Origin of the sequence: Variovorax sp. RA8, assembly GCF_901827175.1 — a bacterium.
GTDB lineage: Bacteria > Pseudomonadota > Gammaproteobacteria > Burkholderiales > Burkholderiaceae_C > Variovorax.
Map to the genome: position 1 here is coordinate 6041511 of NZ_LR594662.1, position 55558 is coordinate 6097068.

Consider the following 55558-nt stretch of genomic DNA (forward strand, 5'->3'; position numbering starts at 1 on the left):
CGCCCGCCTGGGCCGCCCGGCGGCGTCCGGGCCGGACCGGGTTGCCGAGGCCCGCAGCGAGGTGCGCAAGCCGGCGCGCCTCGCGCTGCCCGCCGCCGAGCCCGCGCCCGCGCCGCATGTCGAGCCCGAGGCCACGGCCGAGTTGCTGTCCTCGCTCAACATCGCCGAAGACGATCGCGACAACATCCTGCCGGGCGAGAAGGTGCTCCTGGTCGTGGAGAACGACCTCGGCTTCGCCAGGATGCTGCTGCAGGCGGCGCGCCGCGCCGGCTACAAGGGCCTGGTGAGCGCCAGCGGCGCGGGCGCCCTGGCGCTGGCGCGCGACCACCGGCCGATGCTCATCACACTGGACATCTACCTGCCCGACATGGAGGGCTGGCGCATCCTGGAGCGCCTGAAGGCGGACCTGGCGACGCGGCACATCCCGATCTGCGTGGTCTCGACCGACGACTCGCGCGAGCGCGCGATGGAGTCCGGCGCCGTCGGCTTCCTGGCCAAGCCGCTGCAGTCGATCGACGAGGTGGACGCGGCACTGGCGCAGTTGAACCGCTTCGTCGAGGCCGCAAGCCGCAAGCTGCTGGTCGCGATGCAGCCGGCCGCCCTGCGCGACAGCTATGTCGCTGCCCTGCCCCACGGCGACATCGAGATCGTGATCGCGGAAAGCGCCGATGCGGCCCGCCGCGCGCTGGCGCTGTACGACATCGACGCGCTCGCGACCGATGGCAGCCTGGACGGCCTCGGCCGCCGGGACGTGGCCGAGTTCGTCGAGGGCCGCCCTGCGGCCCTGCGGCAGCTGCCGGTGCTCCTCTACAGCCCCGCTCCCGGCGACCCGGTGCCCGGCTGGGAGCGCGGTCCCGGCGGCGCCGTGATGCGGGTCGCCGACTCCCTGGAAGCGCTGATCGACGCTACCGCCTTCAGCCTGCATCGCGGCATGGCCCGGATGTCGGAGCGCGAGCGGCGCGCGGTGGAGGCGACGCACCAGGCCTCCGGCTCGCTGGCGGGCCGGAAGGTGCTGATCGTCGACGACGACATGCGCAACATCTTCGCGCTGGCGGCCGTGCTGGACGCCCAGGGCATGGCCGTCGTGTCGGCCGAGAACGGCCGCGACGCGATCCGCCTGGTGAAGCAGGACGCCTCCATCGACATCGTGCTGATGGACATCATGATGCCGGAGATGGACGGCATGCAGACCATGCGCGAGCTGCGCAAGCTGCCGCGCGGCAAGCAGTTGCCGCTGGTGGCGCTGACGGCCAAGGCCATGAAGGGCGACCGCGAGAAGTGCATCGAGGCCGGCGCCTGGGACTACCTGTCGAAGCCGGTCGACACGGCCTACCTGCTGATGGTCCTTCGGGGATGGCTGTGCAAATAAACGAACCCGTCACGCCGCCGGAGGATGCTGACCCCGACCTCGATCCTGCGGCCGGCCAGGAGAAGGCCGACATCCTCGTGGTGGACGACCTGCCCGAGAAGCTGCTGGTGTTCCGCACCGTGCTCGAGGAGCTGGGCCAGAACCTGGTGCTGGTGCGCTCGGGCGCCGACGCGCTGCGCGAGATCCTGCAGCGCGAGTTCGCGGTGATCCTGCTGGACGTCAACATGCCCGGCATCGACGGCTTCGAGACCGCGACGCTGATCCGCCAGCACCGCCGCTGCGCACACACGCCGATCATCTTCATCACCTCCTACGCCGACGAGATGCAGACCGCGCGCGGCTATTCGCTGGGCGCGGTGGACTACATCCTGTCGCCGGTGGTGCCGGAGATCCTGCGCAGCAAGGTCTCGGTCTTCGTCGCGCTCCACCAGATGCGGCGCCAGGTCCGGCGCCAGGCCGACGCGCGTGGCGCGGTCATGGCGGCGCAGGCGGCGCGCCGCGTCGCCGAGGAGAACGACCGGCGCTCGGCCTTCCTGGCCCATGCGAGCCGGGTGCTCAGCGGCTCGCTGCAGGTCGGGGTCGCGATGAAAGAGCTCGCCGAGCTGCTGGTGCCCGAGCTGGCGCCGCTGGCCCTGGTACTGCTGGCCGACCCCGACTTCGGCGCCGGCGAGATGGTGGCCGCGGCCCAGGCCCCGGGCGCGCAGCTGCAATTGTCGACCGGCCCCGAGGCGCGCCTGGACGAGCGCCTGCGGGCTGCGCTGGGCGGCGCGGTGCGGGAGCGGCAGGCCGTCCGCCTCGACGAGGCGGCGCTGGCGGCGCTCACGCCCGCTGCCTTCGGTTTGGCCATGGGGGGCGGCGCCCCCTTCCCGCCGCTGCGCTCTGCGCAGGCGGTGCCGCTGGCCTTCGGCGAGCGCGTGCTGGGCGTGGTGCTGATTGCCCGCAGCGACGCGGGCGAGCGCGGCGCCGCCGAGGCCGGCCTGCTCGAGGAGCTGGCCGCGCGGGCGGCGACGGCTTTCGAGAATGCGCGCCTCTACCTCGTGCTGCAGCGCGAGATGCTCGAGCGGCAGGCCGCGCAGGAGGAGCTCCAGCGCACCAACCAGCGCAAGGACGAGTTCCTCGCGATGATGTCGCACGAGCTGCGCAACCCGCTGGCGCCCATCCACACCGCGGTGCAGGTGATCCGGCGCGTCGCGGCGCCGCTTCCCAAGGTGGCCTGGGCCCTGGACATCGCCGAGCGGCAGCTCAAGCAGCTGACCCGCCTGATCGAGGAGCTGCTGGACGTGGCGCGGATCAGCCAGGGAAAGATCGTGCTGAAGCACGAGACCCTGGACCTGAACACCGTGGTCGCCCAGAGCGTGGAGACGGTGCAGCCCTTCGTCGACGGCCGCCGCCAGGCCTTGCGGGTGGTGGTGCCGCAGCAGCCGGCGTGGCTGCTCGGCGACATGGCCCGGCTCACGCAGGTGATCGCCAACCTGCTGCACAACGCCGCCAAGTACAGCCCCGAGGGCACGCGCATCGAGCTGGTCTCCTGGCTGGAGGAGGAAGACGTCGTCCTCTCCGTGCGCGACCAGGGCATCGGCATCGATGCCGAGCTGCTGCCGCGCATCTTCGATCTTTTCGCGCAGGGCGAGCGCGGCCTCGACCGCGCGCAGGGCGGACTGGGCGTGGGCCTCACGCTGGCGCGGCGGCTGACGGAGATGCATGGCGGCCGGCTGGAGGCATACAGCGAAGGCCGGGACCGCGGCTCCGAGTTCAGGCTGCGGCTGCCGCGTGTCGGGGCGGTGCTGCCTGCCGAGGCGGTGCCGCTGCTGCAGGCCGCGGTGGCGTCCCGCAGTGAGTCCCTGCGCATCCTGGTCGTCGACGACAACCACGACGCGGCGACCGTCATCGCCACGATGCTCGAACTGGAAGGCCATGCGGTCCGCACCGCCCACGACGGGCAGGAGGCGCTCAGCGCGGCCATGGCGCACAGCCCCGTGGTGGTGGTGCTGGACATCGGCTTGCCGCTGCTCGACGGCTACGAGGTCGCGCGCCGCATCCGCGCCATGCCCGAGCTGGCCGGCGCCCTGCTGATCGCGGTGACGGGCTACGGACAGAGCGAGGATCGAGAGACTGCACTCGGCGCGGGCTTCGACCGCCACTTCGTCAAGCCGGCCGATCCGGAAGCCTTGCTGGGTTGCATCAGGGAGTGGTCCGGGCAGCGTTCTCCGGGCAAGGCCGGGAACCGGCAGACCTCCGCCGCCGCGTAGCGCCCGGCCCTACCGGGCGGCAGAAGGCACGAGGATGCGGTCCAGGACGTCGAAGTCGATGGGCTTCTGCAGGTGGTGGTCGAACAGACCCGGCGCGGCGGCATCGCCCGCGTCCTCCTTGCCATAGCCGGAGATGGCCACGAGCAGCAGGGCCTTGTCCCCCGCGTCGGCACGCATGCGCCGCGCGAGCTCCGCGCCCGAGAAGTCCGGCAGGACCAGGTCGACCAGGGCCGCATCGAACTCCGTGGCGGCGGCAGCGTCCATGGCTTCCTGCGCGCAGTAGCTGCAATGCACCTCGTGATCCTGCAGTGTCAGCAGCTCGCGCAGCAGATCGGCCGCAGCCTTGTTGTCGTCGACGATCAGCACATTCACGGCAAGATTTCCCAAATTCAACGCGCCCCAGTATCGGCAGCCGACGGGGGAATGCGCGTAGGAGAGGGCCTCGTCCGGCCGCAGCCGCGGGCTGGGGCGCTCAAGCGCCCGCCGGCTCGACCGTCGCGCTGACCTCGCCCAGCCCGATGCGCACCGCGCCGTCGCGCTCGCACCAGCCCCGCAGGGTCAGGGTGTCACCGTCTTCGAGGAAGCTGCGACGCTCACCGTTGGGGAGCTGGATGGGTTGCTTGCCGCCGAGTGTGAGCTCCAGCAGCGAGCCGGCTTCGTCGGGCTTCGTTCCCGAGAGCGTCCCCGAGCCCAGCAGGTCGCCGGCCTGCAGGTTGCAGCCATTCACCGTGTGGTGCGTGACCAGCTGCGCCGGCGTCCAGTAGGCGGCCTCGCGGGCGTTGCCGCGCGTGAGGCGCACGGGCGCCTCGCCGGCTTCGCGCATGCCGGCGGTCTGCAGCCAGGCTTCCAGCACGATGTCGAGCGCGCCCGCGGCGCGATTGGCGGGCGCATCCAGGTACGCCAGGGGCTGCGGATCGCCGGCCGGGCGCTCGAAGGGCGCGCGGAAGGGGGCGAGCGCCTCCACGGTGACGATCCAGGGCGACAAGGTGGTGGCGAAGTTCTTGGACAGGAATGGGCCCAGCGGCTGGTACTCCCAAGCCTGTATGTCGCGTGCCGACCAGTCGTTGAGCAAGGTGACGCCGAAGAGGTGCGCCTCGGCATCCGCGATGGCGATGGGTTCGCCCAGCGCGTTCCCCTGGGCGACCAGGAAGCCGAGCTCGAGCTCGTAGTCGAGACGTTTCGAGGGCCCGAAGGTCGGGGCAGCGGCATCGGGCGCCTTGGTCTGGCCCTGGGGGCGCTTGAAGCGTTGGCCGCTCACGCAGATCGAGGAGGCGCGGCCGTGGTAGCCGATGGGAACCCACTGGTAGTTGGGCAGGAGCGGCGCGTCGGGGCGGAACAGGCTGCCCACGGTGCGGGCGTGGTGGATGCCGGTGTAGAAGTCGGTGTAGTCGCCGATGCGGCAGGGCACCGCCATCTCGACGGCCGACTGGGCCAGCAGGGCCCTGGCCCACTCGCCGGCCTGCGCGCTGCCTTCGGCCAGCCCGGCGGAAATGGCGGCGCGCAAGGTTTGGCGGTCGGCCGGGCTCTTGGCCATCAGCACGTTCATGTCGTCGGTGTGGATGAGCCCGGTGGCCTTCAGGTCGAGCACCTGGTCGCCGATGGCGACGCCGATGCGGAAGGCCTCGCCGCTGCCGGCGGGCCGGAAGCGGCCGTAGGGCAGGTTCTGGATCGGAAAATCGCAAGCAGCCTGGTTGGCGGATGCGACCCAGCTGCGCAGCTGGGGGTCGTGGGTGGCGTTCAGTGTGGTCATGGCTTGAATCGGTCCTGCAGGCCGGCCCAGCAGTCGGCGTAGTCGTTGTCGAGCGCCGGGCTCTGGAGGGCCCAGGCGGTGGGGATGAAGCGGTAGCGGCTCTCGAACATGAAGGCGAGGGTGTTGTCCAGCTTCTGCGGCTGGAGGTCGGCGCCGCTGGCTTTCTCGAAGGCCTCCTCGTCAGGTCCGTGCGGCACCATCGCGTTGTGCAGGCTGGCGCCGCCGGGCTTGAAGCCGCCCGGCTTGGCGTCGTACTCGCCGTAGACCAGGCCCATGAACTCGCTCATCAGGTTGCGGTGGTACCAGGGCGGGCGGAAGGTGTCTTCCGCCACCAGCCAGCGCGGCGGGAAGATCACGAAGTCGCAGTTGGCGGTGCCGGGCGTGTCCGAGGGCGAGGTCAGCACGGTGAAGATCGACGGGTCCGGATGATCGAAGCTGATCGAGCCGATGGTCATGAAGTGGGCCGTGTCGTACTTCACCGGCGCAAGGTTGCCGTGCCAGGCGACCACGTTGAAGGGCGAGTGCGCCATCGGCGCGCGCCACAGGCGGCCGGCGGATTTCTTGACGAGCTCGTAGGCCCCGGCCTCGCTCTCGAAGGCCGCCACGGGAGCCTGGAAGTCGCGCGCGTTCGCCAGGCCGTTGGAACCGATCGGCCCCAGCTCCGGCAGGCGGAACTGCGCGCCGTAGTTCTCGCAGACGTAGCCGCGCGAGGGGCCCGCGCCAGCTTCCGAATCGGGCAGCGCGACCTTGAACACCACGCCGCGCGGCAGCAGCGCGATCTCACCGGGCTTGAGGTCGAGCACGCCCATCTCGGTGGTGATCACCAACCGGCCCTGCTGCGGCACGACCAGCAGCTCGCCGTCGGCATTGACGAAGGCGCGGCGCTGCATCGACTTGCTCGCAAGATAGACATGCGCCGCCACGCCGCACTGCGCCTCGGCGTCGCCATTGGCAGCCACGGTGTGCATGCCGTCGACGAAGTCGGCCTCGGCGCCCGTGAAGGGCAGCGGGTGCCAGCGCATGGGCTCGGGCGCCAGCGCGATGCCGCGGTCGGGGCCGGTCTGCCAGGTGGGCTGCGCATAGGCCTCGTAGCGGCCCGAAACCACCGAGGGCTGGCGACGATACAGCCAGCTGCGCCGGTTCTCGTGGCGCGGCGCGGTGAAGGCGGTGCCCGAGATCAGCTCGGGGTACAGGTCGAAGGGCGCGCGCTGCGGGCTGTTGCGGCCCTGCGGCAAGGCGCCGGCGACGGCCTCGCTCGCGTACTCGTTGCCGAAGCCGCCTTGGTAGCGGCGCTCGGCGGCGGATTCGTTGCTCATGGTGTCCTCATCAAGTGCGGGGTGTGTCGCCCCGGGGGGGTTGCGTCGCCGCCGCGAGCGCGCGCTTCAGCACGGCCAGCGAGCCGATGTGGTTGGCCAGCACCAGTACCAGGCGCGCATTGAAGGCGTGGCTTTCCTCGGTGCTCAGGCCTTCGTGCGCCGCCAGCAGGGCCTCGTAGAAGTCGTCGGGGGCGTCCAGGTTCGGGGCGGTGATCAGCTCGTCCTTCTTCATGCGGGGCTCCTCGTGCCCTTGGCCAGGGCCCGGTCGCAGGCCTCGCGCAACGCCTGCGCGCCGGGCGCGCGCCAGCGGGCGCAGACATGCTGGTCGGGCCGCAGCAGGTAGACAGTGCCCGGCCGCGCGTCGTAGCGCTGCGCGGCGAGCTCGCCCTCCCCGCAAGCGGCCACGCGCACGACGTGCAACGGCCGGTCGGCCTCGGCGATGGCCGCAAGGCTGCGCTCCGCCGCCTCGCCTTCGCCGAAGACCAGTGCGGTGAAGCAGCCGGGTAGCGCGCGCAGCAGCCAGCCGGCGCTGCCGTCGGCACGCACGATGGGCGCGTCGGCAGCCGGCGCGCCGGGCACCATCGTGCCTTCGAAGGTATCCACGTCGGGCGTGTTGAGCGGCGAGCCGTGCAGGGTCGTCGGGACCGAGAGCCGGCCGCTGTTGACCAGGGCGCGGGCGAAGGGCTGGGTCTTCGACAGCTCGAGCACCGCATCGCGGAACAGGCGGCTGACTTCGCTCTTGGGCGTGATGAAGTCGGTGGCGCGGGTGGAGTTGCGGATGTTCTCGTCGGCGGCGTACTCGCGCTCGCTGCCGTAGCTGTCGAGCAGCGGGTCGGAGGCCTCGCGCTTCACGACGGCAGCGAGCTTCCAGGCGAGGTTGTCGGCATCCTGCACGCCGGAGTTGGCGCCGCGCGCGCCGAAGGGCGAGACGCCGTGCGCCGAGTCGCCGGCGAACAGCACGCGGCCGTGGCGGAAGCGCTCCATGCGCTGGCAGGCGAAGGTGTAGACGCTGGCCCAGCCGATGCTGAACTGGACACGCTCGAAGCCGATGCTGTCGAGCAGCGCACGCACCCGCGGGATGATGCGCTCGTGCTTGCGCTCCTCCACCGGGTCGGCGTCCCAGCCAAGCTGGAAGTCGACGCGCCACATGCCGTCGGCCTGCTTGTGCAGCAGCACGCTCTGGTTGGGATGGAAGGGCGGGTCGAACCAGAAGCGGCGCTCCGTCGGCAGGTCGGCGTCCATGCTGATGTCGGCGATCAGGAAGCGGTCGCGGAACACGCGGCCCTTCGCCTCCTGGCCCAGCAGCTGGCGCAGGTTGGAGCGCGAGCCGTCGCAGGCCGCGACGTAGTCGGCGGCGAGCCGGTAGCTGCCCTCTGGCGTCTCGACCTGCAGCAGCACGCCGTCGGCGCCGTTGTCGATGCCCACCACCTTGTTGTTCCAGCGCAGGTCCACCAGCGGCAGCTCGGCGGCCCGCTCCGCGAGGTAGCCCTCGACGTAGTACTGCTGGAGGTTGATGAAGGCGGGCCGCTCATGGCCGGTCTCGGGCAGCAGGTCGAAGCGGTAGACCTGCTCATCCCTGAAGAAGACCTTGCCGACATTCCACGACACGCCCTTGGCCACCATGCGCTCGCCGCAGCCCAGGCGATCGAAGATTTCGAGCGTGCGCTTGGCGAAGCAGATGGCGCGCGAGCCGGTCGAGAGGGTGCAGTCGTTGTCCAGCAGGACGACCGGCACCTGCTGCTGGGCGAGGTCGATGGCGAGCGCGAGGCCCACAGGGCCGGCGCCGACCACCACCACCGGATGGCGCGCGGGCGTGGCGGCGTCCTGGTCGGAATGGCGGCGGTAGTCGAAGCGCAGCGACTGGTAATCGACGGGAGCGGTTGCGTCCACGGTCTTGTCTCCGTAGAGATACCTCAGCCTTCCAGGGCCTTCCACATCTCGACGTCCCGCTCGGCCGTCCACACGCGCGGATCGCGGTGGCCCGAGGCTTCGTCGTAGGCGCGGCTCACGTCGAAGGGCATGCAGTGGTCGAAGATCACCCACTGGCTGTACTTCGGCTTCAGCTTCGCGTAGGTCTCCTGGTACACGGCGTTGAGGTCGCGCCCGGCCTTCACGCCGGCCTGCACGCTCTCGTAGACATCGGCGATGAAGCTGCGTGTGCCGGCCAGGCCCTTGGCCACCTCTTCGGGCGTGGTGAGCGCGGCGCCGCGACCGGGCACCAGCGCCTTGGGGCCCAGCGCGGCGATGTTGTCCAGCGTCTTGGGCCAGTCCTGGAAATAGGCGTCGCCGGCATAGGGCGTGGCGTCGAACTCGACCAGGTCGCCCGACAGCAGGGCCTTCTCGCCCGGCAGCCAGACCACGGTGTCGCCCTTGGTGTGGCCGCGGCCGAGCTGGATCAGCTGGACTTCCAGCTTGCCCAGCCACACGGTCATCTTGCCGCTGAAGGTGATGGTGGGCCAGGTCATGCCCGGGGGCACGGTCTCGACGTTCTGGAACAGGCGCGGGAAGCGCCCGATCTCGCTGGCCTTGTCGGCCTCGCCGCGCTCCACGATCAAGTCGTAGGTGTCCTGGCTGGCCAGGATTTCCTGCGGCTTGTAGGCGCTCGCACCAAGCACGCGCACCGCGTGATAGTGCGTGAGCACCACGTACTTGATGGGCTTGTCGGTCACCTCGCGGATGCGGCGGACCACGTCGGCCGCCATGGCGGGCGTGGCCTGCGTGTCGGCCACCAGCACGGCGTCGTCGCCGATGATGATGCCGGTGTTGGGGTCGCCCTCGGCGGTGTAGGCCCAGGCGTGCTCGGAGATCTGGCTGAAGGTGATCTTCTTTTCTTCCAGGTCGGCCTGGCTGGCGAAAACCTTGGTCTGGCTCATCGGGGGTCTCCTTATGAGAATTCGTCTAAGTTGAACTGATTCGCAGGGAACGAACGAAGCGCAGTGTAGTCCGGCTTTCCGTTCATGTCTAATGCCTTCTGCATGAACAAACGCCAGGACGGTCATGGCCACTGACAACAGCGATCGCGCGCAGCGCGGCATCCAGAGCATCGAGGTAGGCGGCCAGCTGCTGCGCGCACTGGTGCACCACGGCCGGCCGATGGCGCTGAAGGACCTGGCCCGGGAGGCCGAGATGTCGCCCGCCAAGGCGCATCCCTACCTGGTCAGCTTCAGCCGGCTCGGGCTGATCGAGCAGGACCGCGCCAGTGGCCACTATCTGCTCGGTCCGCTCGCCTTGCAACTGGGGCTGATCAGCCTGCAGCAGGCCGATCCGGTGCACGTCGCCACGCCGCTGGTGGCGGGACTGGCGCAGGAGATCGGCCACACCACGGCGATCGCGGTGTGGGGCGACCGCGGCGCCACCATCGTGCGGGTGGCCGAATCGCCGGCCGCCCTGCATGTGAGCATGCGGCACGGCACGGTGTTCTCGCTGACCAGTACCGCGTCGGGCCGGCTGTTCGCCGCCTACCTCGACACCGAGGTGGTCAAGCGCATGCTGGAGAAGGAGCGGCGGCGCGAGAAAGGCAGCGCCCGGCCGGAGCGCCACGTGGGCATGCCGCCCGCGCCGCCGCTGCCGGACTGGAAGGCCTTCGAGACGCAGCTGCACGCGGTGCGCGAACACGGCATGAGCCGCTCCGACGGCGAGATCGTGCCTGGGGTGAGCGCGATGTCGGCGCCGGTGTTCGACCACACGGGCGCGATCGCGCTGGCGATCACGGCGATCGGGACCACGGCGGTCTTCGATACCAGCTGGGAGGGGCCGGTCGCGCAGGCGCTGAAGCGCTGCGCCGGCGAGGTCTCGCAGCGGTTGGGCGCGGCGCGGCGCTGAGGGGCCGGCCTCAGCCGCCGGTGGCGGCGGCCCGCGCGGCCTTCAGCGCCCTGCCGCGCTCCAGGCTGTCGGCCGGCCACTGCTCCGCGCTGCGGTAGTACTCGGGCACCGCGGGCACGCCGGGCGGCAGCTGCACCCAGGGCTGCTTGGACGTCGTAAAGATGTGGATGTCGGGCGGCAGGTGGTCGGGCATGTCGAGCGTGCCGACGCGCACGAAGCACACCGCCTCGCCGGCGCCGGCGTAGTGGCTCCAGAGCGCGACCCGGCAGTGCGGGCAGCGCGCGATCTTCTGGCCCTTGCCGCTCAGCGAGGGCGTGAGCACCAGCTCGGGCTCGCCCTGCAGCCGCTGCAGGCGGTCGGCCTCGATCATCGCGTTGAGGGCGAAGGCGCTGCCGGTCTCGCGCTGGCACCAGCGGCAATGGCAGCAGTGGACGAAGAGCGGCCGCGTTGTCATGCGGTAGCGCACGGCCCCGCAGGTGCAGCCGCCTTCGATCGGGTAGGAAGGGGTAGTCATGGTCGGCGTACTGTCGTGCGGCGGTCGACGGAAGGCAACTTGGCTTCAGGCCGCCAGGGCGCCCAGCGCCACGAATTCGCCTTCGAGTCGGCCGACTTCGCGGCCGTCCTGCTCCAGCACCGCTGCGACCGCGATGCGCCCCCGACCCTTGCGCGTCAGCATGCGCAGAAAGGCCGGCCAGGTCTGGGCCTCTTCGGGTATGAAGGATCGCGCCGTGAAGTCCCCGGTGATGGGCAGCCCATAGTCCATGCGGTTGCGCTGGATCACCAGCCGGCTCGCGATGCCGGCACGCTGAAGCCGGGTGTGCAGCAGCGACCACGCGGCGAGGATGGCTACTGCCGAGGCGCTGCCGCCGAACACTGTCTCGCGGTGGTTGATGTTGGGCGCCAGCGGTGCCGCGAGCAGCACGGCCGAATCGTCGGCCGTCAGCACGCTCACCTGCATGGCCTTCGACAGCGGGATGTGTGCGTGCAGATAGGCCTCGAGCTCGCGGGGGCTCACTTCGAGCGCCCGTCGAAATGCTGCACCGGGACCGATTCGAGATCGATACCCTCGAGGCATCGGATGTTGATGGCCGCCATCTTGTTGCCCTTGGGATCGGTGCCCTCGCCGAAGGGATGGATGCCGCACACCGGGCAGAAGCGGTGCGAGATCACGTGCTTGTTGAACAGGTAGGTGCTCATGTCCTCGGGCGGGGTCTTGAGCACGAGCTTCTCGTGTGGCACGAACCACAACAGCGAGCCCTTGCGCTGGCACATCGAGCAATTGCACGCCATCGCGCCCTGGATCTCGCCCTCGACTTCGAACGCGATCCGGCCGCAATGACAGCTGCCTGTGTATTTCATCGGAGTCTCCTTTGAAAATGCGGCCCTCAGTATGGCAGTGCCTCGTGCCGCACTCCTTGGGTCAAATACCGCTGATGACGGCGTCGATGGCGCCGGCAAGCGCGCTGGCCTCCAACTTCAAGTTGCCTTTGGGAGAGCCCAGATCCCTGATGCGAATCGGCGCAGCCATGTGCGGCAACGCGACCAACGTTTCACCCCCCCAATGCAGGGCGGGGCAAAGGACACGTGGCAAAGCGGGCGGCATGTGCTTGCGAAGCGCCAGCGGAACCACCAGCCGTGTCGTAAGTGCGGACAGCAGATCACTCTGGATGTCGACAATCCACGGGATGTCGGCGCGTTGATGCTTCGATGGATTGGGGTAGACGTCGAACTGGGCCATGCCGGCGTCAAGCTACCAAGGCCTGAACTCTTCGCCAAAGACACCAATGCGCTCCACCAGATCGTTCTGGGACGCAATCCACTCCTTGTAGGTGCCGTTGAAATCGCGACGACGCTTTGCCATCGACTTCTGCTGTTCGGCCGCTTCAAGTTCAGCAAAACGGGCCGCCGAGACGATCACGCCGGCAACGCGGTCGTTCTTCATGATGTGCACGGGCTCGCGCTCAGCTTGCCCCAGGTAGTAGCCGAATCGGTTCTTGGCTTCAGTCGCTGTCACTTGCATGGTTGGCCCCTTCTGATAGCCATTTTAGCTAACCATCGAGGCAATTCCACACTTGCCTGTCGACACTCGGTTCGACGGAGCCGACGCCTCAAACCATGAACCCGATGTTCTTCGGGTAATTGATCCCGTTCACGTTCCCGCCGAAGTTCCTGAGATTCGGCAGGATGTTCTCCAGGCTGCCGGCGGGCACGCCGAACCAGCTCGCCAGCGTGGCACCGTACTGGTCGACCGAGGTCGAGGGGATCAGCCGCCCCTGCCCCACATGGCCCTCGTAGCCCGGCAGCTTCGAGTCGTTGTTGATGCTGACGACCTGCGGCGTGCCATAGATCTGCTTGCCCTTCACGGCACCGCCGACGACGAAATGGTGGCCACCCCAGCCATGGTCCGAGCCGTCGCCGTTGGAGGCCAGGGTCCGGCCGAAATCGGAGGCCGTGAAAGCCGTGACCTTGTCGGCCAGGCCGAGCGCGACCGTCTCGCGGTAGAAGGCCGCCAGGGCGTCGCTCAGCTGCTTCATCAAGCCGGGCTGGTTGGCGATCAGGTTGTCGTGCAGGTCGAAGCCGCCCATCGAGACGAAGAACACCTGCCGCCGGGTGCCCAGCGTGGCGCGGCCGCGGATGAGGCGCGCGACCATCGCGAGCTGCCGGCCGAGCCCGGTGTCCGGGAAGGTGCCCGCCGCGTAGGCGGCGCCGATGGCCGAGGTGATGCTGCCTTCGGCGTCGACCGCGCGCTTCGTGATCCTGTTGTATTCGTTCTCCAGCGCATGGCCGCGCGCCTGCTGCACGAGCTGCGCCATCGCGGCCTTGACCGAGCTCGAGCCGTACACGTTGCCACCCGTCACGCTGCCGATCCTGACCGCGCCGCCTGTGCTGACCTGGTACTGCAGCGCCGCGTCGCCCGAGAGGAACACCGCGTTGCCCGCGACCGACATGCAGGTGAACAGCGCGTTGCTGTTCTGCGTGAGCACCAGGTCGCCGATGTTGCCGCCCCAGCCCACGGTCGAGCCCTCGGGCGAGGAGGACTGCCACGTCGATTGCTGGTCGTTGTGCGAGAACAGCTTCGGCGGCTGCGGGTAGAGCTTCTTGTTGCTGTTGTTGAACTGGGCGCGCGTGAGCGGCACGACCAGCGGGCCCACGTTGAGCTGCACCGCCATCCTGCCGTCGGTGTTGAAGAGGCCTGCCAGCGCGGTCATGGCCGGGTGCAGCGCATACTGCCGCCCCTCGGCCAGGGGCGTGCTCGGGCTGAGCAGCGTCGGCGCGAGATCGGCCTTGGCCAGCGCGACGCCACCGGCGGCCTGGCCGGCGGCGCCGCCGCGGATCGCGCTGTAGGCGTTGTAGCTGGGGTCGTCGTAGGTGACGACGGTGTTGGCGTAGTCGTTGCCGCCGAACAGGAAGACGCACACCAGCGCCTTGTAGTCGTCGCCGGGGGCCGCCTGCGCGGCCGCCTCGCCGATGGCGGCGAGGTTGAGCGCGAAGGGCAGCGCGCTGCCGGCGATGGCGAGCTGGCCCGAGCGGCGCAGGAAGGCGCGGCGGGTATGGGCCTGGGGATCGATCAGGTGCATCGCGCGTTCCTTATTTCTGGACCAGGTAGCCCGGCGCGGCCATCACCATGAGCACGGCGGCGTACACCCGGTTGTTCTTGAGGGTGTCGCTGCTGGTCGCGGTGACGGCCGGCGTGGCCAGGGCGTTGGTGATCAGCTCGACGGTGCCGGCGTCGAGCTGGTTGGCCGCCATCAGCAGGTTGAGGCGGCGCACCAGCGCGGCCGGATCGAGCACCAGCGCCTTCTCGGCGGCGTAGCTCGCGATCACGTCCCTGCCATTGAAGCCGTTGGGCACCACGTTCTGCATGAAGTTGAGATAACCGCCTACGCTGGTCTCGTTGACCAGTTGGAACTCGGGCGCGACCAGCTTGGCATCCGCCATCGCGCTGGACGGCGGCACATAGCCGGGGCGGAAGAAGTTGAAGACCGAGGGCGAGCGCAGCGGGCTCTGGCCCAGCGAGCTCGCCGCGTCGGAGCGGTTGCCGATCTTCCAGGTGCCGGCCGCGGAGCCGGCGCCGAAGGTGCGCCCCCACTGCACCAGCCGCAGCATCGGCTCGCGCAGGTGGCCAAAGTTCGGGTCCGCGAGACCCGCGGGGCTGCGCGCCTCGTTGTCGAGCAGCACTGCGGCGAACACGCTCTTCATGTCGCCGCGCACGCCGGCGCCGTTGTCGGCGAAGACATCGGACACGCGCTTCACGTAGGCCGCGCTCGGGTTGCTGGTGACCAGGCGCTGGATCAGTTGCCGGCCAATGAAGGGCCCGACATTGGAATGGTTGAACAGCGTGTCCAGCGCGATCTTGAGCGCGGCCTTGCCCTCGGTGTTGGCGGGCACGGTGGTGCCGAGGAACCTGGCCTCCAGCATCGAATGGCGCGAGGCAGTGAGCGCCATGGGCCGCTGGGTCCAGGCATTGCTCTCGATGGTGTAGCTCTCGCCCGGCGGCGTGAAGGCGTTGCGCTCGGCGGCGGGGATGTCGAGGTCGTAGCCGGTGAACACGCGTGCCAGGCTGGTGACGTCGTCCTGCGCGTAGGTCTCCAGGGGTGTGCCGTCGGCGCCGGCCTTGACCGAGCCGTCGGCATTGAGCTGGTAGAGGCCGATGCTCATGAGCTGCATGACCTCGCGCGCGTAGTTCTCGTCCGGCTGGCGGCCCTGGGCGTTCTCCTTCTGGTTGCCCTTGGTGTTGAGGTAGTAGCCCATCGCGGGGTTGAGCGTCACGTTCTCCAGCAGCTGGCGGAAGTTGCCGGTGACGCCCGCGACCAGCATGTCCCAGTACTGGGCGAACATGTAGGCAGTCCAGTTGGAGCTGATGTCGTTGGCCGAGACCACGAAGATCTCGGAAAGGGCCAGCGCCAGGCGCTTGCGTACGCCGTCGGCCGAGGTCATGAGCTGGTTCCAGATCATGTCGTCTGTGTTGACGGCGCCGTGGGGCTTGCTCGCGATCCACGCCCAGCCGGTCTGCGTCGGCGCCCGGTCCATCTGCTCACCGAGCCAGGGCAGGTAGCCCTGGGCGCGCACCGCGGCGATCTCGGCCTCGGAGGCGGAGAACTGGGCCTGCAGCAGGAAGCGCGCAGCCTCGTCGTCGGTCTTGGCCTGGCTGTAAACGTAGGTTTGTGCGCTCGGCGTGCTGGCCAGGGGGGTCAGGGTGCCGGCCTGGACCGTGTCGCCGCTGCTGCCACCGTTGTTGCCGATGCCCAACCCGGCGAAACCGCCGCCACCGCCACCGCCACCGCCACCGCCGCAGGCCGCGAGCGCCGCCGCGGCGGCCAGCGCAGCCGACAGCGGCAGGGGGTTGCGCAGTCCGGTCGTGGCCGCTGGGCTGCTTTCTGCAAACGCTTCAGGCGCGCGCAGCGGCTCGTCGATCGCTCCGGCGCGATCGGTCGCTAGATCTTCCACCATGATGTCCTCGCTCCTCGGCGCATGGCGCCGTGGCCTCCAAGGCAAGTGCCATGCCGGCCCCTGACCGTCCGCAGCGAGCCCTAAAAGGCGAGGAATATCGACAACAATTGTTCCGAAATGTGACTTTTTTGGTCACCGGACACAATTGATACCTGTCGGCACCGACGAGGACGGTTTCAGTTCTTGGCTTGCTCGAGTCGGTCGCGAGTACGAATGGCCTCGTCCCGTGCGGCCTTGGCGAAGTCCTCGCCGGCCGACGCGTAACAAATGGCGCGCGAGGAACTGACCACGATCGGCGCATCGGCGCGCCAGCCAGCGCGCACCGTGGCGATCGCATCGCCGCCCTGGGCGCCGATGCCGGGAATCAGGAGCGGCACGGTCGGCGCCAGCGCGCGAACTCGCTCGATCTCGGCCGGATAGGTGGCACCGACCACCAGGCCCAGCTGCCCGTTCAGGTTCCAGGGGCCCTGCACCAGCTTCGCGATGTGTTCATACAGGAAGGGCTGCCCTTCCACGCCGGCGAGGCGCTGGGCCTGCAAGTCGTCGCCGCCCGGATTGCTGGTGCGGCACAGCAGGAAGGCGCCCTTGCCTTCGTGGCGCAGGTAGGGCTCGACCGAATCGAAGCCCATGAAGGGCGAGAGCGTGACAGCATCGGCGCCGTAGCGCTCGAAGGCCTCGCGTGCGTACTGCTCGGCGGTGGAGCCGATGTCGCCGCGCTTGGCGTCGAGGATCACCGGCACGTGGGGAGCGTTGCGGCGCAGGTGCTCCATCAGCTTTTCGAGCTGATCCTCGGCGCGGTATGCGGCGAAGTAGGCGATCTGCGGCTTGAAGGCGATCACCAGGTCGGCCGTGGCGTCGACGATGGCGGCACAGAAGTCGTAGATCTTGCCGGCGTCGCCCTTCAGCCGGGCGGGGAACCTCGCGGGTTCGGGGTCGAGGCCCACGCACAGCAGCGAGCCGTTGCGGCGCTCGGCGGCGCGCAGCTTGTCCAGGAAGATCATGGGGCGGAATTCTAGGCGCCGACCCGGCAAGCGCTCAGTTCGGCGTCGGCGGCAACTGCGCGGCGGCCAGGCACAGGTCGGCCCAGGCGCGCGCCTTGTCGGCCGGATTGCGCAGCAGGTAGGCCGGGTGGTAGGTCACGACGACGGGGACCTTCTCCCACCCCGGCATGGCGACGCGCGCGGGCTGGCCCCGCAGCCGCCCGAGCGGCTCGCCGCTTTGCAGCAGGCTCTGCGCGGCCAGCGGTCCCATCGCCAGCACCACCTGCGGCGCCGGCGCCGCATCGGCCAATCCCTCGGCGATGGGACGCGGGCTGCCCGGCTGGCCCGAGGCCACGCCGCGGTGAGTGCGCATCAGGCGCACGGGCGCGGCGCCGCCATGCAGTTGCAGCGCGCGCAGCATGGCCTCGAACAGGCGGCCGGCATCCCCGGAGAAGGGCTCGCCATGGCGGCCGTCGAGCTCGGGCGGCATGTCGGCGACGATCAGCCAGCCGCCCTCCGTCTCGGGGCCGTAGAGATGGCGGGTGGCCTCGATCAGCACGCTCGCGCCGGAGGGCGCGGCCGACGGGCGGGCCGCGGCAGGGGGCGCGGAGATCGGCGGCGGCGCCGGCACCACGGCGCGGACGGCCACCGGCGCAGCGACGGCTTCCTCGGTTGCGCTGTGCGGGGCAGGCGCCTCCACCGTCACCGGCGTGCCGACAGGCGCCGCGGCGGGCCACCAGAGCTTGATGCCCATCTCGTCGAGCATCGCGCGCTGCCGCGCGTCCAGGTTCAGCGTACCGTTCATGTCTTGTCTTCTATTTCAAGCTGCCCCAGGCGCTGCTGGATTCATTGAGGCGCAGGCTCATCACCACCGCGTCCTCGCGTGCATGGCCGTCGGCCGGGTAGTAGCCCTTGCGCATGCCCACGCGCCGGAAGCCGTGGCGCTCGTAGATGGCCAGTGCCCGCAGGTTGCTGGCCCGCACCTCGAGCCAGAGCCACTGCGCGTTCTGGCCGCGCGACCAGCCCGACAGCGCCTCCAGCATCAGCGGCGCCCAGCCCTGGCCCTGGAAGGCCGGCGCCACGGTGATGTTGAGGAGGTGCACCTCGTCGACGCCCTTCATGGCGACGAAATAGCCGATCAGCGTCTCGACGCCGGCCTGCGCGGCCCGCCGGCCCCAGAGCGCGCGTGGCCGCCGCGCCGTCGCGGCCTCGTCGGGCACGGCGGCCGGGGCCACCAGGCATTGGCAGTGGTAGCCGGCGATCATCGAGTCGCTGAAGTTGGCCGGCGTCCAGGGGTGGGTGTAGGCGCTGCGTTCGATCGCGCACACGGCCGGGATCCGCTCGAGCGTGATCGGTTCGAGGCGGGCTTCACGTGGCTGAAGGACTGCGCTCATTGGATAACCTCCGCCCTGCGGGCTGCGGTGCTATTCGCCTTCGGAGCGGCCGTGCGGCTCATTGGAGTACCTCCGCCTTCGGCTGCGGTGCTATTCGCCTTCGGAGCGGCCGTGCGGCTCATTGGAGTACCTCCGCCTTCGGCTGCGGTGCTATTCGCCTTCGGAGCGGCCGTGCGGCTCATGTCAGCTGATGGGTTGCGGGGCCGCCTTGAGGGCAGCGCGCTCTTGCGTGGTTTGTGCGACTTTATCGCGAACATACAGCGGCCACGCCTGCGCTGGCGCGACTGCCCGCCCGGCAGCAAGCAATCCAGGGGCCAGCCTCAGCATCGCCTCGGCGGCGGGGAGCGCCTCGTGACGTGCCGCGGCGGCCGGCAGGCGCTCGCCGTAGGCGGCGAAGACATTCCCCGCAAGCGCCCAGCCCGGCGGCACTTGCACCTGCTCGGGCGCCAGCAGCCGCGGCTCGGCGTCGCTCAGCGCGGGCTGCTCGAAATCGTAGTGCGCGACATAGAGCTCATCCATGCGCGCGTCGAGCAGCGCGACCATGCGCGCGGCGCCGAAGCGGTGGCGCGCCTCCTCCGCCACCGCGTGCAGCGTGTCGACCGGCAGCAACGGGACACCGGCGCCGAAACCCAGCCCCTGTGCGACCGAGCAGGCGGTGCGCAAGCCGGTGAAGGACCCGGGGCCCCGCCCGAAGGCGATGGCGTCGAGCTCGGCCATGGCCAGGCCGGCTTCGGCGAGCAGTTCCAGGATCAGCGGGATCAGGCTGCTGGAGGCCTGGGCGCCGCCGGGGCCGGTGCGCGAGACCAGGCGCTCGCCATGGCGCACCGCGACCGACATCCACTCGGTGCTGGTGTCGAAGGCCAGGAGCTTCGTTTGTGCAGGCATCGCGCGATTATCCCGGGGGCGGCCATGCGCCGCGCCGTCCGGGGCCTCTGCGGGTCGACGCTCTGGATAATCGCGCGATGCCTCCCGCCCCGAAGCCCCTGGCGCAGCGCGCCGTCCGCCTGTTCATCCTGGTCGCCGCACTGGCTTCGGCGCCCGCGCTGGCCCAGCCCCTTCCGGCCGACGTAGAGGCCGCGCTGGCCCGCGCCCGGGTGCCGCGCGACGCCGTCACGATGCTGGTGGCCGACGCCGATGGCGTGCGCCCGCCGCGGCTGGCCTGGCGCACACAGGTGCCGGTGAATCCGGCCTCGGTCATGAAGCTGGTCACCACCTACGCCGCGCTCGACCTGCTGGGGCCGGCCTTCACCTGGAGCACGCCGGTATACGTCGACGGGCCGGTACGGGACGGCGTGCTGGCCGGCAATCTCTACATCCAGGGCCAGGGCGATCCCAAGCTGGTCCTGGAGCGCCTTTGGCTGCTGCTGCGCCGCGTGCAGGGGCTGGGCATCCACACCATCACCGGCGACATCGTGCTGGACCGCAGCGCCTTCGAGGTGGCCGACATCGATCCGGCCGCCTTCGACGGCGAGGGCCAGCGGCCGTACAACGCCGCGCCCGATGCGCTGCTGATCAATTTCAAGTCGGTGGTCATGACCTTCCAGCCGAACCGCGACGGGCAGACAGCGCAGGTCAACTTCGAGCCCTTCCTGAGCGGCGTGAGCACACCCTCCACGGTGCCGCTTTCGGCCGGCGAATGCGGCGACTGGCGTGCCGCGCTGGCGCCGGCCTTCGGCGATCCGGCGCGCATGGGCTTTGCGGGCAGCTACCCCGCGGCCTGCGGCGAGAAGACCTGGGCGGTGGCCTATGCGGACCCGCGCAGCTATGCGATGCGCGCCGTCGGCGGGACGTGGGCCGAGATGGGGGCCCGGCTGAAGGGCCAGGTGCGCGAGGGCCCCGTGCCGCGCGGCCTCAAGCCGGCCTTCGTGTTCGAGTCGCCGCCGCTGGCCGAGGTGGTGCGCGACATCAATAAGTACAGCAACAACGTGATGGCGCAGCAGTTGTTCCTCACGCTCGGCCTGCAGCAGAAGCGGCGCGGCACGCTGGAAGGCGCGCGCGCGACGCTGCGCCAGTGGTGGAACGATCGCGTCGGCACCGGCGAAGGCCAGCCCGTGTTCGACAACGGCTCGGGCCTGTCGCGCGAGGAGCGCATCAGCGCGGCGGCGCTCGCGAAGATGCTGCAGGTGGCCTGGCGCTCGGCGCTGATGCCCGAGCTGGTGTCCTCGCTGCCGGCCATGGGCGTGGACGGCACGCTGCGCAAGCGCGTGCTGCGCCTCGGCGGCGCGGCCCACCTGAAGACCGGGAGCCTTCGCGACTCGGCGGGCATCGCTGGCTACGTGCACGGCGCCAGCGGCCGGCGCTGGGTGGTGGTCGCGATCGCGAACCACGGCAGCGCGGGCGCCGCGCGGCCGGCCTTCGATGCGCTGGTCGACTGGGCGGCGCAGGACAACTGAATGCGCAGTCGCCCAGGTGACCCGGGCACATCGGCGGCTCGGGGTTTCCCTTGTCTTGCCTGGGCCAGGGCAAGCCTAGGATCGTGCGCGCCTCTCACGCCTCCACAACACACACCACGGAGACCCGCATGAAATGTCTGCACCTTCTGAGCGCCGTCCTGACGGCCAGCCTGCTGGCTGCCTGCGGCGGCGGCGGCGATGGCGGCGGTGGCTTCGCTTTCATCGGGTCCGGGACCGGCACCGGCTTGCTGAAGGAACCGCCGGTCATCGTGGCCTCGCTCAGCACGGCGCAGATCGACGCCGGCACCGCGCAGAGCGGCCTCCAGGCGCTCAGCGGCAAGGCCAGGTGCGACGTCAACGTGGTCTCGCTCAACTACAGCACCGTGGGCCCGAAGGGCGAAGCCACCAACGCCTCCGGCGTGCTGCTGATGCCGGCCGGGGCCTGCGCCAACGCCGCGCCGCTCGTGGCCTACGCCAAGGGCACGGATGTGCAGAAGCCGCGCACGCTGGCCAATCCGCAAGACTCGGAGACCTTCTTGCTGAGTGCGATGTACGCAGCCCAGGGCTATGCGGTGGTCGCCACCGATTACCTGGGCTACGCCAAGTCCACCTTTCCGTACCACCCCTACCTGCATGCCGACTCGGAGGCGCGCACGGTGCTCGACTCGGTGCGGGCAGCGCGTGCCGCGGTGGCGAGCGCAGGAGGCTCGCTGTCGGGCAAGGTGATGTTCAGCGGCTACTCGCAGGGGGGCCATTCCTCGATGGCTGCGCACCGTGCGGCCGAGCGCGACAACCCCTTGGAGTTCAACGTGGTGGCTGGCGCACACATGGCGGGGCCCTACAACCTCTCGGGCTCCTTCAAGCTAACGCAGGCGGTCGCGGGCTACCAGTTCTTCGTGCCTTTCATCGTCAACTCGTACCAGAAGGTGTACGGGGACGTCTACACCGACGTGAACACGGTCTACAAGCAGCCCTATGCCGGCTACATCGAGAACCTGCTGCCCAGCCCGACGCTGAACTACACCACGCTGGTGACCAGTGGCAGCCTGCCCGGCGCCAACGGCGAGACGCCGAACCAGGTGCGCGATGCGCTGTTCCAGGAAGCCTTCCTCACGGACGTCCAGACCAACCCGAACAACGCGCTCTTCCTCGATGCCAGGAAGAACGACCTGCTCGGCTGGAGTCCGCGCGCGAAGACGCTACTGTGCGGCGGCGCCGGCGATCCGACCGTGCCGCCGGCGGTGCACATGGTGCCGGCGAAGGCGGACTTCGATGCGCGCGGCGTGACCACGGTCACGACGGTGGACGTGGATGCGCAGATCCAGGCGACCTACGGCCCCGGCGGCAAGGCGCCGACCGATCCGGCCACGCCAGCCTACGCGACCTACTTCGGCGCCTACCACGGCACCTACGAGCCGCCCTTCTGCCACGTGCGCGCACGGGCCCTGTTCGACACGGTGAAGTAGCGCGAGGGGCTCAGAAGGTGTGATGAGCGGCCACGGCGGGTTCGTTCACACCTTCTCAGGCGGCGGCGCGCTGCAGCCTGTCGCGAACGCCTTCCCACTCCGGGTCGGCGGGTGGCGTCTCTACCCAGATCAGCTTGACGCCTTCGGCATCGAAGGTGCGCAGCATCGCGAACAGCTGCTGGGCGGCGGTCGCGGCATCGTCGGGCATGCGCCGCAGCAGCACGCGCTGCGAACGGCACTTGAGCGGGCTGCGCGACCATACGGCCAGGTGCGCGGCGTTGGCGCCGAGCACGTCGAGGCCGGCCTGCAGCGCCTTGGCGTCCATCAGCCTCAGCTTGGCGCTGGGCGCGTAGTGCGCCTCCAGCGTGCCCGAGGCGCGCGGATCGGGCGCCGCCAGCTCGTGCCTGTCGCGCAGCGACTCGCCGCAGGCAGCCTCGATCTGCGCGCGGGTGATCGCGCCGGGGCGCAGCAGCACCGGCTGGCCGCGGCTGCAGTCGACGATGGTCGATTCGATGCCCACCTCGCAGGGGCCGCCGTCGATCACCAGCAGCGCGTCGCCGAACTCCTGCTGCACATGGAGGGCGGTCGTGGGGCTCACGCGGCCGAAGCGGTTCGCGCTCGGCCCCGCAACGCCGGGCACGCCTTGCTCGGCACAGGCGACCAGCAGGGCCTGCGCGACGGGATGGGCGGGGCAGCGCAGGCCGACGGTGTCCTGCCCACCGGCCGCGGCGGCGGCGACGCCGGGCTGGCGCGTGACGATCAACGTGAGCGGACCGGGCCAGAAGGCCTGGACCAGCTTCTGCGCGAAGGGCGGCAGCGGCTGGGCGAAGCGCGACAGCGACTCCGTGCCCTTGACGCCAGCCGCCACATGGACGATCAGCGGATGGTTGCGGGGCCGGCCCTTGGCCGAGAAGATGCCCGCGACCGCATCGTCGCTCGTCGCGTCGGCGCCGAGGCCGTAGACGGTTTCGGTCGGGAAGGCGACCAGGCCGCCGGCGCGCAGGACGCGAGTGGCTTCCTGGATGGCTTCGGGCGAATGGCCGTCGCGAATTGTCATCGCGCTTGGTTATTCGGAGAGAGGAATCGGCAGGCCCAGCAGCGCGGCGGCGAAATCGGCCGTGCTGCGGATCGCCTCGATGTCCTCGCCGGTGATGGTGAGATGGCCCATCTTGCGGCCGCGGCGCGCGTCGGCCTTGCCATAGAGGTGCAGGTGCGTGCCCGGGAGCGCCAGCACGTCGGCCCAACGCGGCTGGACGGCCTTGGGTTCATCGTCCGGGAACCAGAGGTCGCCCAGCAGGTTCAGCATCACCGCAGGGCTGTGCTGGCGCGGCGGATTCAGGGGCAGGCCGGCAAGGGTGCGCACCTGCAGCTCGAATTGAGAGACGTCGCAGGCATCCAGGGTCCAGTGGCCGCTGTTGTGCGGGCGCGGCGCCATCTCGTTGACCACCAGGGCCCCATCGGCCAGCACGAAGAACTCGACGCACAGCACGCCCACGTACTGGAGGCCTTCCGCGATCGCGACGGCCGACTCGATGGCCAGCCGCGCGGCCGCATCGGGAATGTTGTTCGCATGCACCTCGGTCACCGCGAGGATGCCACCGCGGTGCAGGTTGCGTTGCGGCGGGAAGTGCACGATCTGGCCGTCGTACCCGCGCGCAACGATGACCGAGCACTCGAAGTCCAGCGGCAGCAGCTTCTCGAGCACGCAGGGCACCTGGCCAGCGCGGTCCCAGGCGGCGGCCAGTTCGTCGCGGGTGTCGACACGCTGCTGGCCCTTGCCGTCGTAGCCGAGGCGCGCGGTCTTGAGGATGCCCGGCAGCAGGTTCGGCGGCACGAGCACGACCTGCTCGGCCGACTCGATGACCGCGTAGGGCGCGCAGTCCACGCCGCAGCCCACGAAGTGGCTCTTCTCGCGCACGCGGTCCTGCGCGATCGACACCGCGGTAGCGCCGGGCCGCACGGGCCGGGCCACCGCGAGATGTTCCAGCGAGGCGGCCGGCACGTTCTCGAACTCGGTGGTGATGGCATCGGCCAGGCCGGCGAGCCGCGCGAGGCCGTCGACGTCGGCGAAGTCGGTGTGGATGTGATGATGGCTCACGCGGCCGGCGGGGCTGTCGGCATCGGGGTCGAGCACCGCTGTGAGATAGCCCATGCGCTGGGCCGCGTGCACGAACATGCGGCCGAGTTGGCCGCCGCCCACCACGCCGAGCGTGGCGCCGGGCAGGATGGCGGTCACAGTGCTCCTCCGCCCTGGGGCGAGAACGGGGACACCGCCGGCGCCTCGGGCGGGGGCAGCGTCATCGATTGCGCCGCTTCGGTCTGCCTGGCGCGGAAGGCGTCGAGCCGCTCGCGCAGCGCCGGGTCGCCCACGGCCAGCATCGCGATCGCGAACAAGGCGGCGTTGGCCGCGCCGGCGTTGCCGATCGCGAAGGTCGCGACCGGCACGCCCTTGGGCATCTGCACGATGCTGTAGAGCGAATCCACGCCCTGCAGGTGCCGGCTCGCCACCGGCACGCCCAGCACCGGCACCGTGGTCTTGGCCGCCAGCATGCCCGGCAGGTGGGCCGCCCCGCCGGCGCCGGCGATGATAGCCGCCAGGCCGCGCGCGGCGGCCTTCTCGGCGTAGGCGAACAGTTCGTCGGGCATTCGGTGCGCGGAGACCACCCGAGCCTCGTGGGCGATGCCGAATTGCTGGAGAATCTCGACCGCGTTGCGCATCGTCTCCCAATCGGAGTTCGAGCCCATCACGACGCCGACCTGTATGGCTTGCTTCATGGTTTCAATTTTACGTTTCACCCCCAGCTTCCCGCGATGATCGACATCACCCTCGAAAACTTCCAGACCGAGCTGATCGACGGCTCGATGACCACCCCGGTGCTGCTCGACATCTGGGCCGAGTGGTGCGGCCCCTGCAAGCAGCTCGGGCCGGTGCTCGAAAAGCTGGAGGCCGAGTATGGCGGGCGTTTCACGCTGGCCAAGCTCGACGCCGACAAGGTGCCCCAGATTTCCCAGCAGCTCAGCCAGATGTTCGGCGTGCGCAGCATCCCGTTCTGCGTGATGTTCAAGGACGGCCAGCCGATCGACGGCTTCGTCGGCGCGATTCCCGCCGAACAGATCCGCGCTTTCCTCGACAAGCATGTGCCGGGCGAGGACGAACTCGAGGCCGCCGAGCACGAGGAGGCCGCGCAGGACGCGCTGGCCGAGGGCGACACCGAGGGCGCGCTCGAACGGCTGCAACATGCGGTCGCCACCGACCCGTCCAACGACGACGCGCGCTTCGACTACATCAAGCTGCTGCTCCAGGAAGGCCGCACCGACGATGCCAAGGTGGCCTTCGCGCCGGTGATTGCCAAGGCGCCGGCAGTGCGCCGATTGGACGCCCTGCAGCGCTGGATGGATGCGAACGACTTCGCGGCACCGGCGACGGGCGCGGCGCCGGCGATCGCCGATGCCGAGGCGCGTATCGCCGCCAACAAGCGCGACTTCCAGGCCCGCTTCGACCGGGCGCGCCTGCTGATGGCCGCGCAGCGCTGGACCGAGGCGATGGACGAGCTGCTCGAGATCCTGATGCGCGACAAGAACTGGAACGAGGAGCTGGCGCGCAAGACCTACATCGCGATCCTCGAGATCATCGAGCCGCCCAGGCCCAAGGTGGCAGACGGCCAGATCCCGCCGGACGATCCGACGGTGGCAACATATCGGCGCCGGCTCAGCAGCGTGGTGCTGAGCTGAAGCACGGACCAGACTCGTCGATGTCGCATCCATGTGAGCGCAGGCTTGGTCTCTCGTTGTTGACGATGCGGCCGGGCCGGGCGGGGGCGGCGTTGGCGCGCTGAACGGGCTCGCATACGATTGGCGGGTTTCGACATGTTGCAAAGGAAAGTCCGGCCATGCGCTTCCTCTTCTTGACGACGGTTCTGTCCGCATCCCTGCTGGCGGGCGGCTGCGGCAGCGGCATCAACCTCGACGAGCCGATCGAAGGGCCGGTCTGGCAGCTGGAGCAGCTCGGCAGCGAACTGATCGAGCCGAGCAGTGATCCGCGGCGCAACGCCCAGATCCAGTTCGACCGGAGCAGCGGAAGGGTGACCGGCTCGGGCGGCTGCAACCGCGTCACCGGCACCTACGAACGCAGCGGCAGCACGCTCAGGGTGCGGCAGCTGGGCGCGACGCGCATGGCCTGCCCCAACGAGGCGAGCACCATCAACGAGACCCAGTTCTTCGCGGCGCTGCAGGCCACCGCCAGCTACCGGCTGCAGGGGATGTCGAGGCTCTCGCTGCTGGACGCGAGCGGGCGAACGGTCGCGACCTTGAGCAACGGCGGAGCACGTTGAGCCCCGCCCGGCTCACCATTTGGCCGGTAGGGGCTTGAGTAGGACCAGTCGCCGCCCGAGCGCCGCCACGTAGCCGCCGCTCTCCAGATCCTTCAACAGCCGGCTCACCATCTCGCGCGAGCATCCGATTTCGCTGGCGATCGCCTGGTGGGTCAGCCGCTCCATCTGCAGGGTGCCGTCAGGCTGCGGCTGCGATCGGTCCTCCAGCAGCGCCCGCAGCCGGCTGTAGACATCGAGCAAGGCCATGCTTCTGGCGCTCTCGGTAGCCAGTCTTGCGCGCCGGATCAACCGCATGATGAGCTCGCGCGCCAATTCCGGGTCGAGCGCCAAATGCCGGAGCATGGTCTCGCGCGTCACCACCACGCACACCGTCGGCCTCACGGCCTGAACGCTGGCTGAGCGAGGGCCGCCGTCGAGCGACATCTCGCCCACATACTCGCCCGGCCCGTGCAGGCCCAGGGTCACCTCGCGCCCGCGCGTATCGGAGACGAAGGCGCGCAGCTGGCCCGAAAGCACGATGTAGACGGAGCCGCCCTGGTCGCCCTCCTCGATGAGCATGGCGTGGGCCCGGTAGCGGCGCTGCGCGCCGAGCGCGGCGAGCTTCTGGAGCGGCGGCGGCAGTTCGGCAAGGGGGTCGGCGCGGGGTGCAGCGGGCGTCGGCGGCATGCGCGGACTATACGGCCCGCACCCCCTGCGATGGGATCGCCGACGCGACGGGCAAGCCGCTGCGCGCCCTGCCCTCAGCCTTGCCCTGCCAGCCGCAGCGAAGACACGATCTGGGGCATGCGCGACAGCTCACGGACGATCTCGCGGACGCTGCCGCGGCCGGTCTTCTGCCGCACGTTCTTGATGTGGGTGCGCACGGTGGAGACGCGGATGCCCTGCTCGCAGGCGATCTCCTGGGCGCCGCGGCCCGCGCACAGCTGCGTCAACACGGCCTGCTCCGCCGGCGTCAGGCGCTTGGCACGGGCGAACATCTGCACGGTGAGCGTCTCGCAGTTGGAACGCCGGCTGCAGATGATCAGCACCGCGTCGACCCTCGCGCTGCCATGTGCCAACGGCACGAAGGCCAGCGAGAGCGTCTCGCCCTCGGGATCGAGCTCCACGATGCTGCGGCAGTCGCGCTCCGCGTCCTTCAGCGCCTGGCGCAGCTTGGCCTGCGAGGCAGGCAGCGCGGCACACAGCAGGCCATCGACCGTCCGCAGCGCGCGGCCGCCCGCCAGCTCGCGTCGCGCGGGCTGGTTGGCATGCAGGACGCGACCGCTCAGGTCGACGAGCAGCAGGCCATGGTCGATCTCGTCGAGCGCGCGCGCCAGCAGGGCGGCCTGCAGCGCATCGGACGCCGGGGCTCCGGCGCGGGCTTCGTCCTGGGGGGCGGGCAGTTCGGCAATCGTCGCGTTCATGGCACTTTCCTCATCCGTTGGAATGAGGACAAGTGTGTGAAATCGTGGCTTCGCCGTGCGGTGACTATTGCCCACGGATTTGTGATTTATTCACCTCCGGGGGCGGGCGGCCTCCGGGTGGTCAACCGGTCAGCCGGTCCAGCGCTTCGCGGTACTTGGCCGCCGTCTTCTCGATCACCTCGGCGGGCAGACGTGGCGCCGGCGGCGTCTTGTCCCAGGGCTTGCCGTTGACCTTGACCCCCTCCAGCCAGTCGCGCACGAACTGCTTGTCGTAGCTCGGCGGGTTGGCGCCGGCGGCGAGCGCGGCCTGGTAGCCCTCGACCGGCCAGTAGCGCGAGCTGTCGGGAGTCAGCACCTCGTCCATCAAAACCAGCGTGCCGGCCTCGTCGAGGCCGAATTCGAACTTGGTGTCGGCAATGATCATGCCCTTGGTCAGCGCGATGGCGGCAGCCGTCTCGTAGATGGCGATGCTGGTTTCGCGGATCTGCTGCGCGAGCGTGGGGCCGACCACCTCGACCACGCGCTCGTAGCTGATGTTCTCGTCGTGCGCGCCCGCCGCCGCCTTGGCCGCGGGCGTGAAGATCGGCTGCGGCAGCTTGCTGGCATTGCCCAGGCCCTCGGGCAGGGGCACGCCACAGACGGAACGGCTCTCCTGGTATTCCTTCCAGCCGCTGCCCGCGAGGTAGCCGCGCACCACCGCCTCGACGGGTATGGGCTTGAGGCGCTTGACCAACATCGAGCGGTCGCGCACCTGCGGCACCTCGGCGGCCGTCACCACGCTCTCGGGCGCCTCGCCGGTCAGGTGGTTGGGGCACAGGTGGCCCAGCCGGTCGAACCACCAAAGCGCCATCTGCGTCAGGATCACGCCCTTGCCCGGGATCGGCTCGCCCATGATCACGTCGAAGGCCGAGAGGCGGTCGCTGGCCACCATCAGGATGCGGTCCTCGCCGACCGCGTAGTTGTCGCGCACCTTGCCGCGCGCAAGCAGGGGCAGGCTCTGGATGGAGGAAGTGTGGACGGTGGTCATGGCGGGATGGTGGAACGGCGAAAACGGGGGAACGACCGAGATTGTGCGCGTGAAAAATGGCCCCCACGCTCCCTCACTTCGTGTGGTCGCTGCCCCCCGAGGGGGTTTTTCATCTTGGGGCGGCCCGGCGATGAAAAAAGGCCCCCAGGCTCCCTCACTTCGTGTGGTCGCTGCCCCCCGAGGGGGTTTTTTCATATTGGGGCGGCCCGGCGATGAAAAAAGCCACCGCGAGGGTGGCTTCGGCAGGAAAGCGAAGCGCTCAGACGACTTCTTGCGCGAGCTCGCCCTTGGCGTACTTGGCGGCCACCACCTGCAGGGTCTCGCCCTTGATCTTCGGGCCCTGGCCTTCGCAGCCGAATTCGATATAGCGCTGCTTGCAAATCTGCTTGGCGGCCTCGCGCGCGGGCTTGAGCCATTCGCGGGCGTCGAACTTCTCGGGGTTCTCGGCCATGAACTTGCGCACCGCGCCGGTCATCGCCAGGCGGATGTCGGTGTCGATGTTGATCTTGCGCACGCCGTGCTTGATGGCTTCCTGGATCTCCTCGACCGGCACGCCGTAGGTTTCCTTCATGTTGCCGCCGTACTGGCGGATGATGGCCAGCAGGTCCTGCGGCACCGAAGACGAGCCGTGCATCACCAGGTGGGTGTTGGGGATGCGGCGGTGGATCTCCTTGATGCGGTCGATCGCCAGGATGTCGCCGGTGGGCTTGCGGGTGAACTTGTAGGCGCCGTGGCTGGTGCCGATGGCGATGGCCAGCGCATCGAGCTGGGTCCTCTTGACGAAGTCGGCGGCCTGCTCCGGGTCCGTCAGCAGTTGCTCGCGCGTCATGGTCGCGTCGGTGCCGTGGCCGTCTTCCTTGTCGCCCTTCATGGTCTCGAGCGAGCCCAGGCAGCCCAGCTCGCCTTCGACGGTCACGCCGACCTTGTGGGCCATGTCGACCACCTTGCGGGTGACGTCGACGTTGTAGTCATAGCTGGCGATGGTCTTGCCGTCTGCTTCGAGCGAACCGTCCATCATCACCGAGGAGAAGCCCAGGTTGATGGCGCCCTGGCACACGTCGGGGCTCTGGCCGTGGTCCTGGTGCATCACCAGTGGAATGTTCGGGTAGGCCTCGACGGCGGCCAGGATCAGGTGCTTGATGAAGGGCTCGCCCGCGTACTTGCGCGCGCCTGCGCTGGCCTGCAGGATCACCGGTGCTCCGGTCTCCTTGGCCGCTTCCATCACGGCCTGCACCTGTTCCAGGTTGTTGACGTTGTAGGCCGGGATGCCGTAGCCGTTGGCCGCAGCGTGGTCGAGCAGTTCGCGCATCGAGACAAGTGCCATGGGTGTACCTCGCGGGGAAAATTAAGAAGGAAAAACTACCGCGATTCTACTGAGCACCCCTGTCGGACGGCTCCGACGCCTCGTCCGGGACGCTGCGCTTCAACCGACTCTGCAGATCTTGAGCATGTTGGTGCCGCCCGGCGCGCCCATGGGTTCGCCGCAAGTGATGGCGTAGATGTCGCCGGTCTGCACGATGCCGCGCTTCTTGAGGTGGGCCTCGGCCTGCAGCAGCGCCGTGTCGCGATCGCTCTCGGCATCCATCAACAGCGGACGCACGTTGCGGTAGAGCGCCATCTTGCGCTGGGTGGCCAGGCGCGAGGTCAGGGCGTACATCGGGATGTGGGCGCGGTGCCGGCTCATCCACAGCGGGGTGGATCCCGATTCGGTCAGCGCGACGATGGCCTTGGCACCCAGGTGGTGCGCGGTGAAGAGCGCGCCCATGGCGATCGACTGGTCGATGCGGCTGTAGGCCTGGCCGCTGAAGTCGGCATCGAGGTGCGGGTCCTCGGCGGCTTCGGCCGCCTCGCAGATCCGGCTCATTTCCTGCACGGTCTCCAGCGGATAGCGGCCCGAGGCGGTCTCGGCCGAGAGCATCACCGCGTCGGTGCCGTCGAGCACTGCGTTGGCCACGTCGCTGACCTCGGCGCGGGTGGGCACCGGGTTGCTGATCATCGACTCCATCATCTGGGTGGCGGTGATGACCACCTTGTCCATCTCGCGCGCCATGCGGATCATCTTCTTCTGCAGCGCCGGCACCGCGGCGTTGCCCACCTCGACCGCGAGGTCGCCGCGCGCGACCATGATGCCGTCGCTGGCGCGCAGGATTTCCTCGAGCTTGGGGATCGCCTCGGCGCGCTCGATCTTGGCGATCAGCCCCGGCTTGTGGCCGTACTCGGCCGCCGCGACGTTGCACAGCTGGCGTGCCATCTCCATGTCGGTCGCGTTCTTGGGGAAGCTCACGGCCACGTAGTCGGCCTGGAAGCTCATGGCGGTCTTGATGTCCTCCATGTCCTTGGCCGTCAGCGCCGGCGCCGTGAGCCCCCCGCCCTGCTTGTTGATGCCCTTGTTGTTCGAGAGCTCGCCGCCCAGCCGCACCGTGGTGTGCACCGCCTCGCCCTTGACGGCATCGACGGTGAGGACGATGAGGCCGTCGTTCAACAGCAGGCTGTCGCCCGGCTTCACGTCGCGCGGCAGGTCCTTGTAGTCCAGGCCCACGGCGGCGATGTCGCCGAGCTCGGTGCGCGCGCCGTCGAGCACGAACTTCGCCCCCGGCTCCAGCCAGACCTTGCCCTCTGCAAACTTGCCGACCCGGATCTTCGGGCCCTGCAGGTCGGCCATGATCGCCACCTCGCGGCCCGCCTTGCGCGCCGCCTCGCGCACCATGGCGGCGCGGCCGATGTGGTCCTGCGCGGTGCCGTGGCTGAAGTTGAGCCGCACCACGCTGACCTTGTGATGGATCATCTGCTCGAGCAGCTCGGGCGTGCTCGAGGCCGGGCCGAGCGTGGCGACGATCTTGGTGGCGTGGCGTGGAAGGCGGGTCGTGCTCATGCTGCGGGTCTCCGGTTTGTATTCTGTACTGTATACACTTTACAGGTCCGGCGATAGTCCCCCCGGGCTGCAATTCCGCCGCACCCTCGCGCCGGACTCAACCTGCTGCTCGCTTTTCCAGGATCTCCAAAGCCGGCAGGGTCTTGCCCTCGAGCACTTCCAGGAAGGCGCCGCCGCCGGTCGAGATGTAGCCGACCTGGTCTTCGATCCCGTACTTGGCGATCGCGGCCAGCGTGTCGCCGCCGCCGGCGATCGAGAAGGCGCCGCTGTCGGCGATGGCGCGCGCGATGGCTTCCGTCCCCTTGGAGAAGGCGTCGAACTCGAACACGCCCACCGGGCCGTTCCAGACGATGGTCCCGGCCTCGCGCAGCTGCGCCGCCAGGATCTCGGCGGTCTTGGGGCCGATGTCCAGGATCAGGTCATCCTCGGCCACCGCGTTCGCATCCTTCACCGTGGCGGGCGCATCCGCGGAGAAGGTCTTGGCGGTGACCACGTCGACCGGGATCGGCACCGCTGCGCCGCGTACACGCATGGCGTCGATCACGGCCTTGGCCTGGTCCTGCAGGTCGGGCTCGGCCAGCGACTTGCCGATCGGAAGGCCGGACGCCAGCATGAAGGTGTTGGCGATCCCGCCGCCCACGATCAACTGATCGACCTTGTCGGCGAGGCTCTTGAGGATGGTGAGCTTGGTGCTGACCTTGGAGCCCGCGACGATCGCCACCAGCGGCCGCTTGGGCTGCGCCAGGGCCTTGGTGATGGCGTCGATCTCGGCCGCCAGCAGCGGGCCCGCGCAGGCGATCTTCGCGAACTGCGCGATGCCGTAGGTCGTGGCCTCGGCGCGGTGCGCCGTGCCGAAGGCATCGTTGACGTAGATGTCGGTCAGCGCGGCCAGCTTGCGGGCGAGCGCCTCGTCGTTCTTCTTCTCGCCCTTGTTGAGGCGGCAGTTCTCCAGCAGGACGACCTGGCCCGGCGCGACCTGCACGCCGCCGACCCAGTCCGGCACCAGCGGCACCTCGCGGCCCAGCAGCTCGCCCAGACGTTTGGCGACCGGCGCCAGGGAATCCTCGGGCCTGAACTGGCCCTCCGTCGGCCGGCCGAGATGGGAGGTGACCATCACAGCGGCGCCCGCATCGAGCGCCTGGCGGATGCAGGGGACCGAGGCACGGATGCGCGTGTCCTCGGTGATGTTGCCGGCATCGTCCTGCGGCACATTGAGGTCGGCTCGGATGAACACGCGCTGGCCGGCGACTTTGCCTTGCGCGACGAGATCGTTGAATCGAAGGACGTTCATGGGTAGGAAGGGATGGAGGCGAGGGAGGCACCTCGACAAGAGGCGAAAGGCAATTGTAGGTTTGGCCGCAGGGCGCCTTGTATCAGCGCGACAACCCGGGCTTGTGCACGAAGTGCTCCAAGATCCGGACGAAGCCCGCCGCCGCAGGCGACAGCGAGCGCCGCGCAGCCGCGTAGACGCACACCTCGCGATGGAAGTCCGGCTGGTCGAGCTTGACCATCCGCAGCCCATGGGCCTGCACCAGCGAGGCCGAGTAGGTCGGACAGACCGTCAGGCCCAGGCCCGACGCCACCATGCCTAGCGCGGTCGTCATGTACGACACCTCCTGCGTCGAAGCCCGCATCAGGAAGGTGCGCGCGTCGGCCTCCAGTTCGGGCAACACTCGCTGGCGGAAGTCGCGCGTGGGCGCGATGAAGGTGTAGGGTCCGAGCTCGCTCCAGCGCACCTGGCGGCGGCGCGCGAACGCGTGGTCCTGCGGGCAGATCAGCCAGTGCCGATCGCGGAACAGGGTGCGGCGCTCGATGGCCGCGGCGTCCACTTCCACGTCCTGGCCCACCGCGAGCTCCGCCTCGCCCGATGCCAGCCCTGCAAGCAGGTGCTCGGGCAGCGTATCGACCAGCCGAACGTCGATGTCCGGATGGCGCTCGCGGTAGGCCGCGATCACGCGCGGCATCAGCGTGCAGGCCATCAGCTGCGGCGCGGCCAGCCGCAGCAGGCCGCGCTTCTGGTCGCGCAGCTCGGTCACGCCGGCCACCGCGCCGGCGAGGTCGGCCAAGAGGCGCTGCACCGAGGGCTGGAAAGCGCGGCCGGCCTCCGACAGCAGCACGCGCCGCGTGTGCCGATCGAAGAGCTGCACGCCCATCTCGCGCTCGAGCTCGCGGACCAGCACGCTCAGCGCCGACTGCGTGAGATGCAGGCGCGCGGCCGCGGCGGTGAAGCTGCCGGTCTCGGCCACCGCGTCGAAGGCGTGCAGCTGGCGCAGGGTCAGATTCATGGTGGCACTTCATCAATCGATGAATTTATTTCGATTGAATCATAAGAAGAAGAAGGGCCCAATCCGGCCTGTTCCCCACGGAGACAAGCCATGCCCCCAGCCGAGACCCAGCCGCTCGCCACCCCGCCCGTGCCCGTGCCCGTGCGCGGCCTGCACCACTTCGCCTGGCGCTGCCGCGACAGCGAGGAGACGCGCCGCTTCTACGAGGACCTGCTGGGCCTGCCGCTGGCGCACGTGATCAAGAGCGACCATGTGCCGAGCACCGGCGAGTACTGCCCCTACGTCCACATCTTCTTCCAGATGCGCGACGGCTCGTACATCGCCTTCTTCGACCTGGGCGACGACGTGGCCGCGCTGCCCTCGCCCAACACGCCGGCCTGGGTCAACCACATCGCGCTGCGCGTCGATTCGGTGGCCGACCTGCTGGCCGCCAAGGCGCGGCTGGAGTCTGCCGGCGTCGAGGTGCTCGGCGTGACCGACCACCACATCATCGAGTCGATCTACTTCTTCGATCCCAACGGCATCCGCGTGGAGCTGACCACACCCACCGTGCCGCAGGCCGAGATGGAGGCGCATGCACGGCGTGCCCGCACCGAGCTCGACGCATGGACGCTGCGCAAGGCCGCGTTGCGCGCAAAGGCGGCGGCATGACGGAACTGCAGCTCGCCGTCATCGACGTGAAGCCCGGCGCGGCGATGGAAAGCCAATCGGGCCTGCAGATGCTGCGCCCGCGGATCTATGGCGCCTACCGAGCGCCGGCCGGCCCGAAGAAGATCGCCGCGCTGGTGATGCACCCCACCAGCAACTTCATGGGGCACTACCTGATCGCCCCGCTGGCCGAGCGCGGGATCTGCTGCATGGGCCTGAACTCGCGCTACATGGGCAACGACACGGTGCTGCTGATGGAGCGCGTGATCCAGGACCTCGGCGCGGGCGTGCAGTTCCTGCGCGGCCTGGGCTACGAGAGGGTGGTACTGATCGGCAACTCGGGCGGCGCGGCGCTCGCGAGCTTCTACCAGGCGCAGGCCGAGCAGCTGACGGCTCACCATCTTCCGGATGGCGACCCCACCCACCTGCACCCGGACGACCTGCCGCCGGCCGACGGCATCGCGCTGTGTGCGGCGCACCAGGGCCGCTCGAAACTGATGCGCGACTGGATCGACCCGTCCGTCACCGACGAGCACAACCCGCTCTCCGTCGATCCCGCGCTCGATATGTACGACGCGCGCCACCGGGTGCCTTACGACGCCGACTTCCTCGCGCGCTTCAGCGCCGCCCAGAAGGCCCGCCTTGACCGCCTCGAAGCGTGGGCACTGGAGCGCCTGCGCCTGTTGCGCGGCACGCCGGGTGCGCCGCGCGACCAGGCCTTCGTCGTCTACCGCACGCACGCCGATCCGCGCTGCGTGGATCTCTCGATCGACCCCAACGACCGCGCCCCCGGCAGCGTCTGGGGCGATGCGCGGCAGGTCAACTATTCGGCCAACGCGATGGGCCGCACGACCTCGCTGACGGCCTTTCTCTCGCAATGGTCCTCGCGCTCGCAGGCCGACGGCCCGTCGAACCTGGCGCGCACCCGCGTGCCCAAGCTGCTGCTGACCTACACCGCCGACCAGTCCACCTTCCCGAGCACGCGCGATGCGTGGATGAAGGCGGGTGGCGACCGCATCCGCAATGTCGACATCGTCGGCGGCAACCACTACCTCGCCGGCCAGCCCGCGCTGGTGCCGCGCGCCGCCGATGCGATCGCCGAATGGGCGCACGCACTGTGAGGACAGGGATGCAAGAGTTCCGCTTCGCACCCGAGTACGAGCTGCCGCGCTGGCCCTTCGTGCCGCCGCCCGAGCTGGGCAGCAGCGCCGTCGTGCGCCATCCGATCGTCATCGTCGGCGCGGGCCCCGCCGGCCTGACGCTGGCCTGCGACCTGGCAAAGCGCGGCGTGCGCGCCCTGCTGCTCGATGAGGACGACACGGTGGGCGTGCGCGGCGCGTCCTCGCGCGGCATCTGCTATGCGCAGAAGAGCCTGGAGATCTTCGAGCGGCTGGGCATCTACCAGCGCATCGCGGACAAGGGCATCACCTGGTCGTTCGGCCGCACTTTTTCGGGCGACACCGAGGTCTACAACTTCAACCTGCAGGCCAGCAGCGTCTCGGCGCAGCCGCCCTTCATCAACCTCCAGCAGTTCTATGTCGAGTGGTTCCTGGTGGATCGCATCCTGGAACTGGGTGGCGTCGACTTGCGATGGAAGAACCGCGTGACGCAGGTCTTGCCGGTCGACGACGGCGTGCGCCTCGAGGTCGAGACGCCGGCCGGCCGCTACGGCCTCGAAGCCGACTGGCTGATCGACGCGACCGGCGCCAACAGCACGATCCGCACCCAGCTGGGGCTCCAGGCCCACGCATCGCGCAGCACCGACCGCTGGTGCATCAGCGACGTGCGCTTCAAGAAGCCGCTGCCGGTGGAGCGGTGGACCTGGGTCGATGCGCCCTTCAACGAAGGCCGCGCCGTCTGGCAGCACCTGATGGCCGACGGCGTCTGGCGCATCGACTACCAGATGCCCGAGGACTGCGACACGGCCCACATCAGCAAGCCGGAAGTCGCGGGTGCGCGGCTGCGCGAGCAGCTCGGGCCCGGCGTGGAGTTCGAGTTCGTCTGGATCGGGCCCTACGGCTACCGCGATCACCTGCTCGAGCGCTTCCGCCACGGGCGCCTGTTCTTCATCGGCGATTCGGCGCATGTGGTGAGCCCCTTCGGCGCTCGCGGCGGCAACAGCGGCATCCAGGACGCGGCCAACCTCGGCTGGAAGCTGGCCCTGGTCGCGCAGGGACGCGCGGGCGAGGCGCTGCTCGACACCTACGACGCCGAGCGCCGGCCCGCCGCGGCGCAGAACCTCCAGGTCACGAGCCGCTCGGCGCGCTTCCTTGCGCCGCGAACGCCCGCCGAGCACACGATGCGCCGCGCGGTGGTCGCCCTGGCGTCTCGCCATCCGTTTGCACGCGCGCTGGTCAACACGGGACGCATGTCGGTGGCCAACGACTATCCCGCCGGGCCGCACCTGCCCGAGGGCGGGCGCAGCGTGCAGAACCTGCCGATGCGCTGGCGCGACGGCCGGCCCTGCACCCTGATGCAGCTGCTGGCCGATGGCACGCGCTGCCTCGCGCTATGGTTTGCGCCGACCCAGGAGCAGGTGCTGGCGATGGCGGACACGGCGGCCTCGCTGCCGCTGCAGCTCGTTGCCATCGGCGGCGACAGCGGCCTGCCCACGCTCGAGCCCACGGACCCACTCGCGAAGCACCTGGGTGCGGACGCCGCGGGAAGCCTCTGCCTGGTTCGCCCAGACGCCTATCGCGCCGCGCTGTTGCGCGATTTCACGCCGGCGGCCCTCGCCGCTGCCATTCACATCGCCCTGGCACACGACTGAAGCGCCGCACGACCCATGATCACCGAACCCAACATCCACGACCCCGATGGCTTCTACGCCGAATGGCTTGCCGCACACGAAGGCCTGACCGAGCAGCAGAGCGCGGACCTGAACGCCCGGCTGGTGCTGCTGCTGGCCAACCAGTGCGGCGACCAGGCCGTGCTGCTGCAATGCATAGCCGCCGCGCGCGAGGCTGGGAGTGCAGGGTGAGCAGGCAGGTCTTCTTTGCCCCGTGACTTCACGCGCGCCGAGATCCGCGCGCGCTCGGCGGCAGGGCTACCAGCCCAGCATGAGGTGCAGCGGGAGGTAGACCGCCATGCCGGCCAGCATCGTGCCCAGCACGCCGCCGCGCCAGAAGAAGTAGGCGGCACCGGCCGCCGCGCCGTACAGCCGCGCGTCTTGCCAGGTCGAGATCAGGTGGCCTTGGGTCATCACGATCTCAGGAATGATCACCGCCGCAAGCGCCGCGATGGGCGCGTAGTGCAGCGCGCGGTGCGCCCAGTCGGGCAGGCCCCAGGGACGGTCGAGGATGAAGAAGAAGCAGCGTGTGAGCACGGTTACGCAGGCCAGGCCGACGATCACGGCCAGGGTCCAGGGGTCGGTGGTGCCGTCGGCGCCCAAGCTCATTTGTCGTCCTCCGCATCGGGGTCGAGCCCGAACTGCCTTTCCAGCCAGAAGCACAGCAGCACCGCCACGCCGATGCCCGCGACGATGTTGAGCTTGAGCGGCAGCGCGTAGGCGGCGACGGCGGTCGCGCCGGCGATCAGGGCCGCGAGGATGCGCAGCCGCGTGGTCGCCATGGAGCAGACCACCGCGACCAGGCAGAGTACGCCGGCGAAACCCAGTCCCCAGCTCTGCGGGATCAGGTTCGCCAGCAGGACGCCGATCATGCTCATGCCCATCCACGAACACCAGACCACGAAGTAGTTGCCCGTCAGATAGGCCTCCTGCGCGCGCTCTTCACGCGGGTTGGCGGGCGGCTTCGCGTACTGGCGGGTGAAGAAGGCGTAGGTCATGTCGGCCGTGAGATAGCCGTGCGTCATGCGTCGCCAGCGCGGCATGTGCATGAGGTAGGGCCGCAGGTGCAGGCTGAACACCACGAAGCGCAGGTTGACGCAGAAGCCCGTGGCCAGGACGACCCACGCCGGGGCGCCGGCGATCAGCAGCGGAATGGCGGCCAGCTGCGAACTGCCGGCATAGACAAGCAGCGTCATCGCGACCGACTCGAAGACGCTCATGCCGGCCTTGACCATCGCCACGCCGGTCATCAGGCCCCAGGCGCCGGTACCGAGGGCGACCGAGGACATGTCCAGCGCGCCCTTGCGGAACTCGGGGAGGCGGCGGATGGAGGAAAGAAAGAACATCAGCCGAAGACCTGCCCAGGCTTCAGGTCGAAGCCCCGCAGGAAGTCGGCCACCGGCAGGCGCTTGCCGCCGGGACGCTGCAACTCGGTCAACACCACTGTGCCCTCCCCAGCCGCCACGGCGACGCCGGCCGGCTCGACCACCAGCACGGTTCCGGGAGGTTCTGCAGGTGGACCCGGCTGCGCCTGCGCGGCCCAGAGCTTGAGGGTGTCGCCGTCCAGCGTGCTGCTGGCTCCGGGAAAGGGATCGAAGGCGCGGATGCGGCGCACGATAGCGGGAGCATTCTGCTTCCAATCGATCTGCGCCTCCTGCTTCTCGACCTTGTGGGCGTAGCTCACGCCTTCGGCAGGCTGGGATTCGGGGCGCAGCGCTCCGGCCTCGGCCTGCTTCAGCGCATCCACGATCAACCGGCCGCCGAGCGCGGCCAGGCGGTCGTGCAATTGCGCGGTGCTGCCATCGCCGATCGCGAGCGATTCGCGCAGCAGCATGTCGCCGGTGTCGAGCCCGGCGTCCATCTGCATGATGGTGACGCCGGTCTGCGCATCACCGGCCTCGATCGCGCGGTGGATCGGCGCGGCCCCGCGCCAGCGCGGCAACAGGCTGGCATGGATGTTGAGGCAGCCCAGCCGGGGTGCGTCGAGCACCCATTGCGGCAGGATCAGCCCGTAGGCCGCGACCACCATCGCGTCGAGCCTGGCATCGAGGATGGCGGCGCGCGCCGCGGCCGCGTCCTCCGGGTACTTGCCGTCCAGCCGGAGACTGCGCGGCTGCGCCACGGGCCAGCCGCGGGCTGCCGCGAACTGCTTGACCGGCGAGGCCTGCAGCTTCATGCCCCGGCCCGCGGGGCGGTCCGGCTGCGTCAGCACCAGCACGACCTCGAAGCCGGCCGCGGCGATCGCCTCCAGCGCGACGCGGGCGAACTCGGGCGTGCCCGCGAATGCAATCCTCATGCGGCCCTCACAGCGGCGCCAGCAACTCGAGCAACAGGTCGTCGCCCGTGTGGTAGCGCTGCACCACGCCGGCCGGATCGATGTAGATGTAGAGCAGCCGCGGCGAGTTCTGCCACTTGTAGCGCCAAGTCCAGATGTTGCCGTCGAAGGAGCTCACCTGCGTGATTTCGAGCGGCCGGCCATAGGTGCGCAGCACGTCGGCCTCGCGCCAACGCCCGACGCCGGGCTGGATGGTACGGTCGAACAGGCGCTCGTCCAGCTCTTGCCGCACCGAGACCACGTGCCCGCCCGCATCGAGATCGACGTTGTTGACCTCGAACCCGGCCGGCGCACGCGAATATTGCAGCCGCTCGCCGCCGCCGGACAGCGGATAGACGGCGCTCGGTGCGCCGAGCTCGCGCAGCGTCTGCTCGCGCGAGCTGCCCATGGACAGGCGCGTCGGCTCGCCGGCGCAGCCGGCCAGCAGCGCCACCGCAAGGAGCGCAGCCGGTGCGGTGCGCAGGGACAAAGTCAACGCCGGCCTTCCCGCTCATCGAGGCGCTGGTCCTCGCGCTGCTGCTTGAGCAGCTTGCTCTTGATGCGGTTGCGCTTCAGGGGCGAAAGATATTCGACGAACACCTTGCCCAGCAGGTGGTCGAGCTCATGCTGGATGCAGACGGCCAGCAGGCCCTCGGCCTCGATGGTGCGTGGTTCGCCCTCGGCATCGAGCGCCGTGACGCGCACCGCGGTGGAACGCTCCACGCCGTCGTAGATGCCGGGCACCGAAAGGCAGCCCTCCTCATTGAGGACTTTCTCCTCACTGGCCCAGACGATCTCGGGGTTGATCAAAACCAGCGGCTGGTTACGCTCCTCGGACACGTCGATCACGACCAGACGCTCGTGCACGTCGACCTGGGTGGCCGCCAGGCCGATGCCATTGGCGTCGTACATGGTTTCGAGCATGTCGGCGACCAGGGTCTTCATGCGTGCATCGACCCCCTGCACCGGCTTGGCGACCTTGTGCAGGCGCGGGTCGGGGTAGCTCAGGATGTTTCTTTTGGCCATGAACGGGAGGAAAAATTGTCGTCATTTTCGCCATTTCCGCGACGCCCAGAGGCTCGGCGACTTGATAAACGTTGCCCGATCAAGGGCTTCAGCGCAAAATTGGTTTCAAATTGTGAGTATTCGTACGCCCTCCCGGCCCCGTGCGCGCCCACCATCCGACCATGAAGAAACACCGCATGAATCTCAGCCTGCGTCCGAACCTCATCGCCACGCTGACGGCGATCACCATGGCGGGCCTGGGCGCGCCGGCCCAGGCGCAGAGCTACCCCGTCACGCCGCAGCAGCGCGCGACGGCGCAGCAGGCGGCGCAGGCCGGCGTGCCACTGTCCGAGCTGGCACCGAACGCGCCCGACGAGTACACGGTCAAGCCGCGCGACACGCTGTGGGCCATCTCCCGCCTCTACCTGCGCAGCCCCTGGCGCTGGCCCGAGCTGTGGGGCATGAACATGGGCGAGATCCAGAACCCGCACCGCATCTATCCCGGCCAGGTGCTGTACCTCGACAAGAGCGGCGGCCGCGCGCGCCTGGCGCTGCGCCGTGGCGGCAGCGGCATGCCCGATGGCGGCACCATCAAGCTCTCGCCGCGCACGCGCTATGAATCGCTGTCGGACATGGCGTTGCCCACGCTGAATCCCAGTGTGATCGAGCCCTTCCTCGCCGAGCCGGTGGTGGTCGACGCAGAGACGCTGGCGACCGCACCGCGCATCGTGGCAGGCAACGACAGCCGCGTGGTACTGGCGCGCGGTGACCGGGTCTATGCACGCGGCGAACCCAGCGCGCCGCTGATGGAAGCGCCCGGCCCGATCCGGACCTACCGCGTGTTCCGTAACGCGACCCCGCTCAAGGACCCGGGCACGGGCGAGATCCTCGGCTACGAAGCGCAATACGTGGGCAAGGCCCAGCTGCAGCGTGGCGAGTCGAGCGCCAAGGAAGAGGTGGAGGGCAAAGAGGTCGTGTACCCGGTGCCGGCCAGCCTCGACATCGTCGCCACTCGCGAGGAGATCCGCGCCGGCGACCGATTGCTCCCCGAGCCGCCGCGCCAGCTGCTGAGCTATGTGCCTCGCGCCCCGGGGCACACCATCGCCGACGGTCGCATCGTCTCGGTCTACGGCAACGCAGTGCAGTACGCGGCCCAGAACCAGGTGGTGGCCATCAACAAGGGCACCATCGACGGCATCGAGAACGGCCACGTGCTGGCCATCCTCAAGAACGGCGACACCATCGTCGACAAGACCGGCGCCACCAAGGAAACGCTGAAGCTGCCGAACGAGCGGATCGGCCTCTTGATGGTGTTCCGTCCCTTCGAGCGAGTCTCGTATGCGCTGGTGCTCGAGATCAACGACGCGCCGCGCATCGGCGACCTGCTGATCAACCCATGAGCCGCACGGCCGCTCCGAAGGCGTATAGCACCGCAGCCGAAGGCGAAGGTACTCCAGTGCCCCGGCCCCAGCCATCGCGTGGAACGTGACGAACTCGCGGGCTGGCTGAGGCTCACGCTGACGCCGGGCATCGGCAACACGGCCGCGCGCAAGCTGCTCGCGGCCTTCGGTCTGCCAGCGGAGGTCTTTGCCCAACCCGCAACGGCGCTCCGGCAGGTCGTGGCCGAGGCCCAGGCCAGCGCGCTGCTCGAGCCGCCGGCCGAGCTCGACGCGCTGCTCGACCGCACCTTCGAGTGGCTCGGGACCAGCGCGCCGCAGGGCGCGACGCACCGCATCCTCACGCTGGGCGATCCCGCCTATCCGTCCTCGCTGCTCGAGACGGCGGATCCGCCTCTGGTGCTCTACTTGATCGGGCCGGCGCCGCTCGAGCTCGCGCAGCTGTCGCGCAGCATCGCGATGGTGGGCAGCCGCAATCCCACGGCACAGGGCATCTCGAACGCGCGGGCCTTTGCGCGCGCTTTCGGCGAGGCTGGCATCGCGGTGGTGTCGGGGCTGGCGCTCGGCATCGACGGCGCGGCGCACGAGGGCGCGCTGGATGCCGCCATCGATCCGCTCTGGCCGGCAACGGTGGCGGTGGTCGGCACCGGGCTGGACCGCGTCTACCCCGCGCGGCACCACGCGCTGGCGCAGCGCATCGCCGAGCGGGGGCTGATCGTGAGCGAGTTCCCCCTGGGCACGCCGCCGCTCAACCAGAACTTCCCGAAGCGCAATCGCATCATCGCCGGCCTCTCGCGCGGCACGCTGGTGGTAGAGGCGGCACTGCAGTCGGGCTCGCTGATCACCGCACGGCTCGCGAGCGAGCAGGGCAGGGAGGTGTTCGCCATCCCTGGTTCCATTCATTCGCCGCAGTCGCGCGGCTGCCATGCGCTGATCCGGCAAGGCGCCAAGCTGGTCGAGACGGTCGGCGACGTGCTCGAGGAGCTGCGCTTCGATGCGTCTCTCGTGCCGGCCGCGCCGCCGCGGCAAGAAGAGACCACCTCGCCCGCCGGGGGCCTGCTGCAGGCCATGGGCTACGACCCGGCAAGCCTGGATGCGCTGTGCGCGCGCACCGGCCACCCGGTCGCCATCCTGCAGGCGCAACTGCTGGAGCTGGAGCTCGCCGGCCACGTGGCCCGGATGCCCGGCGGCCTGTTCCAGCGGGTCGCCCGAGGCTGAGCGCCTCCGGCGTCGCATATGGGCAATGCAACCGCGCCAACACCGACCTGGGCTATATTGGCCCCATGTTCGAAGTGCTCGTGTACGTGTACGAAAACTATTGGCGCGGCGATGCCTGTCCCGAAGCCGAGCAACTGGGCCGCAAGCTGAGCGCCCAGGGCTTCGACCCCCAGGAGATCCGCGACGCCCTGCACTGGCTCGACGGACTGAGCCTCGCCACCCAGGGCATCCAGCTCACCCTTCATGCCGAAGGCACGAGCGCGACGGTGAGCCTGGAAGGCCCGGCTGCGATGCCCGAATCACCGGGCTCGATGCGCATTTACTCGATGGCCGAACAGGAACACCTGGGCGCCGAGTGCCTGGGCTTCATCAGCTTCCTCGAGTCTTCGGGCGTGCTGCCGGCCGGCCTGCGCGAGATCGTGATCGATCGCGCCATGGCCACGACCGGCGATCCGCTGGAACTGGGCGAGCTCAAGATCATCGTGCTGATGGTGCACTGGAGCACCGGGGTCGAACCCGATGCTCTCGTGCTGGACGAGCTCTGCGACGACACTGTGAACCGTGTCGCGCATTGAGCGCCGGCCTTAATTCAAGAGGCGCTCCGGATTCGCGTCCAGCTTGGCCAGCGCTTCGCGCGTGGCCCGCACGGTGAGCGTCTCTTCCTCGGCCGGTACCAACAACCCGGCCTGCAGGTAGGAAGCCAGGCGGCCCACCTGGATCAGGAAGCTGCGCCCGTCGCTGGAGGCGAACAGGTGCAATTGCTTGCGCTCGCTGCGCCAGACGAACTGGACCTGGCTCACCCGGTCGTTGTGGTCGAGCATGAACCAGGTGCCGACCTGCAGCTCGTGTGCCCACTGGAGCATGTCCTCGCCGACCTTGGTGCCGGTATCGGGCACGACTTCGAGCGAGGCGGCGTCCACGCCCAGCAGCAGTTCGATGCTGGCTGCATCCAGCGGCAGGTCGGTGGCGTCGCCCTCATCGGTGACAAAGTCCTCGAGGTTGGCCAGGCGCTTCGCCATGGCCTCGATCTTGGCCGGCGGAATGGCCTCGGTCTTGGATAGGAAAGCATCGGAAAGCGTCGAGCCGATGATCTTGATCTGCGCCTCCTGCGGCTCGCCTTCGATGCCCAGCAGACCCATTCCCTGGCGCAGGCGCTGCAGCAGCTGGGGCAGGTCCTGGATCACGCGGGCGCGATCGTTGCGGTTGGGCTTGGCGCTGGCGGCCCACACCAGATCGGAGGCAGCGCGCTTGAGGGTGACGGTCTGCTCGTCCTGGGCGCCGTAGCGCAGCGCCGCGATCGCCAGCACTTCGGCCCAGATCTTGAAGAGAAACTCGCGGATCTCCTCGCGCACCGGCATGTCGTTGAGCATCTTGCGCAGCTCGATGGTGTACTGGATCGCCATCGTCTCCTTCTGCTCGACCTGCTGCGCCACGCTCATCACGCGCTGGGTGGCGTCGCTCTGCGTCAGGTACTTGTTGAGGAAGGCGACGAATTCGTCGAACACCAGCTTGAACACACGTTGGCCGGTCTCGGGGTACTGCTCGATCACCTGCACCACGCGCCGGATCTCGCCCTCCAGCGCACTGCCCGAGATGGCGGCGGCGTCGAAACCCATCACGCATGAGCCCATGCGGTCGATCAGCATGCGCGCCGGATGCTGCAGCGTGCCGAAGAACTCAGGCTCGGCAATCGCCACACGCAGCACCGGCATTTGAAGGCGCGCGAACCAGACGCGCGCCGAAAACGGGATGCGCTCCTCGGCAAGGATCGCCTGGAACATCAGCGCCACGATCTCGACCGTGGCCTTGTCGGCGGTGGTCGGGGCCTTCTTCTTGAGTTCGCTGGTGCGTCGGCGCAGCTCGGCCGCGGTCTGGTGCATGGCCGTGGCCTCGTCGCCGACCACGTACTGCGACGCCATCGCCTGATAGGCAGCCTCGGCGTCGGCGATCGCAGCGGCGAAGGCCGGCGCGGCCAAGCCGACGCCACCGCCACGGCCACCCGAGCCTCCTGCGGCGCCGGAACCGGGACCCTGGGTGCCCGGAATGCGCATCTGGCCCAGGTCGCCGCCAATGCGAGCGGTCACGAAGCGCTTGAGGTTGAGCAGCACGCCTTGTGCGCGCTGGCGCGCCAGCACCAGCGGGGAACCGCCGGTGGCGACCAGGGTGTCGCCGCCCGCGGTGCCCGGCCCGCGCCCAGCACTCACGCCGATCGCCGCCGGGGCGAAGCTGCCCGGGGGCGCCCCGAAAGCACCCGGCACGGCTTGGCCGCCGCCCATACCGAAGGAGGCGCTGCCGGGCTGGGAGGACCGCGCAAAGGAGCCGCCCAGCGGCACGCTGTTGGAACCCGCGCTACCGGTTCGCTTGACGAAGCTCTTGAGATCGATCTCGGGCATCACGCCGCGTTCGATCAGGAAGGTGTTGGCGTCCTTGTAAGCCGCGACAACCACGTCGACCAGGCGCTGCTGCACCACATCCTGCACGCGGGCCCAGGTTTCGCGGCTCAATCCGGCGGCCAGCCACTGGTCCACCAGGGTGCGGGCCAGCGCCTCGGGCTTGAGCACGTCCTTGGCGTCCAGCTCGCCGGTTCCCTCCAGGTACTGAATGCGCAGGCGCAGGTCGTTGAGCTCGAATTGGGCCTTGTCCTGGATCGACTGCGCCAGACGCGAGGACAGGATGTTGGTCTCCACCACCTCGTCGCCGATCAGTTCCAGGCGCAGGCCACCGGTGGAGCCGCTCGGGATGGCGCCGCCCACCGCCTTGCGCCACGCGGCCTGCGACATGGGCACCCAGCTGGAGCCCTGGGCCTGGAAGGCCAGATAGTCGTCGCGATGCTGCTGCATCTCGCGCACGCTGGCGGTCATCCCGGCCAGCGCCGCCAGCCGTTCCCGGACCGCGAGAGCGATCGGCGCGATCGCCCCCTCCGTGGCGGCGACGAAACGCTCACGGGTCTCGCGGGCGAGCTGCTGGGAGGAGGCGGGTGACCGCGAGATCATGTGGCGAGGACGGCAATTAAAACGATTCAACAAGTCCGAGCTTGCATCGTGAAGCGTAACCGCACAAGGGCACCGGATGCATCTCGGCAACCCGAATCAGCCCTTGCCCGACCAAGGGCCGCGTCGGTCACACCGTCGCGCCGGCGTTCGGGTCGTCCGGATCGCCTTGCTTGGGTGTCGTCTTGACCAGGTCCTCGCGCTTCACGCCCAGCCACATCGCAATCGCCGCCGCCACGAAGGCGGAAGAGTAGATGCCGAACAGGATGCCGATGGTCAGAGCCAGCGCGAAATAGTGCAGCGTCGGGCCGCCGAAGAAGAACATCGACAGCACCACCAGCTGCGTGGAGCCGTGGGTGATGATGGTGCGGCTGATGGTGGAAGTGATGGCGTTGTCGATCACCTCGCGAGTCGTCAGCTTGCGGTATCGCCGGAAATTCTCGCGCACCCGGTCGAAGATCACCACCGACTCATTGACCGAGTAGCCCAGCACCGCCAGCACCGCCGCCAACACCGCCAGCGAGAACTCCCACTGGAAGAAGGCGAAGAAGCCCAGGATGATGACCACGTCGTGCAGGTTGGCCAGCACGGTGGCAAGCGCGAACTTCCATTCGAAGCGGAAGGCCAGGTAGATCATGATGCCGACCACCACCATGCCCAGTGCCTTGAGGCCGTTGGTGGTGAGCTCCTCGCCCACCTGAGGGCCGACGAATTCGTTGCCGCGCAAGGTGGCGGAGGCGTCGACCGCCTTCAGCGCCGCCATCACCTGATCGCTCTGCTGGGCCGAGGTCTGCCCCTTCTGCACCGGCAGGCGGATCTGGATGTCGCGCGAGGTGCCGTAGTTCTGCACCTGCACGTCGGGATAGCCGAGCTTGGCGACGGTCTCGCGCACCTTGCCCACGTCCACCGACTGCTGGTAGGCGACCTCCATGACGGTGCCGCCGGTGAACTCCACCGACAGGTGCAGCCCGCGGTGGAACAGGAAGAAGACCGCCAGCACGAAGGTGAGGACAGAGATCGCGTTCAGCACCAGCGCATAGCGCATGAACGGGATCGTGCGGTGGATTCGGAAAAACTCCATGGTTCTAGTGCTCCCTTACTTGGCGCCGGCCACGGCCTTGTCGGCGTCCGGCTTCCAGACCGTGCCGATGGACAGGCTCTTGAGCTTCTTCTTGCGGCCGTACCAGAGATTCACGAGGCCGCGCGAGAAGAACACAGCCGAGAACATGGAGGTGACGATGCCGATGCAATGCACCACCGCGAAGCCGCGCACCGGCCCGGAACCGAAGGCCAGCAGCGCAATGCCGGCGATCAATGTGGTGACGTTGGAATCGAGGATGGTGCCCCAGGCGCGGTCATAGCCCGCGTGGATGGCGGCCTGCGGCGAGGCGCCGTTGCGCAACTCTTCGCGAACGCGCTCGTTGATCAGCACGTTGGAGTCGATGGCCACGCCGATCGCCAGCGCCATGGCCGCGATGCCGGGCAGCGTGAGCGTGGCCTGCAGCATGGAGAGGATGGCCACCAGCAGCAGCAGGTTCACGGCCAGCGCGATCGACGAGAACAGGCCGAACAGCATGTAGTAGACGCACATGAACGCCATGATCGCGGCGAACCCGTACATCACGCTGTCGAAGCCCTTCTGGATGTTGTCGGCGCCCAGGCTGGGGCCGATGGTGCGCTCCTGGATGATCTCCATCGGCGCGGCCAGCGAGCCGGCGCGCAGCAGCAGCGCCAGGTCGTTGGCTTCCACCACGTTCATCGAGCCCGAAATCTGGAAGCGGTTGCCCAGCTCGCCGTTGATTGAGGGGGCCGTAAGCACCTCGCCCTTCCCCTTCTCGAAGATCAGCATGGCCATGCGCTTGCGGAAGTTCTCGCGGCTGACGTCGCGCATGATGCGGCCGCCCTTGGCGTCCATGGTCAGGTCGACCTTGGGTTGCTGGGTCTGGGAGTCGAAGCCAGGCTGGGCGTCAGTCAGGTTCTCGCCGGTCACCAACACCTGCTTCTTGACGATGACAGTACGGCCCTCGCGGTCGAGGAATTTCTCGGAGCCGAAGGGCACAGGGCCGCTGCCGGTCTCGGCCGCGCGGCCCTCGGCGGACTCGTCCACCAGGCGCATCTCGAGTGTGGCGGTGCGGCCCAGGATGTCCTTGGCCTTGGCCACGTCCTGCACGCCCGGCAGCTGCACCACGATGCGGTCCAGGCCTTGCTGCTGGATCACGGGCTCGGCCACGCCCAGCTCGTTGATGCGGTTGTGCAGCGTGGTGATGTTCTGCTTGAGGGCCGCGTCCTGCAGCCGGCGCGCCGCCTCCGGCTTGATGGTGGCCGTGAGCCGCCACTCGTTGCCCTCCTGGCTGTCGGTGGTCGCGAGATCGGGGAACTGGTCCTGGATCAGCGCTTTGGTCGCATCCAGCGCGGCGGCGTCCCGGAAGCGCACCTCGATGGTCTGGCCGTTGCGGGTGACCGCGGCGCCGCGGACGTTCTTGTCGCGCAGGGCCGAGCGCAGGTCGTTGGCGAAGGACTCGGCCTTCTTGTCGATGGCGCCCTTCATGTCGACCTGCAGCAGGAAGTCCACGCCGCCTCGCAGATCCAGGCCCAGGTACATGGGATAGGCATGCAGCGCGGCCAGCCAGGCGGGCGAGCGCGACACCAGGTTGAGGGCCACGACGTAGGGCGGATCGCTCGGGTCCGGCACCAGCGTGCGCTGCAGCACATCGCGCGCCTTGAGCTGGTCGTCGGTGGTGGCGAAGCGCGCCCGCACCGAGTTGGCGTCGAGCGTCATCAGGTCCGGCCTGAGGCCGGCCGTCTTCAGCGCCTCTGCCACGCGGGCCTGCGTCGCGGCGTCGATCTTGACCGTCGACTTGGCCGAGGACACCTGCACCGCAGGCGCCTCGCCGAAGAAATTGGGCAGGGCGTAGATCAGCCCCACGAGCAGCACGACGACGATGATCGCGTACTTCCAGACCGGGTAACGGTTCATATCGTTGCTCGCCCCCAGGCTGCGCGCACTGCGTGTCGCTTCGCCAACCCCCTACCGGGGGCGCTGCCAGTGGCCCGGCAAAGCCGGTTCCACGGCAGCCCACGAACGCGGCGCGCTACGCACGGCCGATGGGGAGAAAAGTCACTGCACATTGATTGATTCTGGCCGGCGAAGCCTGGCCCGTTGGTGGAACACCGCGGAACCGGCTTCGCCGGGCCGCTGGTGTCGCCCCCGGTAGGGGGTGCCCGAGCGCACGAAGTGAGCGAGGCTGGGGGGGAGCATTATTTGATCGCACCTTTGGGCAGGACCTGGACAACGGCGCTGCGCTGCAACTGCACCTCGACGCCCTTGGCGATTTCCACCGTCAGGTATTGCTCGCCCAGCTGCGTGATCCTGCCAAGCAGGCCACCCGCGGTAGCGACCTCGTCGCCCTTGGCCAAGGCCTCGATCATGGCGCGCGCTTCCTTCTGGCGTTTCATCTGCGGGCGGATCATCACGAAATACAGCACCACGAACATCAGCACCAGCGGCAGCATGCTGCCGAGGGAGGACATCATGTCGCCGCCACCGGCGGCAGCGGGCGCGGTCTGGGCGAAAGCAGAGGAAATGAACAAGGGAAGTCTCCAGCAGAGAGGAAGGTATGAGTGCGGCCCCCTGCGGGGTTCGCGATTCTGCGCAGTGCATGGCACGGGCCATGGAACAGGCGCGCTAAGGCGGGGCAGGGCCCCGCAGAGCATCGCGCATTGTATTCGGCGGCGCTCGCCCCGCCGGAGCTAAGCCGGCAGGGCGGGCAGGGCTTTCAGGGCAGCCTCGCCGGCGCCCCTCCCGCCAGTCTCAGGCTGCCACGCGGGCAGCTTGTGGGTTGCGCCACTTGGCCATCAGCTCGGCCCAGCGGATGCGCGCCGCCTTGAGGTTGCGCTCCTTCACATGGCCGTAGCCCCGGATCTGCTCGGGCAGGCTCGCGATCTCGAGGGCCAGCGCATGATTGCCGGCATCGAGGCCGGGCAGCAGTTCCTCGACGCTCGCGCGGTACTCGCCGATCAGCGCGCGTTCGGTCTTGCGTTCGTCCGTGCGGCCGAAGGGGTCCAGCGCCGTGCCGCGCAGGCCCTTGAGCTTCGCGAGCAGGCGGAAGCCAGTCAACATCGCCGGGCCGAACTTCTGTTTCTGCAGCTCGCCCTTGGCGTTGCGCTGGGCAATGATAGGCGGGGCGAGGTGGTAGTTGAGCTTGTAGTCGCCCTCAAACATGCCCTCGACGCGCTCCAGGAAGCTGCGGTCGCTGTGCAGGCGTGCGACTTCGTACTCGTCCTTGTAGGCCATCAGCTTGAACAGGTAGCGTGCCACGGTCTCGGCGAGGCTGGTCTTGCCCAGCGCCGCCTCGGCCTGCTGCACCTTGGCGACGAAGGCCTTGTACTGCCCGGCGTAGGCCGCGTTCTGGTAGGCCGTGAGGAACTCGACCCGGCGCGCCACCAGGTTCTCGACCGTATCGCGCTTCTTGAACTCGACGACCTGTCCGGGCGAGACGCGCTTGCGCAATTCCTCGGGGCGCTGCGCTGCCTGGCGGCCCCACTCGAAGGCAGCCTTGTTGTTCTCGATCGCCACCGCGTTGAGCTCGATGGCGCGCATCAGCGATGCGTGCTCGAGCGGGATCCAGCCCTTTTGCCAGGCATAGCCCAGGATCATCGGGTTGACGTAGATGGAGTCACCCATCAGCGAGGTCGCGGCGGCATCGGCATCGAAGGCACCGAGCCCCTCGGCGCCGACCGCGCGCGCGATCTCGGCGGCGCAGGCGTCCTGCGGGTTCTGCCAGTTGGCGTTGCGCACGAAGGCCGCAGTCGGCGTGCTGTGGCTGTTGAGCGCCACATGGGTGCGCCCCTCGCGCATGCGCGCCAGGGTCTCGGCGTTGACGCTGACCAGCGGGTCGCAGGCCAGCACCAGATCGGCGGCGGCGGTGCCCACGCGGGTGGTGCGGATGTCGTCCTGCGTGTCGCCGATCAGCACATGGCTCCAGGTGGCGCCGCCCTTCTGTGCGAGGCCTGCCGCGTCCTGCGTGACGATGCCCTTGCCCTCGATGTGGGCCGCCATGCCCAGCAGTTGGCCAATGGTGATCACGCCGGTGCCGCCGACGCCGGCGACCACGATGCCCCAGACCGTGCCGCCGGCGAGCGAAGGCAGCGCCGGCTCGGCCAGGGGGCCGAGTTCGGCCGGCATGGACGCCTTGTTCTTCGCCTTCTTCTTGAGCTGCCCCCCCTCGACGGTCACGAAGCTCGGGCAGAAGCCCTTGAGGCAGCTCATGTCCTTGTTGCAGGTGCTCTGGTTGATGGTGCGCTTGCGGCCGAACTCGGTCTCCAGCGGTTCTACCGACAGGCAGTTGCTCTGCACGCTGCAATCGCCGCAGCCTTCGCAGACCAGCTCGTTGATCACCACCCGCTTGGCCGGGTCGACGGCCGTGCCGCGCTTGCGGCGGCGCCGCTTCTCGGTGGCGCAGGTCTGGTCGTAAATGATGGCGGTGGTGCCCTTGATCTCCCGGAACTCGCGCTGGATCACGTCCAGCTCGTCTCGATGGCGCACCTTCACGTCCTGCCCGGGAATGTTGACGCCCTCGTACTTCTCGGGCTCGTCGGTCACCACCACCACCTTGGCCGCGCCCTCGGCATGCAGGCTCTCCGCGATCTGCAGCACCGAATGGCCTTCGGGCCGCTCTCCGACCTGCTGGCCGCCCGTCATGGCGACGGCATCGTTGTAGAGGATCTTGTAGGTGATGTTGACCCCGGCCGCGATGCTCTGGCGGATCGCCAGCAGGCCGCTGTGGAAGTAGGTGCCGTCGCCCAGGTTGGCGAAGATGTGCTGGTCGGTGGTGAACGGCTGCTGGCCAACCCACGGCACGCCCTCACCGCCCATCTGCGTGAAGCCGAGCGTGGATCGGTCCATCCAGGTCGCCATGAAGTGGCAGCCGATGCCGGCCATGGCGCGCGAACCCTCAGGCACCACGGTGCTGGTGTTGTGCGGGCAACCCGAGCAGAACCAGGGCTGCCGCGCGGCGTCGGCCACGCCGAGGGTCTGCGGTGCCGCCATCGCGCGCTCCTTCGCCTCGAGGATGGCGAGCTGGGCGTCGATGCGCGCCGCCATGTCCGCCCCGGCCGCAGCCAGGACGCCGGTCTTCTTCAGGCGCGTGGCGATGGCCTTGGCGATCAGCGCGGGGTTCAGGTCGGCATTGGCGCGCAGCAGCGTGTGCGCCGTCGGATTGGGCATCGACCATTCGCCACCCGAATAGCCCTCGGCCTCGTGCACCTCGCCCTCGTCGAACTTGCCGACCACGTTGGGCCGCACGTCGGCGCGCCAGTTGTAGAGCTCTTCCTTGAGCTGGTACTCGATGACCTGGCGCTTTTCCTCCACCACGAGGATCTCCTGCAGGCCGGTGGCGAAGTCGCGCGTGAGCTGGGCTTCGAGCGGCCACACCACCGCCACCTTGTGCAGCCGGATGCCCAGCTGCCGGCAGGCGGCGTCGTCCAGTCCGAGGTCGATCAGCGCCTGGCGGGTGTCGTTGTAGGCCTTGCCGCTGGCCATGATGCCGAAGCGGTCGTTCGGGCCCTCGATCACGTTATGGTTGAGCCGGTTGGCGCGGATGTAGGCCAGCGCGGCGTACCACTTGTAATGCATCAGCCGCGCTTCCTGCTCCAGCGCGTGGTCCGGCCAGCGGATGTGCAGGCCGCCGGGCGGCATCTGGAAGTCGGTGGGCATCACGATCTCGACGCGCTCGGGGTCGATCATCGCGGTGGCGCTGGACTCGACGATCTCCTGGATCGTCTTCATGCCCGACCAGATGCCCGCGAAGCGGCTCATCGCGAAGGCGTGGATGCCGAGGTCCAGGATCTCCTGCACATTGGTCGGAAAGAAGACCGGCGTGCCGCAGGCCTTGAAGATGTGGTCGCTCTGGTGCGCCGCGGTCGAGCTCTTGGAGATGTGGTCGTCGCCGGCCACCGCGATCACGCCGCCCCAGGGCGTGGTGCCGGCCATGTTGGCGTGCTTGAAGACGTCGGAGCAGCGGTCCACGCCCGGGCCCTTGCCATACCAGATGCCGAACACGCCGTCGTACCTGTTGGTGCCCGGCGGCGCGAAGCCCAGCTGCTGCGTGCCCCAGAGCGCAGTGGCTGCGAGCTCCTCGTTCACCCCGGGCTGGAACACGATGTGCTGTTCCTTCAGGTACTTGCTGGCCTTCCACAGCGCCTGGTCGTAGCCGCCGAGCGGCGAGCCGCGGTAGCCGCTGATGAAGCCGGCGGTGTTCTTGCCGGCCTGCTGGTCGCGCAGGCGCTGCAGCATGGGCAGCTTGACCAGGGCCTGCACGCCGCTCATGAAGGCGCGGCCGTAGTCCAGTGAATATTTGTCGTCGAGGGTGACCGTTTCGAGTGCCTTGCGGATGTGCTCCGGCAGCGGTGCGTTCATGTCATGCCTCCCGACGAGCCGCCTCTAGGGAGGCATGGCCTTGCAGGCCGCACCGCTGCGAGACGCAGCGGTTCTTCATGCCGTCCAAGCCTGCGCAGGCAGGCCTGGAGCCGCGGCACTCAGCCCCCTCGGGGGGCAGCGAATACACGACGTGATGAGCGTGGGGGTCCATGTGTTTTTGTCTCCGTGCTGTGCCTCGTGGGCGTGGCGGTTGGGGGGCGAGGCATTTGGGTAGGAACACTCCCCCCGCAGCCATCATGCTCGCAAAGTGTATGCCTGGCGCCTTGATAGGTGTTTGCGTTCTTTGCCCATTCAAGCCGCCAGTTTGAAAGGATCTTGCTTAAGATGCCCTCCCATGGAAAGCATTGACAAGTTCGATCTCGCGATCCTGCAAGAACTGCAGGCGGATGCCCGGCTCACAAACGCCGAGCTGGCCCAGCGCGTGGGCCTGTCGGCCGCTCCGTGCTGGCGCCGGGTGCGTGCGCTGGAGGCGGCTGGCTACATCCGCGGCTACCACGCCGAGATCGACCGCCACAAGATCGGCCTGGGCGTACTGGCCTTCGTACGCCTGGACACCGACCGCGCCACCGGCGAGGTCACGCGCAAGATCGAGGAGGCGATCCGCAAGCTGCCCGAGGTGGTGGCCTGCCACTACATCAGCGGCACCGGCATGTTCGAGCTGCAGGTGGTGGCCGAGGATCTGGACGGCTTCTCCCGCTTCGCACTCAACAGCCTCATGCATCTGCCCAACGTGAAGGACCTGCACACCAGCTTCTCGCTCGGCGAGGTCAAGGCCAGCCGCGCACTCCCGCTGGGCCATCTTGCGCGCAAAACCGGCAAGCCCGGCCGGCCAGGGACCGGACAATAGCGGCACATGCCACCGATCTCGACCGAGGAAACCCCCATCGCCCCGACGCGCGTGCAGCCGCCGCGCATCGGCCCCTTCGAGCCGCTCAAGCTGGCGGTGTTCCGCATGCTGTGGAGCACCTGGCTGGTCGCCAACATCTGCATGTGGATGAACGACGTGGCGGCGGCCTGGATGATGACCTCGCTGACCACCTCGCCGATGTGGGTCGCGCTGGTGCAGTCGGCTTCCACCCTGCCGGTATTCCTGCTCGGATTGCCCAGCGGCGCGCTGGCGGACATCCTGGACCGGCGGCGCTGGCTGGTCGCCACCCAGTTCTGGCTCGCCGGCGCAGCGATCGTGCTGTGCGGCGCGGTGGTGATGGACCTGATCAACGCCCCGCTGCTGCTGGCCCTGACCTTCGCCAACGGCATCGGGCTGGCGCTGCGCTGGCCCGTGTTCTCGGCCATCGTGCCGGAGCTGGTGCCGCGCACCCATCTGCCCGCTGCGCTGGGCCTCAACGGGCTGGCGATGAACGCCTCGCGCATCGTCGGACCACTGCTCGCCGGCACGCTGATCGCGAGTGCGGGCACGGTCTGGGTCTTCGGCCTCAATGCGGTGCTGTGCCTGGCCTCGGGCTTCATCGTGCTGCGCTGGCGGCGCGAGCACACGCCCAGCCCCCTGGGCCGTGAGCGGCTGATCAGCGCGATGCGCGTGGGCGTGCAGTTCGTTCGCCAGTCGCAGCGCATGCGCGCGGTGCTCACCCGCATCTCGATCTTCTTCCTGCACTCGACCGCGCTGCTGGCACTGCTGCCGCTTCTGGCGCGCA

Annotated in this window: 53 protein-coding genes (2 of these 53 only partly in view); 16 read left to right on the top strand and 37 right to left on the bottom strand. The window is 69.1% G+C overall.

The window, feature by feature from the left end:
- Positions 1 to 1369: the final stretch of a HAMP domain-containing protein gene (locus E5P3_RS28745; RefSeq protein ID WP_162589066.1), read on the top strand. Its footprint begins 4133 nt before the window's first position; only the last 1369 of its 5502 coding nucleotides appear in the window; its start codon lies beyond the left edge, outside the window; its stop codon occupies positions 1367 to 1369.
- Positions 1354 to 3618: a response regulator gene (locus tag E5P3_RS28750; protein WP_162589067.1), complete on the top strand. Its 2265-nt coding sequence runs from the start codon at positions 1354 to 1356 to the stop codon at positions 3616 to 3618. Before E5P3_RS28745 ends, E5P3_RS28750 begins: the two co-directional genes overlap by 16 nt.
- Positions 3619 to 3627: 9 nt before the next feature.
- Here E5P3_RS28750 and E5P3_RS28755 read toward each other — a convergent pair whose 3' ends face one another.
- The 6 genes from E5P3_RS28755 to E5P3_RS28780 form a co-directional block, all read right to left on the bottom strand.
- Positions 3628 to 3990, bottom strand: a complete 363-nt coding sequence (locus E5P3_RS28755) for a response regulator (protein WP_162589068.1) — start codon at positions 3988 to 3990, stop codon at positions 3628 to 3630.
- A gap of 100 nt (positions 3991 to 4090) precedes the next feature.
- Positions 4091 to 5368 (bottom strand): fumarylacetoacetase, encoded by a 1278-nt coding sequence (fahA, locus tag E5P3_RS28760; protein ID WP_162589069.1) that lies wholly within the window; start codon positions 5366 to 5368, stop codon positions 4091 to 4093.
- Complete coding sequence (gene hmgA / locus E5P3_RS28765) at positions 5365 to 6684, bottom strand: homogentisate 1,2-dioxygenase (protein WP_162589070.1); 1320 nt, start codon at positions 6682 to 6684, stop codon at positions 5365 to 5367. Before hmgA ends, fahA begins: the two co-directional genes overlap by 4 nt.
- Positions 6685 to 6694: 10 nt before the next feature.
- The gene (locus tag E5P3_RS28770) at positions 6695 to 6916 is read right to left on the bottom strand and encodes a DUF2783 domain-containing protein (RefSeq protein WP_162589071.1); all 222 of its coding nucleotides are present in this window, start codon (positions 6914 to 6916) and stop codon (positions 6695 to 6697) included.
- Positions 6913 to 8574 (bottom strand): FAD-dependent oxidoreductase, encoded by a 1662-nt coding sequence (locus E5P3_RS28775; RefSeq protein ID WP_162589072.1) that lies wholly within the window; start codon positions 8572 to 8574, stop codon positions 6913 to 6915. Before E5P3_RS28775 ends, E5P3_RS28770 begins: the two co-directional genes overlap by 4 nt.
- Before the next feature lie 23 nt (positions 8575 to 8597).
- Positions 8598 to 9557 carry an MBL fold metallo-hydrolase gene (locus tag E5P3_RS28780; RefSeq protein ID WP_162589073.1) on the bottom strand — a complete coding sequence of 320 codons (960 nt, stop codon included), beginning with the start codon at positions 9555 to 9557 and terminating at the stop codon, positions 8598 to 8600.
- 124 nt (positions 9558 to 9681) lie between these two features.
- Here E5P3_RS28780 and E5P3_RS28785 point away from each other — a divergent pair, with 124 nt between their 5' ends.
- Complete coding sequence (locus tag E5P3_RS28785) at positions 9682 to 10506, top strand: IclR family transcriptional regulator (protein ID WP_162589074.1); 825 nt, start codon at positions 9682 to 9684, stop codon at positions 10504 to 10506.
- 10 nt (positions 10507 to 10516) lie between these two features.
- On the opposite strand, the gene E5P3_RS28790 is transcribed toward E5P3_RS28785, so the two are convergent.
- From E5P3_RS28790 to tsaB, 11 genes are all read right to left on the bottom strand, one after another.
- Positions 10517 to 11020, bottom strand: a complete 504-nt coding sequence (locus tag E5P3_RS28790) for a GFA family protein (RefSeq protein ID WP_162589075.1) — start codon at positions 11018 to 11020, stop codon at positions 10517 to 10519.
- Between the two features lie 45 nt (positions 11021 to 11065).
- Entirely contained in the window at positions 11066 to 11521 is a 456-nt protein-coding gene (locus E5P3_RS28795) for a YiiD C-terminal domain-containing protein (RefSeq protein WP_232073359.1), read from the bottom strand.
- Complete coding sequence (locus tag E5P3_RS28800) at positions 11518 to 11865, bottom strand: GFA family protein (RefSeq protein ID WP_162589077.1); 348 nt, start codon at positions 11863 to 11865, stop codon at positions 11518 to 11520. Before E5P3_RS28800 ends, E5P3_RS28795 begins: the two co-directional genes overlap by 4 nt.
- A 61-nt stretch (positions 11866 to 11926) precedes the next feature.
- Complete coding sequence (locus E5P3_RS28805; RefSeq protein ID WP_162589078.1) at positions 11927 to 12244, bottom strand: CcdB family protein; 318 nt, start codon at positions 12242 to 12244, stop codon at positions 11927 to 11929.
- Between the two features lie 12 nt (positions 12245 to 12256).
- A complete protein-coding gene (locus E5P3_RS28810; RefSeq protein ID WP_162589079.1) occupies positions 12257 to 12526 on the bottom strand; it encodes a type II toxin-antitoxin system prevent-host-death family antitoxin in 270 nt (89 codons plus the stop codon).
- A gap of 88 nt (positions 12527 to 12614) precedes the next feature.
- Entirely contained in the window at positions 12615 to 14084 is a 1470-nt protein-coding gene (locus E5P3_RS28815) for a DUF1501 domain-containing protein (protein WP_162589080.1), read from the bottom strand.
- A gap of 10 nt (positions 14085 to 14094) precedes the next feature.
- Positions 14095 to 15957 carry a DUF1800 domain-containing protein gene (locus E5P3_RS28820; RefSeq protein ID WP_162589081.1) on the bottom strand — a complete coding sequence of 621 codons (1863 nt, stop codon included), beginning with the start codon at positions 15955 to 15957 and terminating at the stop codon, positions 14095 to 14097.
- Positions 15958 to 16133: 176 nt separating this feature from the next.
- Complete coding sequence (gene pyrF / locus E5P3_RS28825; RefSeq protein ID WP_162589082.1) at positions 16134 to 16958, bottom strand: orotidine-5'-phosphate decarboxylase; 825 nt, start codon at positions 16956 to 16958, stop codon at positions 16134 to 16136.
- Positions 16959 to 16992: 34 nt separating this feature from the next.
- Complete coding sequence (locus E5P3_RS28830) at positions 16993 to 17742, bottom strand: uracil-DNA glycosylase family protein (protein WP_162589083.1); 750 nt, start codon at positions 17740 to 17742, stop codon at positions 16993 to 16995.
- 10 nt (positions 17743 to 17752) lie between these two features.
- Positions 17753 to 18331 carry a ribosomal protein S18-alanine N-acetyltransferase gene (rimI, locus tag E5P3_RS28835; RefSeq protein ID WP_162589084.1) on the bottom strand — a complete coding sequence of 193 codons (579 nt, stop codon included), beginning with the start codon at positions 18329 to 18331 and terminating at the stop codon, positions 17753 to 17755.
- 183 nt (positions 18332 to 18514) lie between these two features.
- Positions 18515 to 19216, bottom strand: a complete 702-nt coding sequence (tsaB, locus tag E5P3_RS28840; RefSeq protein ID WP_162589085.1) for a tRNA (adenosine(37)-N6)-threonylcarbamoyltransferase complex dimerization subunit type 1 TsaB — start codon at positions 19214 to 19216, stop codon at positions 18515 to 18517.
- A gap of 77 nt (positions 19217 to 19293) precedes the next feature.
- Between tsaB and dacB the strand changes: the two genes are divergently transcribed.
- Together dacB and E5P3_RS28850 are read left to right on the top strand one after the other, a co-directional pair.
- Positions 19294 to 20724 (top strand): D-alanyl-D-alanine carboxypeptidase/D-alanyl-D-alanine endopeptidase, encoded by a 1431-nt coding sequence (gene dacB / locus E5P3_RS28845; RefSeq protein ID WP_162589086.1) that lies wholly within the window; start codon positions 19294 to 19296, stop codon positions 20722 to 20724.
- Positions 20725 to 20852: 128 nt separating this feature from the next.
- Positions 20853 to 22190 carry a lipase family protein gene (locus E5P3_RS28850; protein ID WP_162589087.1) on the top strand — a complete coding sequence of 446 codons (1338 nt, stop codon included), beginning with the start codon at positions 20853 to 20855 and terminating at the stop codon, positions 22188 to 22190.
- A 55-nt stretch (positions 22191 to 22245) separates the two neighbouring features.
- Here the strand turns inward: E5P3_RS28850 and E5P3_RS28855 are convergent, their stop codons facing one another.
- Genes E5P3_RS28855 through purE form a run of 3 tightly spaced genes read right to left on the bottom strand, consistent with a single transcriptional unit; the run spans position 22246 to position 24965 of the window.
- The gene (locus tag E5P3_RS28855; RefSeq protein ID WP_162589088.1) at positions 22246 to 23247 is read right to left on the bottom strand and encodes an L-threonylcarbamoyladenylate synthase; all 1002 of its coding nucleotides are present in this window, start codon (positions 23245 to 23247) and stop codon (positions 22246 to 22248) included.
- A gap of 9 nt (positions 23248 to 23256) precedes the next feature.
- Positions 23257 to 24426 carry a 5-(carboxyamino)imidazole ribonucleotide synthase gene (locus tag E5P3_RS28860; protein ID WP_162589089.1) on the bottom strand — a complete coding sequence of 390 codons (1170 nt, stop codon included), beginning with the start codon at positions 24424 to 24426 and terminating at the stop codon, positions 23257 to 23259.
- Positions 24423 to 24965, bottom strand: a complete 543-nt coding sequence (gene purE, locus E5P3_RS28865) for a 5-(carboxyamino)imidazole ribonucleotide mutase (RefSeq protein WP_162589090.1) — start codon at positions 24963 to 24965, stop codon at positions 24423 to 24425. The genes E5P3_RS28860 and purE overlap by 4 nt, the downstream gene beginning before the upstream one ends.
- Before the next feature lie 36 nt (positions 24966 to 25001).
- On the opposite strand from purE, the gene E5P3_RS28870 reads away from it, so the two are divergent.
- The gene (locus E5P3_RS28870; RefSeq protein WP_162589091.1) at positions 25002 to 25922 is read left to right on the top strand and encodes a tetratricopeptide repeat protein; all 921 of its coding nucleotides are present in this window, start codon (positions 25002 to 25004) and stop codon (positions 25920 to 25922) included.
- A 158-nt stretch (positions 25923 to 26080) separates the two neighbouring features.
- Positions 26081 to 26521, top strand: a complete 441-nt coding sequence (locus E5P3_RS28875) for an META domain-containing protein (RefSeq protein ID WP_162589092.1) — start codon at positions 26081 to 26083, stop codon at positions 26519 to 26521.
- Between the two features lie 12 nt (positions 26522 to 26533).
- On the opposite strand, the gene E5P3_RS28880 is transcribed toward E5P3_RS28875, so the two are convergent.
- The 7 genes from E5P3_RS28880 to E5P3_RS28910 all read right to left on the bottom strand — a co-directional run bounded on the left by E5P3_RS28880 (position 26534) and on the right by E5P3_RS28910 (position 34108).
- Positions 26534 to 27187 carry a Crp/Fnr family transcriptional regulator gene (locus E5P3_RS28880; protein ID WP_162589093.1) on the bottom strand — a complete coding sequence of 218 codons (654 nt, stop codon included), beginning with the start codon at positions 27185 to 27187 and terminating at the stop codon, positions 26534 to 26536.
- Positions 27188 to 27261: 74 nt separating this feature from the next.
- Entirely contained in the window at positions 27262 to 27924 is a 663-nt protein-coding gene (locus tag E5P3_RS28885) for a helix-turn-helix transcriptional regulator (protein WP_162589094.1), read from the bottom strand.
- A gap of 121 nt (positions 27925 to 28045) precedes the next feature.
- Positions 28046 to 28951 (bottom strand): phosphoribosylaminoimidazolesuccinocarboxamide synthase, encoded by a 906-nt coding sequence (locus E5P3_RS28890; protein WP_162589095.1) that lies wholly within the window; start codon positions 28949 to 28951, stop codon positions 28046 to 28048.
- A 259-nt stretch (positions 28952 to 29210) separates the two neighbouring features.
- Positions 29211 to 30275: a class II fructose-bisphosphate aldolase gene (gene fba / locus E5P3_RS28895; RefSeq protein ID WP_162589096.1), complete on the bottom strand. Its 1065-nt coding sequence runs from the start codon at positions 30273 to 30275 to the stop codon at positions 29211 to 29213.
- 99 nt (positions 30276 to 30374) lie between these two features.
- Positions 30375 to 31823 (bottom strand): pyruvate kinase, encoded by a 1449-nt coding sequence (gene pyk, locus E5P3_RS28900; protein WP_162589097.1) that lies wholly within the window; start codon positions 31821 to 31823, stop codon positions 30375 to 30377.
- Positions 31824 to 31920: 97 nt separating this feature from the next.
- Positions 31921 to 33114 carry a phosphoglycerate kinase gene (locus E5P3_RS28905; protein ID WP_162589098.1) on the bottom strand — a complete coding sequence of 398 codons (1194 nt, stop codon included), beginning with the start codon at positions 33112 to 33114 and terminating at the stop codon, positions 31921 to 31923.
- An 82-nt stretch (positions 33115 to 33196) separates the two neighbouring features.
- Positions 33197 to 34108 carry a LysR family transcriptional regulator gene (locus tag E5P3_RS28910; protein ID WP_162589099.1) on the bottom strand — a complete coding sequence of 304 codons (912 nt, stop codon included), beginning with the start codon at positions 34106 to 34108 and terminating at the stop codon, positions 33197 to 33199.
- A gap of 90 nt (positions 34109 to 34198) precedes the next feature.
- Here E5P3_RS28910 and E5P3_RS28915 point away from each other — a divergent pair, with 90 nt between their 5' ends.
- Genes E5P3_RS28915 through E5P3_RS28930 form a run of 4 tightly spaced genes read left to right on the top strand, consistent with a single transcriptional unit; the run spans position 34199 to position 37736 of the window.
- A complete protein-coding gene (locus E5P3_RS28915) occupies positions 34199 to 34759 on the top strand; it encodes a VOC family protein (RefSeq protein ID WP_162589100.1) in 561 nt (186 codons plus the stop codon).
- Positions 34756 to 35877 (top strand): alpha/beta hydrolase family protein, encoded by a 1122-nt coding sequence (locus E5P3_RS28920; protein WP_162589923.1) that lies wholly within the window; start codon positions 34756 to 34758, stop codon positions 35875 to 35877. The genes E5P3_RS28915 and E5P3_RS28920 overlap by 4 nt, the downstream gene beginning before the upstream one ends.
- Positions 35878 to 35885: 8 nt before the next feature.
- Positions 35886 to 37526: an FAD-dependent oxidoreductase gene (locus E5P3_RS28925; protein WP_162589101.1), complete on the top strand. Its 1641-nt coding sequence runs from the start codon at positions 35886 to 35888 to the stop codon at positions 37524 to 37526.
- A 15-nt stretch (positions 37527 to 37541) separates the two neighbouring features.
- Entirely contained in the window at positions 37542 to 37736 is a 195-nt protein-coding gene (locus E5P3_RS28930) for a DUF2783 domain-containing protein (RefSeq protein WP_162589102.1), read from the top strand.
- Positions 37737 to 37802: 66 nt separating this feature from the next.
- Here E5P3_RS28930 and E5P3_RS28935 read toward each other — a convergent pair whose 3' ends face one another.
- Genes E5P3_RS28935 through def form a run of 5 tightly spaced genes read right to left on the bottom strand, consistent with a single transcriptional unit; the run spans position 37803 to position 40884 of the window.
- The gene (locus E5P3_RS28935) at positions 37803 to 38153 is read right to left on the bottom strand and encodes an AzlD domain-containing protein (protein WP_162589103.1); all 351 of its coding nucleotides are present in this window, start codon (positions 38151 to 38153) and stop codon (positions 37803 to 37805) included.
- The gene (locus tag E5P3_RS28940; protein ID WP_162589104.1) at positions 38150 to 38890 is read right to left on the bottom strand and encodes an AzlC family ABC transporter permease; all 741 of its coding nucleotides are present in this window, start codon (positions 38888 to 38890) and stop codon (positions 38150 to 38152) included. Before E5P3_RS28940 ends, E5P3_RS28935 begins: the two co-directional genes overlap by 4 nt.
- Positions 38890 to 39840: a methionyl-tRNA formyltransferase gene (gene fmt, locus E5P3_RS28945; RefSeq protein WP_162589105.1), complete on the bottom strand. Its 951-nt coding sequence runs from the start codon at positions 39838 to 39840 to the stop codon at positions 38890 to 38892. Before fmt ends, E5P3_RS28940 begins: the two co-directional genes overlap by 1 nt.
- Positions 39841 to 39847: 7 nt before the next feature.
- Positions 39848 to 40354 carry a hypothetical protein gene (locus E5P3_RS28950; protein WP_162589106.1) on the bottom strand — a complete coding sequence of 169 codons (507 nt, stop codon included), beginning with the start codon at positions 40352 to 40354 and terminating at the stop codon, positions 39848 to 39850.
- On the bottom strand, positions 40351 to 40884 hold the full coding sequence (def, locus tag E5P3_RS28955; RefSeq protein WP_162589107.1) for a peptide deformylase: 534 nt from the start codon (positions 40882 to 40884) through the stop codon (positions 40351 to 40353). The genes E5P3_RS28950 and def overlap by 4 nt, the downstream gene beginning before the upstream one ends.
- A 161-nt stretch (positions 40885 to 41045) precedes the next feature.
- Here def and E5P3_RS28960 point away from each other — a divergent pair, with 161 nt between their 5' ends.
- The 3 genes from E5P3_RS28960 to E5P3_RS28970 all read left to right on the top strand — a co-directional run bounded on the left by E5P3_RS28960 (position 41046) and on the right by E5P3_RS28970 (position 44053).
- Entirely contained in the window at positions 41046 to 42263 is a 1218-nt protein-coding gene (locus E5P3_RS28960) for a LysM peptidoglycan-binding domain-containing protein (RefSeq protein WP_162589108.1), read from the top strand.
- A 78-nt stretch (positions 42264 to 42341) separates the two neighbouring features.
- A complete protein-coding gene (gene dprA, locus E5P3_RS28965) occupies positions 42342 to 43478 on the top strand; it encodes a DNA-processing protein DprA (protein ID WP_162589109.1) in 1137 nt (378 codons plus the stop codon).
- 65 nt (positions 43479 to 43543) lie between these two features.
- Positions 43544 to 44053 (top strand): DUF494 family protein, encoded by a 510-nt coding sequence (locus tag E5P3_RS28970; protein ID WP_162589110.1) that lies wholly within the window; start codon positions 43544 to 43546, stop codon positions 44051 to 44053.
- A gap of 9 nt (positions 44054 to 44062) precedes the next feature.
- Here the strand turns inward: E5P3_RS28970 and E5P3_RS28975 are convergent, their stop codons facing one another.
- The 5 genes from E5P3_RS28975 to E5P3_RS28995 form a co-directional block, all read right to left on the bottom strand.
- Entirely contained in the window at positions 44063 to 46471 is a 2409-nt protein-coding gene (locus E5P3_RS28975; protein ID WP_162589111.1) for a DUF1631 family protein, read from the bottom strand.
- 127 nt (positions 46472 to 46598) lie between these two features.
- A complete protein-coding gene (gene secF, locus E5P3_RS28980) occupies positions 46599 to 47549 on the bottom strand; it encodes a protein translocase subunit SecF (protein WP_162589112.1) in 951 nt (316 codons plus the stop codon).
- 15 nt (positions 47550 to 47564) lie between these two features.
- Entirely contained in the window at positions 47565 to 49445 is a 1881-nt protein-coding gene (gene secD / locus E5P3_RS28985; protein WP_162589113.1) for a protein translocase subunit SecD, read from the bottom strand.
- A 281-nt stretch (positions 49446 to 49726) separates the two neighbouring features.
- Positions 49727 to 50059: a preprotein translocase subunit YajC gene (gene yajC / locus E5P3_RS28990; protein ID WP_162589114.1), complete on the bottom strand. Its 333-nt coding sequence runs from the start codon at positions 50057 to 50059 to the stop codon at positions 49727 to 49729.
- 220 nt (positions 50060 to 50279) lie between these two features.
- The gene (locus E5P3_RS28995) at positions 50280 to 53885 is read right to left on the bottom strand and encodes an indolepyruvate ferredoxin oxidoreductase family protein (RefSeq protein WP_162589115.1); all 3606 of its coding nucleotides are present in this window, start codon (positions 53883 to 53885) and stop codon (positions 50280 to 50282) included.
- A 355-nt stretch (positions 53886 to 54240) separates the two neighbouring features.
- Here E5P3_RS28995 and E5P3_RS29000 point away from each other — a divergent pair, with 355 nt between their 5' ends.
- Both E5P3_RS29000 and E5P3_RS29005 read left to right on the top strand, forming a co-directional pair.
- Positions 54241 to 54753, top strand: a complete 513-nt coding sequence (locus tag E5P3_RS29000; protein WP_068679263.1) for an Lrp/AsnC family transcriptional regulator — start codon at positions 54241 to 54243, stop codon at positions 54751 to 54753.
- A 6-nt stretch (positions 54754 to 54759) separates the two neighbouring features.
- Positions 54760 to 55558, top strand: the beginning of a protein-coding gene (locus tag E5P3_RS29005) for an MFS transporter (protein WP_162589116.1). It continues 830 nt past the right edge of the window; 799 of the gene's 1629 nt are visible here — the first part of the coding sequence; the start codon lies at positions 54760 to 54762; its stop codon lies off the right edge, out of view.

What these genes read in the sequence shown, in the direction of transcription:
- E5P3_RS28750 (WP_162589067.1), top strand. Translation starts at nt 1,354, where the DNA reads ATGGCTGTGCAAATAAACGAACCCGTCACGCCGCCGGAGGATGCTGAC.
- fahA (WP_162589069.1), bottom strand. Translation starts at nt 5,368, where the DNA reads ATGACCACACTGAACGCCACCCACGACCCCCAGCTGCGCAGCTGGGTC.
- hmgA (WP_162589070.1), bottom strand. Translation starts at nt 6,684, where the DNA reads ATGAGCAACGAATCCGCCGCCGAGCGCCGCTACCAAGGCGGCTTCGGC.
- E5P3_RS28770 (WP_162589071.1), bottom strand. Translation starts at nt 6,916, where the DNA reads ATGAAGAAGGACGAGCTGATCACCGCCCCGAACCTGGACGCCCCCGAC.
- E5P3_RS28780 (WP_162589073.1), bottom strand. Translation starts at nt 9,557, where the DNA reads ATGAGCCAGACCAAGGTTTTCGCCAGCCAGGCCGACCTGGAAGAAAAG.
- E5P3_RS28785 (WP_162589074.1), top strand. Translation starts at nt 9,682, where the DNA reads ATGGCCACTGACAACAGCGATCGCGCGCAGCGCGGCATCCAGAGCATC.
- E5P3_RS28790 (WP_162589075.1), bottom strand. Translation starts at nt 11,020, where the DNA reads ATGACTACCCCTTCCTACCCGATCGAAGGCGGCTGCACCTGCGGGGCC.
- E5P3_RS28800 (WP_162589077.1), bottom strand. Translation starts at nt 11,865, where the DNA reads ATGAAATACACAGGCAGCTGTCATTGCGGCCGGATCGCGTTCGAAGTC.
- E5P3_RS28805 (WP_162589078.1), bottom strand. Translation starts at nt 12,244, where the DNA reads ATGGCCCAGTTCGACGTCTACCCCAATCCATCGAAGCATCAACGCGCC.
- E5P3_RS28810 (WP_162589079.1), bottom strand. Translation starts at nt 12,526, where the DNA reads ATGCAAGTGACAGCGACTGAAGCCAAGAACCGATTCGGCTACTACCTG.
- E5P3_RS28815 (WP_162589080.1), bottom strand. Translation starts at nt 14,084, where the DNA reads ATGCACCTGATCGATCCCCAGGCCCATACCCGCCGCGCCTTCCTGCGC.
- E5P3_RS28820 (WP_162589081.1), bottom strand. Translation starts at nt 15,957, where the DNA reads ATGGTGGAAGATCTAGCGACCGATCGCGCCGGAGCGATCGACGAGCCG.
- pyrF (WP_162589082.1), bottom strand. Translation starts at nt 16,958, where the DNA reads ATGATCTTCCTGGACAAGCTGCGCGCCGCCGAGCGCCGCAACGGCTCG.
- E5P3_RS28830 (WP_162589083.1), bottom strand. Translation starts at nt 17,742, where the DNA reads ATGAACGGTACGCTGAACCTGGACGCGCGGCAGCGCGCGATGCTCGAC.
- rimI (WP_162589084.1), bottom strand. Translation starts at nt 18,331, where the DNA reads ATGAGCGCAGTCCTTCAGCCACGTGAAGCCCGCCTCGAACCGATCACG.
- tsaB (WP_162589085.1), bottom strand. Translation starts at nt 19,216, where the DNA reads ATGCCTGCACAAACGAAGCTCCTGGCCTTCGACACCAGCACCGAGTGG.
- dacB (WP_162589086.1), top strand. Translation starts at nt 19,294, where the DNA reads ATGCCTCCCGCCCCGAAGCCCCTGGCGCAGCGCGCCGTCCGCCTGTTC.
- E5P3_RS28850 (WP_162589087.1), top strand. Translation starts at nt 20,853, where the DNA reads ATGAAATGTCTGCACCTTCTGAGCGCCGTCCTGACGGCCAGCCTGCTG.
- E5P3_RS28855 (WP_162589088.1), bottom strand. Translation starts at nt 23,247, where the DNA reads ATGACAATTCGCGACGGCCATTCGCCCGAAGCCATCCAGGAAGCCACT.
- purE (WP_162589090.1), bottom strand. Translation starts at nt 24,965, where the DNA reads ATGAAGCAAGCCATACAGGTCGGCGTCGTGATGGGCTCGAACTCCGAT.
- E5P3_RS28870 (WP_162589091.1), top strand. Translation starts at nt 25,002, where the DNA reads ATGATCGACATCACCCTCGAAAACTTCCAGACCGAGCTGATCGACGGC.
- E5P3_RS28875 (WP_162589092.1), top strand. Translation starts at nt 26,081, where the DNA reads ATGCGCTTCCTCTTCTTGACGACGGTTCTGTCCGCATCCCTGCTGGCG.
- E5P3_RS28880 (WP_162589093.1), bottom strand. Translation starts at nt 27,187, where the DNA reads ATGCCGCCGACGCCCGCTGCACCCCGCGCCGACCCCCTTGCCGAACTG.
- E5P3_RS28885 (WP_162589094.1), bottom strand. Translation starts at nt 27,924, where the DNA reads ATGAACGCGACGATTGCCGAACTGCCCGCCCCCCAGGACGAAGCCCGC.
- E5P3_RS28890 (WP_162589095.1), bottom strand. Translation starts at nt 28,951, where the DNA reads ATGACCACCGTCCACACTTCCTCCATCCAGAGCCTGCCCCTGCTTGCG.
- fba (WP_162589096.1), bottom strand. Translation starts at nt 30,275, where the DNA reads ATGGCACTTGTCTCGATGCGCGAACTGCTCGACCACGCTGCGGCCAAC.
- pyk (WP_162589097.1), bottom strand. Translation starts at nt 31,823, where the DNA reads ATGAGCACGACCCGCCTTCCACGCCACGCCACCAAGATCGTCGCCACG.
- E5P3_RS28905 (WP_162589098.1), bottom strand. Translation starts at nt 33,114, where the DNA reads ATGAACGTCCTTCGATTCAACGATCTCGTCGCGCAAGGCAAAGTCGCC.
- E5P3_RS28910 (WP_162589099.1), bottom strand. Translation starts at nt 34,108, where the DNA reads ATGAATCTGACCCTGCGCCAGCTGCACGCCTTCGACGCGGTGGCCGAG.
- E5P3_RS28915 (WP_162589100.1), top strand. Translation starts at nt 34,199, where the DNA reads ATGCCCCCAGCCGAGACCCAGCCGCTCGCCACCCCGCCCGTGCCCGTG.
- E5P3_RS28920 (WP_162589923.1), top strand. Translation starts at nt 34,756, where the DNA reads ATGACGGAACTGCAGCTCGCCGTCATCGACGTGAAGCCCGGCGCGGCG.
- E5P3_RS28925 (WP_162589101.1), top strand. Translation starts at nt 35,886, where the DNA reads ATGCAAGAGTTCCGCTTCGCACCCGAGTACGAGCTGCCGCGCTGGCCC.
- E5P3_RS28930 (WP_162589102.1), top strand. Translation starts at nt 37,542, where the DNA reads ATGATCACCGAACCCAACATCCACGACCCCGATGGCTTCTACGCCGAA.
- E5P3_RS28935 (WP_162589103.1), bottom strand. Translation starts at nt 38,153, where the DNA reads ATGAGCTTGGGCGCCGACGGCACCACCGACCCCTGGACCCTGGCCGTG.
- E5P3_RS28940 (WP_162589104.1), bottom strand. Translation starts at nt 38,890, where the DNA reads ATGTTCTTTCTTTCCTCCATCCGCCGCCTCCCCGAGTTCCGCAAGGGC.
- fmt (WP_162589105.1), bottom strand. Translation starts at nt 39,840, where the DNA reads ATGAGGATTGCATTCGCGGGCACGCCCGAGTTCGCCCGCGTCGCGCTG.
- def (WP_162589107.1), bottom strand. Translation starts at nt 40,884, where the DNA reads ATGGCCAAAAGAAACATCCTGAGCTACCCCGACCCGCGCCTGCACAAG.
- E5P3_RS28960 (WP_162589108.1), top strand. Translation starts at nt 41,046, where the DNA reads ATGAAGAAACACCGCATGAATCTCAGCCTGCGTCCGAACCTCATCGCC.
- E5P3_RS28970 (WP_162589110.1), top strand. Translation starts at nt 43,544, where the DNA reads ATGTTCGAAGTGCTCGTGTACGTGTACGAAAACTATTGGCGCGGCGAT.
- E5P3_RS28975 (WP_162589111.1), bottom strand. Translation starts at nt 46,471, where the DNA reads ATGATCTCGCGGTCACCCGCCTCCTCCCAGCAGCTCGCCCGCGAGACC.
- secF (WP_162589112.1), bottom strand. Translation starts at nt 47,549, where the DNA reads ATGGAGTTTTTCCGAATCCACCGCACGATCCCGTTCATGCGCTATGCG.
- secD (WP_162589113.1), bottom strand. Translation starts at nt 49,445, where the DNA reads ATGAACCGTTACCCGGTCTGGAAGTACGCGATCATCGTCGTCGTGCTG.
- E5P3_RS28995 (WP_162589115.1), bottom strand. Translation starts at nt 53,885, where the DNA reads ATGAACGCACCGCTGCCGGAGCACATCCGCAAGGCACTCGAAACGGTC.
- E5P3_RS29000 (WP_068679263.1), top strand. Translation starts at nt 54,241, where the DNA reads ATGGAAAGCATTGACAAGTTCGATCTCGCGATCCTGCAAGAACTGCAG.